Source organism: Kitasatospora sp. NPDC058032, assembly GCF_042885845.1.
Classification (GTDB): domain Bacteria; phylum Actinomycetota; class Actinomycetes; order Streptomycetales; family Streptomycetaceae; genus Kitasatospora.
Genome location: NZ_JBHVRK010000001.1, coordinates 601,945 through 659,615, shown reverse-complemented (window position 1 = coordinate 659,615; position 57,671 = coordinate 601,945). Strand labels below are relative to the sequence as shown.

At 74.9% G+C, this 57,671-nt stretch carries 41 protein-coding genes (1 of these 41 running past the window's edge); 29 read left to right on the top strand and 12 right to left on the bottom strand.

Annotation, left to right across the window (positions count from 1 at the left end; translation table 11 throughout):
* Window positions 1–531, top strand: the 3' portion of a protein-coding gene (locus ACFVUH_RS02885; RefSeq protein ID WP_387910729.1) for a pPIWI_RE module domain-containing protein. It extends 2,502 nt beyond the left edge of the window; only the last 531 of its 3,033 coding nucleotides appear in the window; its start codon lies beyond the left edge, outside the window; it ends in the stop codon at window positions 529–531.
* 7 nt (window positions 532–538) lie between these two features.
* Here the strand turns inward: ACFVUH_RS02885 and ACFVUH_RS02880 are convergent, their stop codons facing one another.
* On the bottom strand, window positions 539–1,564 hold the full coding sequence (locus ACFVUH_RS02880; RefSeq protein WP_387910728.1) for an IS630 family transposase: 1,026 nt from the start codon (window positions 1,562–1,564) through the stop codon (window positions 539–541).
* Between the two features lie 468 nt (window positions 1,565–2,032).
* On the opposite strand from ACFVUH_RS02880, the gene ACFVUH_RS02875 reads away from it, so the two are divergent.
* Together ACFVUH_RS02875 and ACFVUH_RS02870 are read left to right on the top strand one after the other, a co-directional pair.
* On the top strand, window positions 2,033–3,748 hold the full coding sequence (locus tag ACFVUH_RS02875; RefSeq protein WP_387910774.1) for a glycosyltransferase family 2 protein: 1,716 nt from the start codon (window positions 2,033–2,035) through the stop codon (window positions 3,746–3,748).
* Between the two features lie 16 nt (window positions 3,749–3,764).
* Window positions 3,765–6,896: an acyltransferase family protein gene (locus tag ACFVUH_RS02870; RefSeq protein ID WP_387910727.1), complete on the top strand. Its 3,132-nt coding sequence runs from the start codon at window positions 3,765–3,767 to the stop codon at window positions 6,894–6,896.
* Between the two features lie 28 nt (window positions 6,897–6,924).
* Here the strand turns inward: ACFVUH_RS02870 and ACFVUH_RS02865 are convergent, their stop codons facing one another.
* Entirely contained in the window at window positions 6,925–9,936 is a 3,012-nt protein-coding gene (locus tag ACFVUH_RS02865; protein ID WP_387910725.1) for a hypothetical protein, read from the bottom strand.
* A gap of 275 nt (window positions 9,937–10,211) precedes the next feature.
* Window positions 10,212–11,090, bottom strand: a complete 879-nt coding sequence (locus ACFVUH_RS02860; protein ID WP_387910723.1) for an SDR family NAD(P)-dependent oxidoreductase — start codon at window positions 11,088–11,090, stop codon at window positions 10,212–10,214.
* A 58-nt stretch (window positions 11,091–11,148) separates the two neighbouring features.
* Between ACFVUH_RS02860 and ACFVUH_RS02855 the strand changes: the two genes are divergently transcribed.
* Window positions 11,149–11,823 (top strand): TetR family transcriptional regulator, encoded by a 675-nt coding sequence (locus tag ACFVUH_RS02855; RefSeq protein ID WP_355366395.1) that lies wholly within the window; start codon window positions 11,149–11,151, stop codon window positions 11,821–11,823.
* 42 nt (window positions 11,824–11,865) lie between these two features.
* Here ACFVUH_RS02855 and ACFVUH_RS02850 read toward each other — a convergent pair whose 3' ends face one another.
* Window positions 11,866–12,213, bottom strand: a complete 348-nt coding sequence (locus tag ACFVUH_RS02850) for a VOC family protein (protein WP_355366398.1) — start codon at window positions 12,211–12,213, stop codon at window positions 11,866–11,868.
* 251 nt (window positions 12,214–12,464) lie between these two features.
* Here ACFVUH_RS02850 and ACFVUH_RS02845 point away from each other — a divergent pair, with 251 nt between their 5' ends.
* The 6 genes from ACFVUH_RS02845 (at window position 12,465) to ACFVUH_RS02820 (ending at window position 19,559) form a co-directional block, all read left to right on the top strand.
* A complete protein-coding gene (locus tag ACFVUH_RS02845) occupies window positions 12,465–13,193 on the top strand; it encodes a DUF5995 family protein (protein WP_387910721.1) in 729 nt (242 codons plus the stop codon).
* Between the two features lie 86 nt (window positions 13,194–13,279).
* Window positions 13,280–13,999: a flavodoxin family protein gene (locus tag ACFVUH_RS02840; protein ID WP_387910720.1), complete on the top strand. Its 720-nt coding sequence runs from the start codon at window positions 13,280–13,282 to the stop codon at window positions 13,997–13,999.
* A 158-nt stretch (window positions 14,000–14,157) separates the two neighbouring features.
* The gene (locus tag ACFVUH_RS02835) at window positions 14,158–14,958 is read left to right on the top strand and encodes an ABC transporter ATP-binding protein (protein ID WP_387910718.1); all 801 of its coding nucleotides are present in this window, start codon (window positions 14,158–14,160) and stop codon (window positions 14,956–14,958) included.
* Window positions 14,958–17,459 carry an FtsX-like permease family protein gene (locus ACFVUH_RS02830; RefSeq protein WP_387910717.1) on the top strand — a complete coding sequence of 834 codons (2,502 nt, stop codon included), beginning with the start codon at window positions 14,958–14,960 and terminating at the stop codon, window positions 17,457–17,459. The genes ACFVUH_RS02835 and ACFVUH_RS02830 overlap by 1 nt, the downstream gene beginning before the upstream one ends.
* 277 nt (window positions 17,460–17,736) lie before the next feature.
* Window positions 17,737–18,963, top strand: coding sequence for a sensor domain-containing protein (locus tag ACFVUH_RS02825; protein ID WP_355366738.1), 1,227 nt, complete (start codon window positions 17,737–17,739; stop codon window positions 18,961–18,963).
* Window positions 18,915–19,559, top strand: a complete 645-nt coding sequence (locus tag ACFVUH_RS02820; RefSeq protein WP_355366413.1) for a response regulator transcription factor — start codon at window positions 18,915–18,917, stop codon at window positions 19,557–19,559. Before ACFVUH_RS02825 ends, ACFVUH_RS02820 begins: the two co-directional genes overlap by 49 nt.
* A gap of 72 nt (window positions 19,560–19,631) precedes the next feature.
* Here the strand turns inward: ACFVUH_RS02820 and ACFVUH_RS02815 are convergent, their stop codons facing one another.
* Window positions 19,632–21,080, bottom strand: coding sequence for a sensor histidine kinase (locus ACFVUH_RS02815; protein ID WP_387910714.1), 1,449 nt, complete (start codon window positions 21,078–21,080; stop codon window positions 19,632–19,634).
* Complete coding sequence (locus ACFVUH_RS02810; RefSeq protein WP_355366419.1) at window positions 21,073–21,750, bottom strand: response regulator transcription factor; 678 nt, start codon at window positions 21,748–21,750, stop codon at window positions 21,073–21,075. The genes ACFVUH_RS02815 and ACFVUH_RS02810 overlap by 8 nt, the downstream gene beginning before the upstream one ends.
* A gap of 148 nt (window positions 21,751–21,898) precedes the next feature.
* Here ACFVUH_RS02810 and ACFVUH_RS02805 point away from each other — a divergent pair, with 148 nt between their 5' ends.
* The 7 genes from ACFVUH_RS02805 to ACFVUH_RS02775 all read left to right on the top strand — a co-directional run bounded on the left by ACFVUH_RS02805 (window position 21,899) and on the right by ACFVUH_RS02775 (window position 32,038).
* Complete coding sequence (locus ACFVUH_RS02805) at window positions 21,899–22,549, top strand: DedA family protein (protein WP_355366422.1); 651 nt, start codon at window positions 21,899–21,901, stop codon at window positions 22,547–22,549.
* Window positions 22,550–22,657: 108 nt separating this feature from the next.
* A complete protein-coding gene (locus ACFVUH_RS02800) occupies window positions 22,658–23,326 on the top strand; it encodes a phosphatase PAP2 family protein (RefSeq protein ID WP_355366425.1) in 669 nt (222 codons plus the stop codon).
* Between the two features lie 171 nt (window positions 23,327–23,497).
* Window positions 23,498–24,844, top strand: coding sequence for a family 2 encapsulin nanocompartment cargo protein terpene cyclase (locus ACFVUH_RS02795; protein ID WP_387910712.1), 1,347 nt, complete (start codon window positions 23,498–23,500; stop codon window positions 24,842–24,844).
* A 15-nt stretch (window positions 24,845–24,859) separates the two neighbouring features.
* A complete protein-coding gene (locus tag ACFVUH_RS02790) occupies window positions 24,860–25,741 on the top strand; it encodes a geranyl diphosphate 2-C-methyltransferase (RefSeq protein ID WP_387910710.1) in 882 nt (293 codons plus the stop codon).
* A 242-nt stretch (window positions 25,742–25,983) separates the two neighbouring features.
* Window positions 25,984–26,955 (top strand): hypothetical protein, encoded by a 972-nt coding sequence (locus tag ACFVUH_RS02785; protein ID WP_387910708.1) that lies wholly within the window; start codon window positions 25,984–25,986, stop codon window positions 26,953–26,955.
* Between the two features lie 125 nt (window positions 26,956–27,080).
* Window positions 27,081–28,976, top strand: coding sequence for an HSP90 family protein (locus ACFVUH_RS02780; RefSeq protein WP_387910706.1), 1,896 nt, complete (start codon window positions 27,081–27,083; stop codon window positions 28,974–28,976).
* Window positions 28,976–32,038, top strand: a complete 3,063-nt coding sequence (locus tag ACFVUH_RS02775) for a hypothetical protein (RefSeq protein ID WP_387910705.1) — start codon at window positions 28,976–28,978, stop codon at window positions 32,036–32,038. The genes ACFVUH_RS02780 and ACFVUH_RS02775 overlap by 1 nt, the downstream gene beginning before the upstream one ends.
* 85 nt (window positions 32,039–32,123) lie before the next feature.
* On the opposite strand, the gene ACFVUH_RS02770 is transcribed toward ACFVUH_RS02775, so the two are convergent.
* On the bottom strand, window positions 32,124–33,371 hold the full coding sequence (locus tag ACFVUH_RS02770; protein WP_387910703.1) for a chitinase: 1,248 nt from the start codon (window positions 33,369–33,371) through the stop codon (window positions 32,124–32,126).
* A gap of 307 nt (window positions 33,372–33,678) precedes the next feature.
* Here ACFVUH_RS02770 and ACFVUH_RS02765 point away from each other — a divergent pair, with 307 nt between their 5' ends.
* Window positions 33,679–35,772, top strand: a complete 2,094-nt coding sequence (locus ACFVUH_RS02765) for an NB-ARC domain-containing protein (protein ID WP_387910701.1) — start codon at window positions 33,679–33,681, stop codon at window positions 35,770–35,772.
* Window positions 35,773–36,911: 1,139 nt separating this feature from the next.
* On the opposite strand, the gene ACFVUH_RS02760 is transcribed toward ACFVUH_RS02765, so the two are convergent.
* The 3 genes from ACFVUH_RS02760 to ACFVUH_RS02750 form a co-directional block, all read right to left on the bottom strand.
* On the bottom strand, window positions 36,912–38,606 hold the full coding sequence (locus ACFVUH_RS02760; protein ID WP_387910699.1) for a translation initiation factor 2: 1,695 nt from the start codon (window positions 38,604–38,606) through the stop codon (window positions 36,912–36,914).
* A gap of 426 nt (window positions 38,607–39,032) precedes the next feature.
* Entirely contained in the window at window positions 39,033–39,689 is a 657-nt protein-coding gene (locus tag ACFVUH_RS02755) for a DUF6461 domain-containing protein (protein WP_387910698.1), read from the bottom strand.
* Window positions 39,690–39,811: 122 nt separating this feature from the next.
* On the bottom strand, window positions 39,812–40,702 hold the full coding sequence (locus ACFVUH_RS02750; protein ID WP_387910696.1) for a LysR family transcriptional regulator: 891 nt from the start codon (window positions 40,700–40,702) through the stop codon (window positions 39,812–39,814).
* A gap of 128 nt (window positions 40,703–40,830) precedes the next feature.
* Between ACFVUH_RS02750 and ACFVUH_RS02745 the strand changes: the two genes are divergently transcribed.
* From ACFVUH_RS02745 to ACFVUH_RS02730, 4 genes are read left to right on the top strand one after another with little or no spacing between them, the layout of a single operon-like run.
* Window positions 40,831–41,793, top strand: coding sequence for a DMT family transporter (locus ACFVUH_RS02745; RefSeq protein WP_387910773.1), 963 nt, complete (start codon window positions 40,831–40,833; stop codon window positions 41,791–41,793).
* 57 nt (window positions 41,794–41,850) lie between these two features.
* Window positions 41,851–43,260: a sensor histidine kinase gene (locus ACFVUH_RS02740; RefSeq protein WP_387910694.1), complete on the top strand. Its 1,410-nt coding sequence runs from the start codon at window positions 41,851–41,853 to the stop codon at window positions 43,258–43,260.
* Window positions 43,248–43,913, top strand: coding sequence for a response regulator (locus ACFVUH_RS02735; RefSeq protein WP_387910693.1), 666 nt, complete (start codon window positions 43,248–43,250; stop codon window positions 43,911–43,913). The genes ACFVUH_RS02740 and ACFVUH_RS02735 overlap by 13 nt, the downstream gene beginning before the upstream one ends.
* A 56-nt stretch (window positions 43,914–43,969) precedes the next feature.
* Window positions 43,970–44,665: an alpha/beta fold hydrolase gene (locus tag ACFVUH_RS02730; protein ID WP_387910692.1), complete on the top strand. Its 696-nt coding sequence runs from the start codon at window positions 43,970–43,972 to the stop codon at window positions 44,663–44,665.
* A gap of 275 nt (window positions 44,666–44,940) precedes the next feature.
* Here the strand turns inward: ACFVUH_RS02730 and ACFVUH_RS02725 are convergent, their stop codons facing one another.
* Together ACFVUH_RS02725 and ACFVUH_RS02720 are read right to left on the bottom strand one after the other, a co-directional pair.
* On the bottom strand, window positions 44,941–46,116 hold the full coding sequence (locus tag ACFVUH_RS02725) for a glycosyltransferase family 4 protein (protein WP_387910691.1): 1,176 nt from the start codon (window positions 46,114–46,116) through the stop codon (window positions 44,941–44,943).
* A complete protein-coding gene (locus ACFVUH_RS02720) occupies window positions 46,113–47,276 on the bottom strand; it encodes a glycosyltransferase 87 family protein (protein WP_387910690.1) in 1,164 nt (387 codons plus the stop codon). The genes ACFVUH_RS02725 and ACFVUH_RS02720 overlap by 4 nt, the downstream gene beginning before the upstream one ends.
* Before the next feature lie 598 nt (window positions 47,277–47,874).
* Here ACFVUH_RS02720 and ACFVUH_RS02715 point away from each other — a divergent pair.
* The 7 genes from ACFVUH_RS02715 (at window position 47,875) to ACFVUH_RS02685 (ending at window position 57,508) form a co-directional block, all read left to right on the top strand.
* A complete protein-coding gene (locus ACFVUH_RS02715) occupies window positions 47,875–48,939 on the top strand; it encodes a GNAT family N-acetyltransferase (RefSeq protein WP_387910689.1) in 1,065 nt (354 codons plus the stop codon).
* A gap of 135 nt (window positions 48,940–49,074) precedes the next feature.
* Window positions 49,075–50,508, top strand: coding sequence for a pyridoxal-phosphate dependent enzyme (locus ACFVUH_RS02710; RefSeq protein ID WP_387910687.1), 1,434 nt, complete (start codon window positions 49,075–49,077; stop codon window positions 50,506–50,508).
* 63 nt (window positions 50,509–50,571) lie between these two features.
* A complete protein-coding gene (locus tag ACFVUH_RS02705; RefSeq protein WP_387910686.1) occupies window positions 50,572–51,360 on the top strand; it encodes an aminotransferase class IV in 789 nt (262 codons plus the stop codon).
* Window positions 51,361–51,575: 215 nt separating this feature from the next.
* Entirely contained in the window at window positions 51,576–52,373 is a 798-nt protein-coding gene (locus tag ACFVUH_RS02700; RefSeq protein ID WP_355366479.1) for an ABC transporter ATP-binding protein, read from the top strand.
* Window positions 52,370–54,976, top strand: coding sequence for an FtsX-like permease family protein (locus ACFVUH_RS02695; protein ID WP_387910685.1), 2,607 nt, complete (start codon window positions 52,370–52,372; stop codon window positions 54,974–54,976). The genes ACFVUH_RS02700 and ACFVUH_RS02695 overlap by 4 nt, the downstream gene beginning before the upstream one ends.
* A 331-nt stretch (window positions 54,977–55,307) precedes the next feature.
* On the top strand, window positions 55,308–55,922 hold the full coding sequence (locus ACFVUH_RS02690) for a hypothetical protein (protein ID WP_387910684.1): 615 nt from the start codon (window positions 55,308–55,310) through the stop codon (window positions 55,920–55,922).
* Window positions 55,919–57,508, top strand: coding sequence for a multicopper oxidase family protein (locus tag ACFVUH_RS02685; RefSeq protein ID WP_387910683.1), 1,590 nt, complete (start codon window positions 55,919–55,921; stop codon window positions 57,506–57,508). Before ACFVUH_RS02690 ends, ACFVUH_RS02685 begins: the two co-directional genes overlap by 4 nt.
* Window positions 57,509–57,671 lie beyond the last annotated feature (163 nt).

The following is a 57,671-nucleotide window of genomic DNA, read 5'->3' as shown; positions in this document are numbered from 1 at the left end:
AACGGCATCGCTGCCCACCTGTGGGTCCCGGAGGGTTCGCCTTCGGGTCGGATCTTCTACAGCACTACGCCGAAGCCTGTGCAGTTCCAGAGTTCCGCCGTGCAGGCCGACAAGCTGGCCCCCCGTCCGTTGACCCAGGGGAAGCGCAAGGGCGAGGCGACGATCGACATCGGGGTCCCGGGCTGGATGCCGGCGCTGGTGGAGCTCGCCATCCTCGGCTGCCAGCCGGAGGACGGAGACGACCCCGAGGCACTGGCCCTGGCGGCTCACCTGCTGCGTCAGCCGCCCGACTACCCGCAGGCGCTGGCGCACCCGTTGCCGCTGCACCTGGCGGGACTGGGGCAGGAGTACGTGCTGCCGACGAAGGCGGAGGCCGACTCCTTGAGGGAGGAGGCCGAGACGGCGCCGGACCCGCTGGACGGGGGGCGGGACGGAGCGGCCGATCCGGATCCGGCGCTGCAGGCGGCGGCCGGACTGGAGGACGAGCCGGAGATGGAGGAAGCCGGACAGCTGGCGCTGTTCGACAGCTAGTGCCGCATCAGGCAACGTTCGCCCTGGTGACGACTGCGCGTAGACGTTCGTCGGCGGCGTGCTTGTTCCGCCAGATGATGTATCGGCGGATCATGCTGCCCTGTTCCTCGTGGCTGGGGTGGTCGGTGCCGTCGAGGGCGAAGTAGCGCAGGGCGGTGAACTGGGCCTCGATCCGGTTGAGCCAGGAGCTGTTGGTCGGGGTGTAGGCGATCTCCACGTTGTTCGCCGCCGCCCATGTCCCGACCCGCTGACAGCGTTTCGTCGTCAGGTGCGGCGAGTAGTTGTCACAGACGATCGCAATACGGACTGCGGCCGGGTGCAGCGAGCGCAGGTAGCGACAGAACTCCAGGAACTTCGACCTGTTCTTCGTCTTCTTGATGTGCCCGTAGAGCTGGTCCTTGGCGAGGTCGTAGGCGGCGAACAGGTGCCGGACGCCGTGCGGTCGGGTGTAGGTCGCCCGCCGCCTCGGCCGCGGCTCGCGGTCGGGGTCCTTGTGGCGGCCGCCGGGCTCGGCCCACTGCCGGCCAGGGTGAGGCTGGAGGTTGAGCGGCCCGAACTCGTGAAGGCAGAAGACGACTTCGGGCTCGCCCTCTTCTGGTATGACGTCGCCGTCGGCGATCGCATAGAGGTGCTCGACCCTGGCCTTCTTCGTGGCGTAGTCGGGATCACGGGAGGCCTTCCACGTCTTCACGCGTTGAAACGAGACGCCCTCCTCGCGGAGCAGGACCCGAAGGCCCGCGTGGCTGATGTCGTCGACCACCCCCTCGGCGACCAGGAAGTCGGCCAGCTTGGCCAGGCTCCAGGTCGAGAACGGCAGGCCGTGCTCGGCCAGCTTGGACTTGGCGATCTTCTTGATCTCCCGGCGCTCGGGCAGGGTGAACGTCCTCGGTCGTCCGCCCCGGTATTTCGGGTAGAGCGACTCGAAGCCGTCGGCATTGAAGTTGTGGATCACGTCCCGGACCCGGTCAGCGCTGGTGAACGTCACCTCGGCGATCCTCGCCACGGGCATGCGCTGGGCGGACAGCAGCACCATTTGGGCCCGGCGTCAGGTCACCACCGACCCGGTGCCCCGGCGGACGATCCGCAGCAACCGTCTGCCCTCGTCGTCATCAATCTCACGGACCTGCACGCGTTCAGCCACGTGATCATTCTGACCACCCGGTGCCGCCCGGCGCAGCAACCGGACGACACATCAACGGGGCGAACGTTGCCTGATGCGGCACTAGCGCGCCGGGCGCAGCCCGGTTCTACCGGTCTGCGCCCGGGGATGTTGGAGGAGTGTTCACGTCCGCTTGACCTGCTGCTTCACCAGGACGGACGAGATGGCGAGGAGGTGGAGTCCGGGACCCGGATGCTGGATTAATGGTCTATACCAATGGGGTACTGTGGCCCGTGGAGCTGTCAGAAACACGGCTGTGGGGGCCATATGACTGTTCAACATGTATCTCCTGTTTCCTTGTTGTCCTCTTCCTCTTCCGAATCTCCTGAACAACCGCCGCACCTGCCGCAACCGCCGACCGACCAGGAGTTGTACTGGTACTTCGGCCCGCAGCGCAGGTGGGTGCTCGTCGCCAGTTCGGCGGCGTTCGTGTTCACCGCCGCGACGATGCTGACGTTCGCGCTGCGGACGCCGGCGCTGTGGGTGTTCCTGGCCGTGCTCGCGCTCAACGTCGTCGCGCTGGCGCTGTCGTCCGTGAACAGCCTGCGCCAGCGGCGGCTCACCCGGCAGTCCCACGAGGTGCTGGTGCACGCGTGGGCGCCGGAGGAACTGCCGACCGTCGACCTGTACCTGCCGACCTGCGGTGAGCCGCTGGACGTCCTGGAGAACGCCTACCGGGCGGTCGCCCGGGTGGACTGGCCGGGCGCGCTGACGGTGTGGGTGCTCGACGACGCCGACCGGGCCGAGGTCGCCGAACTGGCCGCCGCGCACGGCTACCGGTACGTGGTGCGGCCCGACCGCGGGCACCTCAAGAAGGCCGGCAATCTCAACCACGCGCTCACCCTGAGCAGCGCCGAGCTCATCGCCATCCTCGACGCCGACTTCGCGCCGCGGCCGGACTTCCTGCGCCACCTCGTCCCGTACTTCGCGGACCCGCGGATCGGCATCGTGCAGAGCCCGCAGTGCTTCGACACCGACGAGACGATGAGCTGGATCGAGCGCGCCGCCGGTGCCGCGCAGGAATGGTTCTTCCGCTGGATCCAGCCCTCCCGCGACGCCAGCGACGCGGCCATCTGCTGCGGCAGCAACGCCGTCTACCGGCGGGCCGCGATCGACGAGGCCGGCGGCTTCGCGCGGCTCGACCACAGCGAGGACCTCTTCACCGGCCTCGGCCTGTACGCCAAGGGGTACCGCACGCTGTACGTCCCGGTGCTGGTCGCCAAGGGCACCTCGCCGGACAACCTCGCCTCGTACGTCAACCAGCAGTACCGCTGGGCGATGGGCAACCTGCACCTGCTCGGCTCGCCCGAGCTCAAGCGGATCGGCGCGCCCTGGCGGATGCGGCTCTGCTTCTACGAGGGCATCGTCGGCTACCTGGCCGCCGCCGTGAACATCTTCGTCGCGCCGCTGCCGCCGCTGGTGATGATGTTCTTCTACCCGGACCAGATCCGGCCCTGGCACGTGCTGCCGATGCTCGCGCCGCTCTGGCTCTGGCACGTGCTGCTGCCCAGGGTCAGCCGGACCCGCTGGCGGATCGAGGTGATCCGCTCCAACGTGCTGATGAGCGTCGCCGCCGGTGTCGCGTTCTGGCACACGCTGCGCGGACGCAGCGCCGCCTGGGTGCCGACCGGCGCGGCGGGAGCGGCCGGCGCCGCCGGTGCCGCCGGTGGGCAGGCCCCGGCCGCGGGCGGCAAGCCCCGGTCCGGCGGGATGGCCCGCAAGGTGGTCCTGCTCTCGCTCGGCTGGCTCTGCGCCTCGCTCGGCGCCGGCGCCCTCGGTCTCGCCCTGGCCGTCGCCGGGTACGGCTGGGCTCCCAACTGGGGCCTCGGCCTCTACCTCGTGGTGCAGGCCCAGATCGGCCTGCCGCTGATCCGCGATCTCCTCGGCGAGCTGCGCGGCGGCGCCCGCCGTGACGCCGCCGCCGACGGGCCGAAGGCGTCCCGGATCGGCATGCTGCCCCGTCGGTGGCCCGAGGGCCTGGCGGCCACCGCCGCCCTCGTGCTCACCGCTCTGCTCGCGTCCGGCTGGGTCCGCCCGATGCTGCCCTGGCTGGGTTGAAAGGTCGTCGCCTTCCATGCCGTCGTCACCGATACCGTCACCGTCACCGTCACCGATACCGACACCGTCACTGTCACCGTCGGGCACCGACCCGGGCACCGACCCGGGTACCGACCCGGCCGTCCCCGAGCTGCGGCCGGACGCCTTCACCATCCCCGGCCGGCGTGCCGGCGCCGTCTCCCGGGGTTCCGATGCCCCGGGCCCGGCGCCCCGCCGGGCCGGCTTCCGCCCCGACATCGAGGGCCTGCGCGCGGTCGCCGTGCTCGCCGTGCTCGCGTTCCACGCGGCCGTCCCCGGCCTGGCCGGCGGCTTCGTCGGCGTGGACGTCTTCCTCGTCGTCTCCGGCTACCTGATCACCGGCCTGCTGCTGCGCGAGGCCACCACCACCGGCCGGATCCGGCTCGGCGAGTTCTTCTCCCGCCGGGCCCGCCGGCTGCTGCCCTCGGCGGCGATCGTGCTCGGCGCGGTGGCCCTGTTCGGCGCCTGGCTGACCGTGCCACTGCGCCGCGCGGACCTGGAGTACGACGTGCTGGCGGCGGCGTTGTCCGTCGGCAACTGGCGCTTCGTCGCGCAGCAGACCGACTACCTGGCCGCCGGACGGGACGAGAGCCCGCTGCTGCACTTCTGGTCGCTGGCCGTCGAGGAGCAGTTCTACCTGGTCTGGGGCCCGCTGCTGGCGCTGACCGCCTACCTGGTGCTGCGGGTCGTGCGGCGTGGCCGGGCGGACGGGCGCGGGCGGGCGGTGCGGCCGGTCGCGGCCGGGCTCGCCGCCGTGCTGACGGCCGGGTCCTTCGCGCTCTCGCTGCGCTGGACGCACGACTCCGTCTCGCTCGCCTACCTCGGCACGCCCTCCCGGGTGTGGCAGTTCGGGGTCGGCGCGCTGCTCGCCCTGCTGCCCTGGCACCTGCTGAGCGGCCCGCGCGTGCTGCGCGTGCTGGTCGGCTGGGGCGGGGCGGCGGCCGTCGTCGGGTGCGTGCTGGCGTACGACAACACGACCCCGTACCCGGGCTGGGCGGCGCTCGTCCCGACCCTCGGCACGGCCGCCGTGATCCTGGCCGGCACACCCGGGCGGGACGGGGCCGCGGCGCCCGGGTTCGGGGTGGACCGGGTGCTCGGCCTGCGCGTGCCGCGGGCGATCGGCCGGCTCTCCTACAACCTGTACCTGTGGCACTGGCCGGTGCTCGTGCTCGTCGGCGCGAAGTTCGGCCCGCTGGACTGGCCGGTGAAGGTGGCGCTCACGGCCGCCGCCGCGCTGCCCGCCGCGGCCGTGCTGCGCTGGGTCGAGCGGCCGCTGCGGCACAGCCGGACGGTCTCCGAACTCCCGCGCCGCGGCCTCTCGTTGGGCCTCGCCTCGGTGGTCATCCCGGTGGTACTGGCGCTGGTGGTCGGCTCGGGCACGCTGCGGCTGCTCGGCCCGGCCGCGCCGGTCGACCTGCAGGGCCTGCCGCCCGGCTCGGCGGACGGCACCTCGCTGCTGGTGCGCACCGCGGCGCAGACCAGGAGTCCCGCGGTGGTGCCGGACGCCGTCCAGGCCCGCAAGGACTTCCCGCCGGACGGCGAGTGCGAGGTCGCACCGACCGCCGTCACCAGCCCCGACTGCCGCTTCGGCGTGATCGGCAGCCCGGACCGGATGGTGCTGCTCGGCGACTCGCACGCCGGCCAGTGGTTCTCCGCACTGCTCGCCCTCGCCGCCGAACGGCGGTGGGAGCTGGAGGAGTTGGTGAAGCAGGGCTGCCCGCTGCCGGAACTCTCGGTGGTCAACCCGCAGTTGGGCCGCACCTACCGCGAGTGCGACACCTGGCGGGCGAACGCGCTGACCCGGTTGACGGAGGGGCCCAAGCCCCGCCTGATCGTGGTCTCCACCCTCAACCGGTACACCGACGACCGCGAGCTGCTGCTCCAGGGCTGGGAGCGGACCCTCTCCCCGCTGCGTGAACTCGGCGTTCCGATCGTCTACGTGAGGGACACCCCGATCCCGGGGACGGACGTGCCGGCCTGCGTGTCCGGCCACACCGACGATCCGTCCGCCTGCGAGTTCCCGCGCGACAAGGCGCTGTGGGCGGACCCGCTCGCCGACGAGATCGCGGCCGGCCGGATGCCGGGCGTGCGCAGCGTGTCGGTGAACGACGTCATCTGCCCCGGCAACGGCCGCAGTTGCCCGGCGGTGCTGGAGCGCATCCTGCTCTACCGGGACGACGCGCACCTCACCAACGTGGCCGCCGTGGTGCTCACGCCGCGCCTGGAGCGGCTGTTGACGGAGTCCGGCGCCCTGCCGCCGAAGGCCGCGTCCGCCGTGCCGCCGCCGGCCGCCGCGCCGCCGGTCACCGCGGACGGCTGGACGCAGCTGCTGCGCGACGACTTCGACGGCCCGGCCGGCAGCCGCCCGTCCGAGGCCGACTGGCAGTACGACCTGGGCACCTGCTACCCGGGCTGCCCGGCGCCGCAGTGGGGGACGGGCGAGATCGAGACCATGACGGACTCGACCGCGAACGTCCGGCTGGACGGCCGCGGCGCCCTGGAGATCGTGCCCACCCGGGACGCCGACGGGCGCTGGTCGTCCGGGCGGATCGAGTCGCGCCGCGCCGACTTCGCCCCGCCGCCCGGCGGTGTGCTGCGGATCGAGGCCGGGATCGCCCTGCCCGACGTGACCGGCCCGGCCGCGGCCGGTTACTGGCCCGCCTTCTGGACCCTGGGCGGCGAGCTGCGCAACGGTTACACGGGCTGGCCGGCCGTCGGCGAGCTGGACGTCATGGAGCAGGTCAACGGCCGGGACGCGGTGTTCGGCACGATGCACTGCGGCGTCCTCGACGGCGGCCCCTGCCAGGAGCCGCGCGGTCTGGGCTCCGGGGACCAGCCCTGCGGCGCCGAGTGCCGCACCGGCTTCCACCGCTACGCGGTCGAGGTCGATCTGCGGCCGGGCGCCGAGCAGGTCCGCTGGTACCTGGACGGCCGGGAGCACCACCGGGTCGCCGCCGCGCAGATGGACCGGGCGACCTGGGACCGGGCGGTCGGCCGCGGGCTGTTCCTGATCCTCAACGTCGCCGTCGGCGGCAACCTGCCCGGCGCGTTCGGCGGCGCCGTCACCCCGGCCACCGAACCCGGGCACCCGATGCGCGTCGACTACGTCTCCGTCGCCACGAAGCCGTAGCCGGGGCCTGCCGTGCTACGGGGGCGGGTCAGCCCCAGTTGCCGACCAGCGGGGTCCCGTTGGTGGTGACCGTCGCGCGGTGGACGGTCACGTCGCCGCCGACGGCCGCGCCGGAGAACGACCCGTCGGACGGGCGGTAGACGCCGACGCTGTCGATGCCGGTGCCGTCCCAGTCGCCCTTGACCGGGATGTCGCCGAGGTTGCCGTACGTGATGTCCTGGACGTTCTCGGTCTCGTTGGAGTTGTTCAGGTGGAAGATCCGCGTCTGCGGGTCGTAGACGGCCACGGTGGTCGTGCCGTTGCCGTCCCAGTCGCCGACCAGCGGCTTCCAGCCGGGGTTGCCGAGCTTGCGGTGGTACTTCGCGGTGACGTTGTCGTCGGAGAGGTAGAAGGTCTGGTCGGACGGGCGGTAGACGCCGATGGTGGTCCTGCCGCGTCCGCTCCAGTCCCCGACGACCGGGACGTCGTCGATGTTGCCGTACTTCACCGGGGCGCCGAAGGTGCCGTCGGGCCCGGGCAGGAAGAACTCACGCGTGCTCGGGCGGTAGTAGCCGACGGTGTCGACGCCCGGTCCGTTCCAGTGGCCGACCAGCGGGACGTCGTCCTGGGCGCCGAGGGTGGCCCGGGCGATCGTGACCCCGTTGTGGGACGTCTGGGTGACGCTGCGGTCGGCCGCCTGGTACACGCCGACGGAGGAGGGGCGGCGGGTGGGGGTGGCGTTGACGATCGCCCGGCCGGCCGCCTGCTCGTGGGCGGCGGTCAGCGGCAGGGTGGCCGCCGTGTTGTCCACCCAGCGGAAGGGGTGCAGGTAGACGATGCGCGGATCCTGCGCCGCGACGGCCTCGTACTCGGCGTTGAACGCGGCCATTTGCGCGTCGGTCTTGTCGCCGCAGCCCGTCGAGCCCTTGTGGACCTCCGGGTAGAGCATGAGGTGCTGGTTGGCCGAGGTCAGCTTGGACCGCAGCTTCTCCAGCAGGTTCTGGACGGTGTCGCGCCCCTGGCAGTACCGGTTGAAGCCGACGATGTCGGCCTGCCTGGGGGCGAGGTTGAGCCCGGGGCCCGCCGTGACGTCGCCCTCGGCGTAGTCGAAGATCAGCAGCTTGTCGGGGAAGGCCGCCCGCACCAGCTCGGCCTGCTGCTCGGCCTGGGCGGGGCTCATCCGGTGGTAGTAGGCCTCGTCGGTCAGGTAGACGGCGCCGATCTTGTCGAGGTTGGCGCCGATCCGCTTCTTCAGGTCGTCGAGGTTCTTGGTGACCACGTCGTCCGGCTTGGGCGTGAGGACGGGGTCAATGCCCGGGGTGACGGTTTCGGGGTTGACACCGAGGACGCAGGAGACGGGCAGGCAGCGGTCCAGGAAGTCCAGCGAGACGTCGTCCGCGTCGCGCCCGTAACCGTTGAAGTTGGTCCAGCCCGCGAATTCGCGGGTGTAGTCCGGGTGGATCGTCCCGAGGGGCTCCACGGCGCCGTAGTACCCGTAGTAGCCGAGTCCGCCGAGCATGGAGATCCGCAGGTCGTCGACGGTGGTGACCCGGCCGGGGGCGGTGGTGTGCGAGCCGAGGACGACGTAGCCGTCGCGGGGCAGTTCGGCAGTGGTGGCGCCGGTGAAGACGGTGGTCCCGTTGACGGTCACGGTGGCGAGCTTCTCCGGCCCGGTCGCCAGGGTCAGGGAGACCTCGTAGGAGGGGGCGGCCGGCACGGTCGGGACCGGGAGGGTGAGGGTGGTGCCGCCCTGGTGGAGAGCGAGCCCGCCGTCCGCCTGCACGCGCAGGCCGAGCGCGACGTCGGGCGCGTCCACGGCGCCGGTGCCGTTGCTCGCGCGGCTGACCGCGAGGGAGGCCCAGTCGGTGCCGGTGGTGCTGCCGACGACGGGCGTCAGCTCGGCGCGCACGGTGTAGTCGCCGTCGAGGTTCGCGGTGGCGGGTTTGGTGAGGCGCACCGCGGCGGTGCCCTGGGGGAAGGAGAGCACGTTGGGGTGGGCGGGGGAGTTGACCTGCACGGCGCCCGGGACGGGGTTGGTGACCAGGCCGTTGACCCCGGACTCGGCGACGTAGTTGCCGGAGAGCAGGCTCGGCTGGCGGGCGCTCAGGTCCTGGTTCAGGCCGAAGTCGGCGGTGCTGGAGGGGGCGCCGTCGAAGGTGTCGACGAGCGGCCTGGCGCTCGCGACGGCGGAGGTGTCGATGCGGCTGACCGACAGGCCGCGTCCGGCGCCGTCGCCGAAGGTGGTGACCTTGGACGGGTCGGCCTGCAGGTAGGCGCCGAGGTAGAGGTAGGCGCTGCTGGGCCAGCGGGTGACCGAGGGCGGGGCGGTGGCGGTGAGCGTGGTGCCGTTGACGGTCAGCGTGACCGTGCGGTCCGCGCCGGTGGAGACGGTGAGGGAGACCGCGTAGCCGGCGGCCGGGGTGACCTGGCCGGACCAGAACGCGGTCTCGCCCCCGCCACCGTGGTACAGGGCGAGCTCGCCGTTCGACTTCACGGTGAGGCCGAGGTCGACGTCGGCGTTGGTGACGTAGCCGGCGCTGCGGTGGCTGCGGCTGAGGACGATCGAGGCCCACTCCTGGCTGGTGGTGTCACCCACCGAGGGGTCGACCACGGTGGAGACGGTGTACGTGCCGGTCTCGTCCGCGACGGCGGGCGCGCCCAGCATCACGGCGGAGATGCCGTTGCCGAACACCAGGCGGTCGGGCCGGTCCGGCCGGCTGACCTGGACCACCTGTGAGCCCGCGGGCTCGGCGGTCCACCAGCGGCCGGAGACCCGGGTGTAGGAGATCGCGTGCTCTCCGGCCGGCGGCGACTGACGGGCGGTGAGGTCGTTGTCGAGCCCGCCGTTGAGTCCGTAGAACGGGGCGGTGGCGAGCGCGTGGCTCTGCTGGAAGGTGTCGTGGAAGGCACGGGTGGCGGTCAGGTTCGCCGGCTTCGGCGGCGGCTTCGGCGCGGCGTCGGCGACGGCCGTGGCGCCGCCCGGCCCCGCGGGTATCAGCGCCAGGGTGAGGGCGGTGGCCGCGGCACCGAGGGCGCCGCGGACACGTGGGGTGAGAATCACCGGGTCTCGCTTCCGATCTCTCGTCCGGCCCGGCCGGACCTGATCGGGCCCGGCCGCCGGAGCGTCGGATCGGCGGTGCGGGCGCGCCGCCGATCGGGCGGACACACCGGCGCACCGCGCGCGGCGCACCCATCCCCGGGCGGATCATAGAGGACGGACACGAACCTTCGGCAGGGGTGCGCGCGCTCACCGGGCTTGAGCAAAAGGGTGATTGAGGGAGCATCGGGAGTTTTGCCGCAGCTGCGGCACGCCGCTCCCCGGGAGCCGGCCCGGGGTCAGGACGCCGGGTCGGGCGGGAAGGGCACGGGATAGGCCTCGGCGAAGTCGGCGGAGCGGGCCACCTCGCGCCACCTGGTGTCCTCGTCGAGCAGCCGGTGGCCCTGGGCGATGGAGGCCTCGGCCGCGTAGGCCCCGATCGGCAGGTGCTCGGGGACGTCGCGCCGCTTGGCCACCCGGACGAGGATCTCGGCGGCCCGGACCGGGTCGCCGGCCGCACCCGCCCCGCTCTGCCGCATGCGCGCGTTCATGGCGCCGACCGTCTGCGCGTACGCCTCCGGGACGTCGTGGACGGTCATCGACGAGCCGGCCCAGTCGGTGCGGAACCCGCTGGGCTCGACCACCAGCACCTTCACGCCGAAGGGGGCGGTCTCGGCGCGCAGTACGCGGCTGAACCCGTCGATGGCGAACTTGGCCGCCTGGTACGAGCCGAGGCCCGGGGAGCCGCCGACCCGGCCGCCGACCGAGGAGAACTGCACCACCAGCCCGCCCCGCTGCTCGCGCAGCAGCGGGATCGCGGCCTTGGTGACGTGGTAGACGCCCCAGAAGTTGGTCTCGAACTGCGTGCGGAAGTCGGCGTCCTCGGTGGTCTCGATCGGCGAGACGTTGGCGTAGCCGGCGTTGTTCACCAGCACGTCGATCCGGCCGAAGCGGGCGTGCGTCTCGGCGAGGGCGGCCCGGGCGGCCGACGGGTCGGTGACGTCGAGTGGGAGGGGGAGGATTCGCTCGCCGAACTCCTCGACGAGATCGGCCAGTTGCTCGGGTCGACGGGCGGTCGCGGCGACCCGGCCGCCGGCCTGGAGGGCCGCGCGGGTGAGGGTGCGGCCGAAGCCGCGGGACGTTCCGGTGATGAACCAGGTCTGCTCCGTGGTGTCCATGCTGTTAGTGAAACACCGTTGCGCTAATAGTGCAACGACGTTGCGCTAGTCTGGACGGGTGACCGAATCCGACTTCCAGCGCGCCCGCTCGCCCGAGGCCAAACGCCGCCGTGAGGCCGCGATCCTGGAGGCGGCCCGGTCGCTCGGGCGCGAGCGCGGCATCAGGGACATCACCCTCACCGACATCGCGGCCGCGGTCGGCATGCACAAGTCGGCGCTGCTGCGCTACTTCGAGACGCGCGAGGAGATCTTCCTGCGGCTGACCGCGGAGGGCTGGGCCGAGTGGTCCGACGCGCTGACCGCCCGGCTGCGCGCCGCCACGGACCCGGGCCCGGCCGCCGTGGCCAGGGAGTTCGCCGCCACCCTCGCCGCCCGCGGTACCTTCTGCGACCTGCTCGCCCACGCGCCGCTCAACCTCGAACGCCATGTCTCGCTGGACGCGGTCCGCGACTTCAAGCTCGCCACCCTCGCCGCCCGCGAGCCGATCACCGCGGCCGTCCGCGCCCAGCTGCCCGCCCTGGACGAGCAGGACGTCACCGACCTCGTCGCCACCGCCGTCTCCCTCGCCGGCGCCCTGTGGCAGATCGCCAACCCGGGCCCCGAGGTCGCCGCCCTCTACCGCGGCGACCCTCGCCTCGCCCACGCCGTCGTCGAGGTCGAACCGCGCCTCGCCCGCATCCTCACCGCGACCGTCAGGGGTCTGGCGGCGGGCGCGGGCGACCCCCGGGCCTGAGCGGCGCCTGCGGCCCCGACCGGGGCCGCAGGTGCCGTCCGGTCAGGCCACCGGGTGTTCCATCAGGGTGACCCGGTTGCCGTCCGGGTCCTCCAGGACCGCGAAGCGGGTGCGGACACCACCCGTCTGCACCGGTCCCGCCGTCAGTCCGCGGCCCGCGAGCTCCGCCAGAGCGGCGTCCAGGTCGGGCACCTCCAGGTTGAGCAGCGTGGAGCCGGCGTGCTCGGCGTCCTCGAAGACGTGGAGCCAGCCGCCCGGCGTCAGGTGCCAGTCGGCCAGCGACGCCATCGGCCGGCGGTCGGCCGGGCGGCCCAGCAGTCTCTCGTACCAGGCCGCCGCCGTTTCGGCGTTGCGGACCGGAGCAACCATCATGACCCGTGCGACATCCATGCGGACCCCCTGCTTCCCGTTGAGTTGTTCGCTGTCGGGTCCAGCATCGCGCGCCGCGGCTCGGCGGTGGCCGCCCGGGTCGTGTTTCCGCCACGAATCCGCCGCTGCGGACACCGTCGGCCGGACGAGGGGGTCCCGGGCGCTCACCGGATCGGGTGACGGGGGCCAGGAGTCTCCCGGGTCGGCGGTGCCGGGGCGGCGGCGGTGTGTATAGCTGGCAGCCGGAGCACACCGACGGAAGGGACCATCCCATGACCCAGTCAGCCGCCAAGCCCGCGCAGAGTGTCGACGAGGTCATCGAGCGGATGCGGGCGATCAAGGCGCGGCTGGATCCGCGGGACGGGGTCGCCTGCTTCGACCGGATGTACCTGAGGGTGACCGAGCTGGTCGGGGAGCGGCTGACGGCCGGGTACTTCCAGGACCAGGCGTTCATCGAGCGGCTGGACGTGGTGTTCGCGAACCTGTACTTCGACGCGGTGGAGGCCGACGAGGCGGGGCGGCCGGTGAACCCGGCGTGGCAGCCGCTGTTCGAGGCGCGCGGCCACCGGAAGGTGTGGCCGGTCCAGTTCGCGTTCGCGGGGATGAACGCGCACATCAACCACGATCTGGCGCTCGCCGTCGTCCTGACCTGCATCGAGCGGCGGACCACGCCGGAGACCCCGCCGGTGCACGCCGACTACCTCAAGGTGAACGAGCTGCTCGCGCAGGTGGAGGCGGAGGTGCGGGCGTCCTTCGAGGCGCAGATCATCGGGGTCGCGACCGAGCAGGCCGAGCCGCTGAAGCACATCGTCGCCAGCTTCTCGATCGCCCGGGCCCGGGACGCCGCCTGGGCGACCACCCAGACGCTGTGGCACCAGCGCAACATCCGGCCGATGTACGACGCGACGCTCGCCGCGGTCACCGCGAGCACCGCGCTGGCCGGGCGGATGCTGGTCACGCCGGTGCTCCCGCCGGTGGAGCAGCCGGACGGGGACTCGTAGAGCACGGTTGGCGGACTCCGGCGGGCGGGCGGGAACCGGGGCGGGGTGGACTGGTCGGTGACAAGCCGCGACGCGAAAGGCCGCCGATGTCCTCCTCACCCCCCGCCCGGTACACCGACCTCAGCGCCATGGTGATCAACTGCACGCTCAAGCGGTCGCCCGACCGGAGCCACACACAGGGCCTGATCGACGTCAGCACCGGCATCCTGGAGCGCCAGGGCGTCCAGGTCGACGTGGTCCGCGCGGTCGACCATGACATCGCCACCGGCGTCTGGCCGGACATGACCGAGCACGGCTGGGAGACCGACGACTGGCCCGTCCTCTACAGCCGGGTGATGGCCGCCGACATCCTGGTGCTGGCGGGGCCGGTCTGGCTGGGGGACAACTCCTCCGTGATGAAGAAGGTCGTCGAGCGGCTGTACGCCTGCTCGTCGATCCTCAACGAGCGCGGCCAGTACGCCTACTACGGCCGCGTCGGCGGCTGCCTGATCACCGGCAACGAGGACGGCGCCAAGCACTGCGCGATGAACGTGATCTACAGCCTCCAGCACCTCGGCTACACCGTCCCGCCGCAGGCGGACGCGGGGTGGGTGGGGGAGGCGGGGCCGGGGCCGTCGTACCTGGACGCGGGGTCGGGCGGGCCGGAGAACGACTTCACCAACCGCAACGCGACGTTCATGACGTGGAACCTGCTCCACCTGGCCCGGATGCTGAAGGACGCCGGCGGGATCCCGGCCCACGGCAACCAGCGCTCCGAGTGGGACGCCGGGTGCCGCTTCGACTTCGAGAACCCCGAGCACCGCTGAACCGGCCGTGGTCGGCGGCGGTCGGCGGCGCGGACCGGTTGGTGGAGGAAGTTCTACTCCGGATACGCCAAGCAGCGTCACTGTGCCGAACCGCCGCCGTTCCTAGCGTGGTCACCAGCGCGCACGAGGTGCGCGACCGACCCGGTGGGGGAGTTCGAGTGCAGACGCAAGAGATCGGTCAGGGGACGGCGGCCGTCCGACTGGTGGCGGTCGAGAAGATCTACGGCACGGGCGACAACGAGGTGGCCGCGCTCAAGCGGCTGAGCATGACCTTCGACGCCGGCACCTTCACCGCCGTGATGGGGCCCTCCGGGTCGGGCAAGAGCACCTTCCTGCACTGCGCCGCCGGGCTGGTCCGGCCCACCCGGGGCAGCGTGCTGGTCGGTGACACCGACCTCGCGGACCTGGACGAGGCGGGGCTGACCCGGCTGCGCCGGGACCGGATCGGCTTCGTCTTCCAGGCGTACAACCTGCTCCCGGCCCTGACCGTGCTGCAGAACGTGGTGCTGCCGCTGCGGTTGGCCGGACGGCGTGCGAGCCGGAGCCAGGTCCTGGCGGTGCTCGACCGGGTCGGGCTCGCCGACCGGCTGGACCACCTGCCCGGGCAGCTCTCCGGGGGTCAGCAGCAACGGGTGGCGATCGCCCGGGCGCTGGTGACCCGGCCCGCCGTGGTCTTCGCGGACGAGCCGACCGGCGCGCTGGACACCCGGACCGCCGCGGCCGTGCTCGGCCTGCTGCGCGAGTCGGTGACCGCCGGCGGGCAGACGCTGGTCATGGTCACCCACGACCCGGTGGCCGCCTCCCACGCCGACCGCGTGGTCTTCCTCGCCGACGGCGGCTTCGTCGGCGAGCTGTACCGGCCGACCGCCGAGGCCGTCGCTGCGCGGATGACCCGGCTCGGCGCCTGGGACGACGAGAACCTCACCTCCTCCGCGGTCCGGTCGGGGGGTGGCCGCTGATGCTGTGGCTGGCTCTGCGCACCCTGAGGTTCCGCAAGGCCGGGTTCGCCGCCACCTTCGTGGCGATGCTCCTGGGCTCCGCGATCGTGATGGCCTGCGGCGGCCTGTTGGAGACCGGCGTCCGGATGGCGGTCGCGCCGCAGCGCCTGGCCGGGGTGCCGATCGTGGTGGCCGGTCAGCAGACCCACGGCTCCGCCGCGCTGACCGAGCGCAACCGGACCGGCCCGGGGGTGCTCGACGCGGTCCGGGCGGTTCCCGGCGTCGGCGCCGTGATCCCCGACCTCTCCTTCCCCGCGACCGTGGTGGTGGACGGCAGGGCGGTCGACGTCGGCTCCGTCGGCCACACCTGGACCGGCGCCGCGCTGACCCCCTACACGCTGACCCGGGGGTCGGCCCCGGGCGGCGGGCAGGTGGTCCTCGACACCGGGCTCGCGGCCGACGCGGGCGTCACGGTCGGCTCCGCCGTGCAGCTGACCGTGCACGGCGTCACCCGGACGTTCACGGTCTCCGGCACCGCCCACCAGGCCACCGGCCGCACGCTCGGGCCGACCCTGTTCCTCTCCGACCTCCAGGCCCGGCAACTGGCCGGATCCGACGGGCGGTTCGACTCCATCGGGGTCCTGCCCGCGCCCGGCGCCGACGTCGCGGAGCTGCGGCGGGCCGTGCGGTCGGCGGTCGGCGGCACGGCGGTGGTGCTCACCGGTGAGCGGCGCGGTCTGGCCGACCTGCCGGGGGCGCTCGCCGGCGGGCCGACCGTGACCGTCCTGGCGGCGATCTTCGGGAGCTGGGCGGTCCTGATCGTGATGTTCGGCGTGGCCTCCACACTCGGGCTCTCGCTGAGGCAGCGGGCGCGCGAGACGGCCCTGCTGCGGGCGATCGGTTCCACCTCCCGGCAGGTGCGCCGGATGATCCTCGGGGAGACCGCCGTGCTGGCGGTGCTCGCCACCGCGCCGGCGGTCGCGCTCGGCTCCGTCGTCGGCAGGCTGCTGTTCGGGCAGCTGGCCGCCAACGGTGTGGTGTCCGAGGAGGTCGTCTTCCACCAGGGCCTGCTGCCGACCGCGGTCGGCGCCTGCGCGGCGATCGCGGCCGCCCTCGGCGCGGCGCTGTTCGCCGGCCGCGGGGCCGCGCGGACCGAGCCGCTCGCGGCGCTGGCCGAGAGCACGGTGCCGACCGGGCGGCTCACCGGGACCCGCCTGCTGTCGGCGGTGTTCTTCCTGCTCAACGGCGTGGCGCTGGCGGTCGTCACGGCCACGGTGATGGCCGACGGCCCGACCCTGGCGAGCACCGCCGGGCCGGCCTCGGTCCTGTGCGCGATCGGCCTGGCCCTGCTCGCCCCGGGGATCACCAGGGCGGCCGTGGCGGTGCTCGGCCGGCCGGTCCGCGCGCTCTGCGGGCTGTCCGGGTGCCTGGCGCTGCGCAACGCCGCCGTCCACAACGTCCGGACGGCGGGCGCCGTGGCCCCGATCGTGCTGCTGATCGGCATCGCCACCGGCACCCTGTACATGCAGGCCACCGAGGACCACGTCTCCGCCGCGGGCCGCGCGGGCGGCGTGCCCGCCGAGCACGTGCTCACCTCCTCGACCGGCGGCTTCGCGCCGGACGTGGTCGGTGCGGTCCGCGCCCTCCCGGGTGTGGCCGGCGCCTCCGAGCTGGTCGGCTCCACCGGCTTCGTGGACTCCGCCGACGGCGGCACCGTGGACCTGCGCGGTGTCTCGGCCGACGGAGCGCGGCAGACCGTCGCGCCCGACGTACGGGACGGGTCGATCGCCGACCTCCGCGGCAACACGGTGGCCCTGTCGGAGAAGCGGGCGAAGGACTTCGGCGTCCGCGTCGGGGACACCCTGCGGATCCACTTCGGTGACGGCGCCGCCGCCGACCCGAGGGTGGTGGCCACCTACGCGGGCGGCTCGCAGGAGCGGTACCTGCTGCTGCCCGCCGATGTGCTGGCCGCGCACACCACCGCCGGGCTGCCGACCGGGATCCTGGTCCGGGCGGAGTCCGGCGCCGACCCCGCCCGGGTCCGGTCCGCGCTGGACGGTGTGGCGGCCGGGCTGGCCGGCACCGCGGTCGCCGACCGCTCCGCGCTGACCGGCGCCGACAACCGGATCGAGCAGATCCTGGCCTCCTCGAACTACACCGTCGTCGCCATGATCGTCGGCTATGCGGCGATCACCGTGATCAACAGCCTGGTGGCGGTGACGCGCGGGCGCCGGGGCGAGTTCGGCCTGCAGCGTCTGACGGGGGCCACCAGGGCCCAGGTGCTGGGCATGCTGAACGTCGAGGGCGCGCTGATCGCCGTCGTCGCGACCGTCCTGGGAACCGCCGCCTCGGCGGCCACGATCGTGCCGTACAGCCTGGTGAAGACCGGCTCGGTGCTGCCGAGGGGCTCGATCGGCATCTACCTCGCGATCGTCGGCGGCGCGCTCGTCCTGGTCCTCGGCGCGACCCTGCTCCCCTCCTGGCGGGGCATGCGGACCCCGCCGGTCGAAACGGCCCGCTGACCGCCGGACGCGGGGCACCACCGTCCGGTGCCGCGCGATCCCGCTTTTATGCCGTGGCGCCCGTCGGTGAAACCCGCTAGCCTGACCAGCCGGAACGATTTGGACGTACGTACGTATGAAGGGGCCGGGTTCACGGGACCGCTGCCGTCACCGCCGTCACGGATGGACGATCGCTCAGGTGTCAATCGCTTACCGCAAGGGTCCGCACGGGTTCCCGGCCCGGCTGCGCCGGGCCGGGGGAGACCTGGTGGCCGGTGTGCTGATCGCCCTGGGCGCCATGCTCTCCGTCTGCCTGTTCGTGATCACCGGCTACTTCGTGATCCTCCTCGTCATCGGGATCGGCGCGGCGGCGCTGCCGATCGTGACCGGGTGGGTGCGCCGGCTGTGCAACGCCAACCGGCGCGCGGCCGCCCGGGTGGGGGTCCGGGTCGACGTTCCCTACCGGCCGGAGCCCCCGGAGTTCGAGAAGGACATCGTCGGCTGGATCCGCCGCTGCAAGTGGATCCTGACCGACCCGGCCAGCTGGCGGGACCTGCTCTGGCTGCTGCTCAACTCGGTCGTCGGCCTGACCGGCTTCCTGCCCGCCGCGGTGCTCTACTACGTCCTCGAAGGGTTCGCGCTGGCCCTCGGCCTGTGGCGGCCGGTGCTGAGGGCGCAGGGCACCGCGCGCGAGTACTTCTTCGTCCCGGTCCGGAGCGGGCCCACCGCTCTCCTGGCGGCGCTGGCGGCGGCGGTGCTCTTCGTCGTCTGGGTCCGCTGCAGCCCGCTCCTCCTCACCGCCCACGCGCACTTCACCCGCCTGCTGCTCGGCCCCACCGAGCGCTCCCGGCTCGCCCTGCGGGTCCGGCACCTGGCCGAGACCCGGTCCGGCGCGGTGGAGACGGCCGCCGCCGAACTGCGCCGGATCGAACGCGACCTGCACGACGGCGCCCAGGCCAGGCTGGTCGGCCTCGGCCTGACCCTCGGGGCGCTCGAACGCCACCTCGGCGGCGAGTCGGAGGAGGCCCGCAGACTGCTGCGCGACGCCCGGGCCTCGTCCGTCGCGGCCCTGCGCGAGCTGCGCGACCTGGTGCGCGGCATCCACCCCCCGGTGCTCGCCGAACGCGGCCTGGCCGACGCGCTGCGCGCCCTCGGCCTGGCCAGTCCGCTCCGGACCGAGGTGGCGGTGAGCCTCCCGGGCCGGGTGCCGCCGCCGCTCGAATCCGCCCTGTACTTCGCGGTGTCCGAACTGCTGACCAACGCCCTGAAGCACTCCGGCGCCGAGCACGTCGAGGTACGTGCCTGGCACGACGGCGCCGTGCTGCACGCCCGGGTCGCCGACGACGGCCGGGGCGGTGCCGACGCCGCCGGGGGGACCGGCCTGCACGGCATCCGCCGCCGGCTGGCCACCTTCGACGGCACCCTCGACGTCGCCAGCCCGCCGGGCGGCCCGACCGCGATCACGATGGAGATACCGTGCGTGTTGTCCTCGCCGAAGACCTCTTCCTCCTCAGGCAGGGGCTGATCCAGCTGCTGGACGCCTACGGCTTCGAGACCGTGGCGGCCGTCGACAACGGCCCCGACCTGCTCGAAGCCGCCGCCAGGCACCGTCCCGACATCCTGATCGTCGACGTCCGGCTGCCGCCGACCTTCACCACCGAGGGCCTCCGCGCCGCCCTGCGGGCCAGGCGCGAGATCCCCGGACTGCCGATCCTGGTGCTCTCCCAGCACGTCGAGCAGATGTACGCCGGGGAACTGCTCGCCGACGGCACCGGTGGCATCGGCTACCTGCTCAAGGACAGCGTCTTCGACAACGAGCAGTTCATCGACGCGGTCCGCCGGGTCGCGGCCGGCGGCACCGCCATGGACCCCGCGGTGATCTCCCAGCTGATGGTGAGCCACGCGCGCGACAAGCCGCTCGGCTCCCTCACCGCACGGGAGCGCGGCGTCCTGGAGCTGATGGCCGAGGGCTGCTCCAACACCGCCATCGCCCACCGCCTCTTCATCACCGAGGGCGCGGCGGCCAAGCACATCTCGAACATCTTCGCCAAGCTCGTGCTCGCCCCGGACAGTGACAGCAACCGGCGCGTGCTGGCGGTCCTCGCCTACCTCAACGCCTGAGTCAGCCCGGCACCACCCGAGCCCGGTGGCCGGCCCGGGCGGCGCGGGCGGGCCGGGCTCAGCGGGCCGGGCTCAGCGGGCCCGGGTGCGCGGCAGCCGGGCGCGGAAGGTGACGCCGTCGGGTCCGTCCTCGACGGTGAGCGTCCCGCCGTGGAGGACGGCGATGTCCCGGGCGATGGGCAGGCCGAGGCCGGTGCCGCCGTCGTCGCGGCTGCGGGCGTCGTCGAGCCGGGTGAAGCGTTCGAAGATCCGCTCCCGGTCGGCGGGGTCGATGGCGGGACCGTCGTTGGCGACGTCGAGGACGGCGTCACCGGTGGCGGCGTCGGTGGACAGCCGAACGGTGACCCGGCTGCGGGCGTGACGCCGAGCGTTGTCGAGCAGATTGGTCAGCAGCCGGCCGAGCCACAGCGGGTTGCCGTCGACGGTGATCGACCCGGAGGCGTGGACGGTGACCGGACGGGCCCGCGGTCCGCCCGGGGCGACGCTCGCGCGGACGAGTTCGGCGAGGTCCACCGCCTCGCCGGGGCGGTCCTGGCCGGTGGTGTCGAGCCGGGCGAGGAGCAGCAGGTCGGTGGCGAGGGCCTGGAGGCGTTCGGTGTCCTGGAGGGCCCCGGCGACCAGCTCCTGCCGCACCTGCGGGTCGGGGTGGGCGAGGGCGACCTCCAGCTGGGTGCGCAGCACGGTGAGCGGGCTGCGCAGCTCGTGGGAGGCGTCGGCGATGAAGCGGCGCTGGCGGGTGCCGGCGGCTTCGAGGCGGTCGAGCATGGCGTTCATGGTGCGGGCCAGACCGGCGATCTCGTCCTCGCTGGCGGGGACCGGGACGCGCCGGTCGAGATCGCGGTCGCCGATCGCGGCGACCTCGGCCCGGATCGCCTCGACGGGGCGCAGCGCCCGGCCGGTGGCCCGCCACGTGAGCACGCCGACGGTCGGCAGCAGGACGGCGCTGAGGCCGGCGAGGGCCGCGGTGGTGAGGTCCTCGGCGGTGTCGACGGTGCGCAGCGAGGCGCCGACCCGGACGGTGACGGGGCCGGTGGGGGTGTCGGCGGTGAGAGTGGTGACGCGCTGGTGGTGCTCGTCGCCGAGGACGCCGAGGTCGAAGGTGCCGGGGCCGGTCCCGGCGCCGGTCAGCGGCGGGTGACCGGCGAGGTTCTGGCTGGCGGCGACCACGGTGCCGGCGTGGTCGGTGACCTGGATGAAGTCGGTGCCGTGGTCCAGGGCGAGCTGGGCCGGCAGGTGGCCGCCGGAGGCGAGGCGGGCGACGGCCTGGGCCTGCTCGCGGGCGCCCGTCTCGACGGTGCGTTCGAGGTTGGCGCGCAGCAGCAGGAGCACGGCGGCGGAGGCGACGAACAGGACGACGGCGACGCTCGCGCAGGCCGCCAGGGTGGTGCGGGTGCGCACGGAGCGCGGCGCGAGGCGGTCGAGCAGCGCGACGGCCCGGGGGTGCCGGGCGAGCCGGTGCCACAGGGCCCCGGCCCCGCGCGCCGCACCGCGTCGGGGGGCGGGGCGCGTCGGCTCAGCCACCGTCGGCCGCCAGCCGGTAGCCGGCGCCGCGCACGGTCTGCACGGCGGCGCGGCCGAACGGGGTGTCGATCTTGCGGCGCAGCGCGCTGATGTGCACCTCGACGGTGTTGGGGTCGCTGTCCGGCCCGCTGTCCCAGACCTGTTCGAGGATCTCGCGCTTGGAGACGGCCTCGCCGGCCCGGCGGGCCAGGTGGTCGAGGACGGCGAACTCGCGCGGGGTCAGCGCGATGCCGGTGCCGGCGCGGGTGCAGGTGCGGGCGGCGGAGTCGACGACGAGGTCCCCGAGCACGGTGCGCCGGGGCGCGCGGGTGCCGATGCGGCGGGCCAGGGCCCTGAGGCGGGCGACCAGGACGACGAAGGAGAACGGCTTGGACAGGTAGTCGTCGGCGCCGGTGTCGAGGGCCTCGGCCTCGTCCCACTCGCCGTCCTTGGCGGTCAGCATCAGGATGCCGGCGTCGCTGCCGGCGGCCCGCAGCCGTGAGCACACCCGGTAGCCGTTGAGGCCGGGCAGCATGATGTCCAGCACGATCACGTCGTAGGCGTGGTCGGTGGCGCGGGCGAGGCCGGTGAGGCCGTCGTGGGCGAGGTCGACGGTGAATCCCTCGGCGGTCAGCCCGAGCCGCAGCGCCTGGGCCAGCCGTCGTTCGTCCTCCACCACGAGTACTCGCATGTCCCCAGGGTGGCAGGTGTCCGGGCCGGTCGGGGGCGGGGGCCGTGCCGTCTTCAGCGGATCTTCAGCATCGGCCCGCCATGCTGGCGCTGTCGTCCGGGTACCGGGCCCGGACCGTAGCGCTTCCGCTCACGGAGAGGTCCCGACCATGCCGTCGCCCTCGGCCGCCCTGCTGGCCGTCAACCCCCTGGACGCCGGATCGCTGCTCGGCGCGTTCGGCGCGCTGGGCATCGCCGTCGTCCTGTTCGCCGAGACCGGGCTGCTGGTCGGCTTCTTCCTGCCCGGCGACTCGCTGCTGTTCACCGCCGGCCTGCTGTGCACCACCGGCACCCACAGCGGCCCCCACCTGAACCTTGCCCAGGTCCTGGCCGCCTCCGCCGTCGGCGCCCTGGCCGGGGCCCAGACGGGCTACGTCATCGGCCGGCGCGGCGGGCGGGCCCTGCTCGCACGCTCCCGCAACAAGCGGCTGCACGAGGGCGCGGTGCGGGCCGAGGAACTCCTCACCCGCTACGGGCACGGCAAGGCCGTCGTCCTCGCGCGCTTCGTCCCGGTGGTGCGCACCGTGCTCAACCCGCTGGCCGGCGCGCTCGGCGTGAACGTGCGCACCTTCACCCTGTGGCAGGTGGTCGGCGGCCTGGTCTGGACGCTCGGCCTGGTCCTCGCCGGCTACGCCCTGGGCTCCTCGGTGCCGAACGTCGACCGCTACCTGCTGCCGATCGTCGCGGTCGTCGTCGTGCTCTCGCTGCTGCCTCTGCTGCTGGAGCTGCTGCGCTCGCGCCGACGGGCCGGGCACCGGTGAGCACGAGGACGGTCCCCGGCCCGCTCGGTCGTCCGGACGCCGGGCCGCTACCCTGGCCGCGCGGAGCCGCGGACCGGTGGCCCGGGCACGGGCAGGAGGGCTGAGCCGATGGGCGACCGCACGACGGGTCGGCGGTGGCCGGCCGTGCTCGCCGCCACCTGGGCGGCCTTCGCGGTGCTCGCGGTCGTGGTCGCCGCCCACGGCTGGGCGCCGTTCGCCTTCGAGCGGTCGGCCGTCGACTGGGGCACCGCCCACCGGCCGCCGGTCGCCCGCGCCACGGCGATGGCGGTGACCTCCCTCGGCACCGACCTGTTCCCCTACCTGCTGGCGCTGGCCGCGGGCGTCCTGATCGCCCGGCGCGGCGCCGGATCGCCGAGGTCCCGTTGGACCGTGGCCCGGGCGCTGCTCCTGCCGGTGCTGTGGCTGGCCCTGGGGCAACTGCTGCGCCAGGGCCTGATGCACGCCTTCGGCCGGCCCCGGCCGCCGGAGACGGACTGGGCGTTCAGCGCCTCCGGCTTCGCCTTCCCCTCCGGGCACGCCTTCACCTCCGCCCTCTGCGCCGGCCTGCTCGCGCTCGCCGTCGCCCGCGTCCGCCCCGCCGCCACCCGCCCGGCCGTCGTCGGCGCGGTGCTGTTCGCGGGGACGATCGGCCTGACCCGGATCTACCTCGGGGTGCACTGGCCGCTGGACGTGCTGGCCGGCTGGCTGCTCGCCGTCGGCTGGCTGGCCGCCGGCGCGGTCGCCTCCGCGCTCCTGCCGGAGCACGCGCGGCGGTAGCACACGGCCGAGCCGGACCGGCGCTCCGTCGGTACCGGAACGACCCTTGCGAAGCGGCCCCGCCAACCCGGCGGGGCCGCTTCGTCATGGGTGCCGGTCCGAACCGATCATCAGATGCGCCATTTCAAACGCGACTGATGTGAACGTTCACCCTTTCGAGTGCACAGGATCATGGGAAGCGGCCCAGATCGTTCCGCCCCGCCTACGGTTGGGCGCAAGCGAGACGGGGCCGCCGCAGCAGCGCGGAGATCCCCTCTTCCCGGGGCGGAGGCGACGGCCGACGGCCCGTCATGGCCCGTCCCCCTTCACAGAGGAAGGTTCTCCCATGCCCGTGGCCACGAGCAACGAGACACCGCCGGCGTCGCAGCGGCAACCGCACCTGTTCCGGCGCGCGGCGGTGCGGTCATGAGCGGGACGGCCCTGGAGCAACTGCTCCGCGGGCCGAGCGGGATCGGCACCGCCGGACTGAACCTGGCGCCGCGTCAGGTCGTGGAGGCGCCGGCCGGCGCGGGGGCGGAAGTGCCCTCCGGCAAGCCGAAGTCCGGCGACCCGGTTCCCGGCCTGTACTTCCACCCCGTGGCCGAGCCGGACGCCGGGCGGGTGGCGGAGGTGAACCGCCGGATCAAGCTGTGGGCCGAGGAGATCGAGCTCTACCCGCCGGACTGGGAGGAACAGTTCGACGGCTTCTCGGTGAGCCGGTACATGGTCGCCTGCCACCCGGACGCCCCGAGCGTCGACCACATCATGCTCGCCACCCGGCTGATGGTGGCCGAGAACGCCGTCGACGACTGCTACTGCGAGGACCTCGGCGGCTCGCCGGTCGGCCTCGGCAGCCGGCTGCTGCTCGCCCACACCGCCCTCGACCCGGTGCACACCACCGCGGAGTACCAGGGCGGTTGGCAGGAGTCGCTGCTGTCGGACGCGCCCCGGCGGGCGTACCGCTCGGCGATGGAGCACTTCACCGGCGCGGCCACCGCCTCCCAGGCGGACCGGTTCCGGCACGACATGGCGCGGCTGCACCTCGGCTACCTCGCCGAGGCCGCCTGGGACCAGGAGGGCCACGTCCCGGAGGTGTGGGAGTACCTGTCGATGCGGCAGTTCAACAACTTCCGCCCCTGCCCGACCATCACGGACACCGTCGGCGGCTACGAGCTGCCCGCCGACCTGCACGCCCGCCCGGCCATGCAGCGGGTCATCGCGCTCGCCTCCAACGCCACCACCATCGTCAACGACCTGTACTCGTACACCAAGGAGCTGGCGAGCCCCGGCCGGCACCTCAACCTGCCGGTGGTGATCTCCGAGCGCGAGGGCGTCGGCGACCGCGACGGCTACCTGAAGGCCGTCGAGGTGCACAACGAGCTGATGCACGCCTTCGAGGCGGAGGCCGCGGCGCTGGCCGCCGCCACCCCCGTCCCGGTGGTGGTGCGCTTCCTGCGCGGGGTCGCCGCGTGGGTCGACGGCAACCACTACTGGCACCAGACCAATACCTACCGCTACAGCCTTCCCGACTTCTGGTAACCAAGGAGCTGAACCGTGTCCGTCACCGACACCACCCCCGTCACCCGCACCGCCGTCCCCGGGCCGGCCACTCCCTACCAGGGCGACATCGCCCGTTACTGGGATCATGAGGCCCGGCCGGTGAACCTGCGCCTCGGCGACGTGGACGGCCTCTACCACCACCACTACGGCATCGGCGAGGTCGACCAGTCGGCGCTGGGCGCCCCGGACGACAGCGAGCGCGAGAAGAAGCTCGTCGCCGAACTGCACCGGCTGGAGTCCGCGCAGACCGACGTGCTGCTCGACAGCCTGGGGGACATCCGCCCCGAGCACACCCTGGTCGACGCGGGCTGCGGCCGCGGCGGCTCGATGGTCATGGCCCACCAGCGCTTCGGCTGCAAGGTCGAGGGCGTGACCCTGTCGGCCAAGCAGGCCGAGTTCGGCAACCGGCGGGCCAAGGAGCTCGGCATCGACGACTCGGTGCACGCCCAGGTCCGCAACATGCTCGACATGCCGTTCGACAGCGGCACCGTGCGGGCCTCGTGGAACAACGAGTCCAGCATGTACGTCGACCTGCACGACCTGTTCGCCGAGCACTCCCGGATCCTGTCCGTCGGCGGCCGGTACGTGACCATCACCGGCTGCTGGAACCCGATCTACGGCCAGCCGTCGAAGTGGGTCTCGCAGATCAACGCCCACTTCGAGTGCAACATCCACTCCCGCCGCGAGTACCTGCGCGCGATGGCCGACAACCGCCTCGTCCCGAACGCCGTCGTCGACCTGACCGCCGCCACCCTCCCGTACTGGGAGCTGCGGGCCACCGTGCCGTCCCTGGTGACCGGCATCGAGGAGGCGTTCATCAACTCCTACAAGGACGGCTCCTTCCAGTACCTGCTGATCGCCGCCGACCGGGTCTGACCCCGCGTCGCCGCACGGCGAGGACCCGGCCCGGCCGAACGGCGGCGGGGCCGGGTCCGCCGTCGTCCGCCGTCGTCCGCCGTCGTCCGGCGGGGCCCGGCAGGGGGGCTTCCGGAAGAGGGCTGCTCACCGGGACGTCGGTGGCACGTGATATGCAGTGCATCATCCGATTGGCCACTGCGAGGCCATACGAACGATGCCGACGACCGTGCCGGTCGACGAGGTCTCAGGGGGGCCGCACCATGTCCTTTTTCCGCCGCCTGACCGGGCGGAGGACGCCGCGCGCGCTGCCCCCCGTGCTCGACCTCTCGCACGGCGACGAGGAACTGCGCCGGCTGCGCGCCCTCGCCGACGCCGGCGACTGGGCCGCCCTCGGCCCCGCCCTCGCGGCCGTCCCCGACCAGGGCGAGCTGACCTGGCTGGTGCACCGGCTCTCCGACCTCGAGGGCACCGAGGAGTGGCTCGCCAAGGCCGTCGCCGAACGGCCCGAGGACACCCTGGTGCTGCTGCTCTCCGGCGCCCGGCAGATCGCCTGGGCCTGGGACGCCCGCACCGGCGCCCGCGCCAAGCACGTCACCGAGGACCAGTGGCGGCTGTTCGGCGAGCGGCTGGAGACCGCCGAGGAGCAGCTGCTGGAGGTGGCCGAGCGCGAGCCCCGCTGGCTCGCCCCCTGGTTCTTCCTCCAGATCGCGGCGCGCGGCGCCTCGCTCGGCCGCACCGTCGCCACCACCCGCTTCGAGGCCGCGCTGCGCCGCGATCCGGAGCACCTGGCCTCCCACCAGCAGCGCCTCCAGCAGCTCTGCGCCAAGTGGGGCGGCTCCCACGAGGAGATGCACGCCTTCGCCCGTACCGCGATGCTCGGCGCCCCCGAGGGCAGTCCGCTCGGCGAACTGGTCGCCCTCGCCCACCTGGAGCACTGGCTGGACCTGGCGGACGGCGAGGACCACGCCTACCTGACCGGTCCCGCCGTGCGCTCCTCGCTGCGCGAGGCGGTGCTGCGCTCCGTGCTGCACCCGGCCTACCGGCGCCGGCGCGACTGGCGGGCCACCCACAACGCCTTCGCCATGGTGCTCTCGCTGGCCGACGAGCGCGAGCTCGCCCACGCGGTGTTCGCCACCCTCGACGACGTCGCCACCGAGTGGCCCTGGTACTACCTCGGCGGCGACGAGGCCGACAACTTCCAGGTCCACCGGGACCGCTGCGTGCCGCGCTGAGCAGGCGCGACCAGCCCGCACAGAGCCCGTGGAGCGGCGACCGAACGCGCCGCCCGGCCGCCCGGGCCGTCCCGCCCCGAGGCCGCCGAAGTCCGACCCGCCCCTTGCGATCGAAAGAGTCACCGGTGTCCCCATCCGAGAACCCGACGAGTGCGCACACCTTCCAGGTCGACCTGCGCGGCCTGGTCGACCTGCTCTCCCACCACCTCTACTCCAGCCCCCGCGTCTACCTGCGCGAACTCCTGCAGAACGCGGTCGACGCGATCTCCGCCCGGCAGGCCCTGGACCCGTCCGCGCCCGCCGCCATCACCGTCCGCGCCGACGGCGACCTCAGCATCACCGACACCGGCATCGGCCTCACCGAGCAGGACGTCCACACCTTCCTCGCCACCATCGGCCGCAGCTCCAAGCGGGACGCCGACGGCCGCCTCGACGGCGACGGACTCGCCCGCGCCCGCGGCGACTTCATCGGCCAGTTCGGCATCGGCCTGCTCGCCTGCTTCGTGGTCGCCGACGAGATCACCGTCGTCACCCGCTCCGCCGCGACCCCCGACGCCCCGGTCATCGAGTGGCGCGGCGGCTCCGACGGCCGCTACACCATCCGCACCCTGCCCGCCGACGCCAAGCCCGAGCCCGGCACCACCGTCCGCCTCGCACCCCGCTCCGACGCCGCCGAGTGGACCCGCGCCGACCGGGTGCTGACCCTCGCCCGGGACTTCGGCAGCCTGCTGCGCCACGAGGTCACCGTCATCGACGGCCGCGGCGACGCCACCCGGGTCAACCACACCCCGCCGTGGGCCGCCCAGCACGGTTCCCCGCTGGCCCGCCGCGAGGCGCTGGCCGCCTACTGCCGTTCCACCTTCGACTTCACCCCGCTCGACACCATCGAGCTGGACCTCCCGCTGGTCGGCCTGCGCGGCGTCGCCTACGTGCTGCCCGACGCCGTCCCGCCGTCGCGCCGGGCCGGCCACCGGGTGCACCTCAAGGGCATGCTGCTCTCCGACCACGCCGACGAGCTCCTGCCCGACTGGGCGTTCTTCGTGCGCTGCGTGGTCGACACCGACGGCCTGCGGCCCACCGCCAGCCGTGAGGGCCTGTACGCCGACGAGACGCTCGCCGCCGTCCGCGACGCGCTCGGCGTCCGGATCCGCGACTGGCTCACCGGCCTGTCCGCCAGCGACCCGGCGCTGCTCCACCGGTTCATCTCGGTGCACCACCTGGCCGTCAAGGAACTCGCCCGCTACGACGACGAGTTGCTGCGGATGCTGCTGCCCTGGCTGCCGTTCGAGACCACCGACGGCAACGTCACCCTGGACGAGTTCGCCCGCACCCACCCGGTGGTGCTGGTCACCCGCACCGTCGAGGAGTTCCGCCAGGTCGCCCCGATCGCCGGCGCCGCCGGCCTCGGCGTCGTCAACGGCGGCTACACCTACGACCGCGACCTCGTGCACCGGCTGCCCGAGATCCGCCCCGGCACCTCCGTCGCGGACCTCGACCCGAGCACCGTCACCGCGCACCTGGACACCGTCGACCCGGCCGCCGAACTCGCCGCCTCGGCCTTCCTGACCACCGCGCGCGAGGTGGTCGGCCGCTTCGACTGCGACGTCGCCCTGCGCAGCTTCCACCCGACCAGCGCGCCCGCCCTGCTGCTCGACAACCGGGAGGCCCGGCACGAGCGCACCCGCGCCCAGCTCGCCGACGAGGCCGACGGGCTGTGGGCCGACATCCTCGGCTCGCTGCGCGCCGAGGTGCCCCGCGCCCAGCTCGTCCTCAACCACCTCAACCCGCTGGTCCGGCGGGCGGCCTCGATCGGCGACCGCGAACTCGCCGTCACCGCCGTCGAGACGCTCTACGGGCAGGCCGTGCTGCTCACCCGGCGGCCGCTCACCTCCAGCGAGAGCGCGCTGCTGAACCGCTCGTTCATCAGCCTGCTCGACCACGCGATGCTCGGGCACGAGGCCGCGTCCGGCGGCTCCGGCAGCTCCGGCGGCTCCGGCGGCTCCGACGCGAAGGAGGCGTGATGCTGAACAGCATCGACGCGGTGATGACCGCGCTGCGCGAGAACGACGACCGCCCCTACGGGCGGCAGCGGACCGTCACCGCCGAGGAACTCGTCGACGCCGCCGAGCAGTTCGACGACACCGCGGTCCGCGCCATGGCCCTGCTCGAACTGATGGAGGCCTACGAGTACGACGGCGAGCGGAGCAAGTCCCCGGTCGTCTTCGCCCGCGTCCTCAAACTCTGGGACGCCGACCCGGACGGCTTCGGCGAGTGGTCGCAGCAGCAGGTGTTCTGGCGCTTCAAGTGGGTCGCCACCTCGCTGCTCGGCACCCCCGACGTGCCGCTCGCCGCGATCCGCCGCTGGCACGACGAGATGCGCAGCCGCTACCGCGCCGCCGGGCACGGCCTGCAGCCGTACTACGCCCAGCGCTTCCACCTCGCCGCGCACCTCGGCGAGGACGTCCAGGACGCCTACGAGCTGTGGGCCGGGCGCCCGCGCACCGAGCTGAGCGACTGCCACGCCTGCGAGATCCGCGCCCGTGCCGTCCACCACCTGCGCCAGGGCGACGACGCGACCGCGCTGGACGTCTGGCGGCCGGTGCTCGGCGGCGAGGCCACCTGCGCCGAGGAGCCCTACGTCAGCCACGCCCAGGCGCTGCTGCCGCTGCTGCGCCAGGGCCGGCTCGACGAGGCCCGCTCCAGCCACCTGGTGGGCTACCGCTTCGCCCGCGGCAAGAGCGGGCTGGCCCGCTCGGTCGGCCTGCACATCGAGTTCTGCGCGCTGTCCGGCAACGAGCCGCGCGGCCTGGAGCTGCTCGCCGAGAACCGCGACCTGTTCGGCATGACCGGCGACCCGGTCAGCCGGCTGGACTTCCTCACCGGCGTCGAGGTGCTGATCGCCGGCCTGGCCCGGGCCGGGCACGGCGAGCTGACCGTCAGCGGCCCGCCCGGCGCGAGCTGGACCGTCGACACCCTGCTCGCCCACCTGCGCACCGAGGCGGACGCGCTCGCCGCCCGCTTCGACGCCCGCAACGGCACCGCGGCGGTCAGCGGCCGGCGTCGTGACCGGCTCGCCCGTCGGCCGCTGCTCGCCGAACCGCTCGCCCTCGGCGTGCGGGCGGCGGCCGCGCCGGAGCTCGCGGCCGTGCCGGTCGTCCCGGCGGTCCCGGCCCGGGAGACCGAGCCGGAGCCGGAGGACTTCACCGCGCTGCTGCTGCGCGCCCGTGAGCTGCAGCTGGTCGGCCACCCGGACGCGGACCGGCTCTGGAAGCGGATCGCCGAGCGGTTCACGGCTGCCGAGGAGAGCGCTGCCGAGGAGAGCGCCGTGGAGGAGGCCGCCCTCCAGGGGCTGCTCGGCGCGGACGCCGGGCCGCTCGGGCAGCTGCGTGCCGAGCTCGCCGAGCGGCGGGCGCACGACGCACTCGACCGCGGCGACTGGGTGGAGGGCACCGCGCAGCTGCTGGCCGCCGGCGGGCTGTACCGGCGGGAGGGGCTGGTCGGCCAGGCGCTGGCGGCCCGAACCAGGGCACTGGTCGCCGAACTCGTCCGGGACGACGAGGACGACGAGGAGGACGAGGGGACCGACGGGGTCGAGGGCGTCGACGGGGCTGACGGGACCGGCGAGCCGGTGGCGGCCCCCGCGCCGGTGATCGACTGGGCGGCCCTGGACGCCGCGCTGGCCCGCGCCGAGGAACTGGCCGCCACCTCGGCCGCCGGCGGTGCGCCGGGCATCACCGACGACGACTACCTGGTCGTCCTCCAGTGCCGCGCCTACGCCGCCCACCAGGAGCTGGTCCGGGCGCTGCCCGAGCCGCCGGAGCAGCCGCCGGCCGAGCAGGCCGCGCGCTTCGCCGCCGCCGTCACGGCCTACCGCGAGGCGGCGGCCGAGCGCGGCTCCGCCCGCCGGCTGGCCGTGGCCCGCCAGTACCGCGCCGACGCGGCCGCCCGGCAGGGCCGGCTCGACGAGGCCGCGGAGGAACTGCGGGCCGTCGTCGCCGAGCTGGAGCAGGCCGGGCAGCCCTGGCACACGCCGCGGGCGTACGGTCTGCTGGGGCAGGTGCTGCTGCAGAGCGGCGAGTCGGCCGGGGCCGTCGAGGCGCTGCACCGCGCCCTGGCGGCGGCCGCCCGCTGGGCCGACGAGACGTACCCGTTCGCCGCCACCTATGTGATGGCCGGGCACGCGAATGCCCAGCTCGGCGACACCGGTGCCGCGATCCGGGCGTTCTCCGAGGCCGCGTCCCGCTTCGACCGCAAGGGACCGGAGGCCGCCGAGGACGCGGCCCGGACCAGGCTGCAGCTCGCCGACGTGCTGACCGGCGCCGACCGGACCGCCGACGCGGTGGCCGTCCTGGAGTCCGTGCTGGCCGACGCGGCCACCGGCGGCCTGAACGAGCGGGTGCTCGCCCAGGCCCGGCTGGACCTCGCCCGCGGCCTGTTCGCGCTGGACGAGGACCGCGACGCCGCCGAGGAGTTCCTGCGGCTGGCCGCCGTCCTGGAGGGCTGGACCGAGGACCTCCACCTGCGCACCATGGTCGCCGCGGAGGCGGCCGTCGCGCTGGTGCACGCCGACCGGTGGGAGGCCGCGCACGCCGCCCGCACCCGGGCGCTCGCCGCGCACGAGCAGTGGCCGCAGCCCGGCCCGGTGTCCACGATGCTGCGGCAGTTCGCCCGGCTCACCGTGCAGAAGGAGGGCCCGGACGGCGTGGAGTCGGCGCTCGCCCGGCTGGCCGAGGCGGACGCCGTGCGCGATCGGCTGGAGCGCGAGGAGCCCGGGGTCGAGACCTGGTACCCGCGCGCCGCCGTCCACTACGAGCGGACCCGGGTCTACGCGGTGGCCGGCCGCTACGAGGAGGCGCTCGCCGAGGCCGACCGGGCGATCGCCGCCTACGAGGAGGGCGGCGAGCAGGCCGAGACGCCGCGCGCCGAGGCCGTCCGGCTGGCCGCGCTGATCGAGGGCACCGACCTCGGCCGCGTCGCGGCGGCCCGTCAGCGGCTGACCACCGCCGCCGAGCGGTGCCGGGCGCACGGGCTGGAGGAGGCGGCGGAGATCCTCACCGACCTGCGCGAGCGCCTCGCGGAGTGACGGCCGGGACCCCTGCCGTGGGCCCGCCCGGAGCGGCGGCACGGCAGGGGCCCGGTGGATCTCGGGTGCTCAGGTGCTCAAGGGGTCAGGGGCTCAGGGGGGTGCGGGGTGCGCAGATCTCCCCCCTCGTCCAGACGCCCCACTCGCCGCTCGCGGTCGGCTCCTCGTTGAGCGTCCACCACTTGGCCTGGTACGCGTGGCCCTGGTACGAGACCTTGGCGCCGGCGGTGTACACCGTGTCACGCTGCCACTCCGGGTCCTTGCAGACCCCCGGCATGGTGTACGTCGGCGAGGCGGACGGGGACGTCGGCGAGACGGTGGGGTCGGTGGGCGGCGTGGCCCCCGCGAACCGCACCGTGAACCTGGTGAAGTCCCAGTCGTTCTGCACCACGCTGGAGCAGGAGCCGGACAGCCCAGGGTCGACCGTGCCCGGGCACTGCCGGTCCCGGTTGACCGACCAGTAGGTGTAGCGGGCCATCCTGTGCGCCAGCGCGAAGTCCAGCACCGTCTGGAAGTCCGCCTGCCGGAAGTACTCGGCCGCGTCGGTGCGGCCGTTCATCTGCGACACGCCCTCGTGGGCGTAGGCGTCCGCCTCCGACCAGCCGAAGGTGGTGCGCAGGATCTGGTTGAAGTTCACCAGCGCGGAGGTCTGTGCCGCCGCGCCGTTGAAGCCGCCGTCGAACGGCATGATCGAGAAGTTGTCGGGCGTGAAGCCCTGCGCCTTCGCCTCGTTGACCATCTGCTGGCCGAACCAGCCGGTGCCGGCGGCGGTCCCGGCCGTGGTGACCGAGATATACAGCCCCGGGTTGGAGCGCTGGAGGATGCGGGCCGCGCCGATCTCGTTGTGGATCGCGGCCGTGTTCTCGTACTCCGGCTCCTCCAGGTCGAAGTCGAGCGCCTTCAACCGGTACGTGTCGACGACCTTCTGGTACGCGGCCGCGGTCGCCTCCGGCGTGCCGCAGGTCTGGCCCAGCTTGGTGCCGTTGTAACCGCCGATGGAGACCGAGACGTCGCCGCCCTTGGCGCGGACGGTCTGGATGACGTTCGGCATGGTGGTGTCGGTGTCGATCGGCGACGTCCCGCCCCAGGCCGGGACGCAGCCGCCCTTGTCCAGGATGAAGGCGAGCTGGAAGGCCTTCTGGCCGGTGGCGTCCATCACCGTGGCGACGTCCGGCGGGCTGTTGTCCTCGGGCATCAGGTACGGCGCGGAGGCGTACCAGTTGCTGCCGATGCCGCCGGCGAGGGCGCCGGCGCCGACCGTGCCGGCGGCCGTGGTGGGCGCCGCGTGCGCGGCGGCGACGGCCACCAGGCCGCCGGCCACCAGACCGAGCACCCCGGCCACCGCGGCGGCGGCCCGCCGCCGGGGGGCTCGGTGGGAGGGACGTGGCCGCTGATGCGACGGTGTCGGTGGGGGAAGGGCACGTTCCATCGGGATCAACCTCTCCAGGAAACGGCGGAGTACGGCCCACCCGCGCCAACTGTGGGGGCGGCGCGCCGGGCCGACAGGACCCCGCGTCGGGGTCGGGCCGCCGCAAGGCCTTCACTGGTATAGACCTGTCCTGAGGGGCCGTCAACCGCCCGGACCGCTGCTCCGGGTGAGAATCCGGCGCGATCCGGAAGAGAGGCCCTAGAGTTGACGGGTGGCCGAAGAGACGTGGAACAGGGTGGAAGGGCCGGTGCGGGCCGGCGCCATCGTGCAGGCAGGCTCCGTCGGGGAACTGCACGTGCACCAGGCGGCCGTGCCGGTGGCCGCCGTGCCGTGCCAGCTGCCGCCGGCACTCGCGCACTTCGAGGACCGCGCCGACGAACGCGCCAGGGTGCTGGCCGCCGTCGCCGAGGGACCGGGCGACGGCGGCGGGCCGCTGGTCGTCGCGCTCAGCGGGATGGGCGGGATCGGCAAGACCGCGCTGGGCTTCGAACTCGCCCGCGCGCTGCTCGACCACTGCCCGGACGGCGCCCTCCACGTCGACCTCGACGACCTGCGCCGCGACGGCGCCGTGGAGACCGCCGACGCCCTCGGCGACCTGCTGCGCTCGCTCGACCCGCAGACCCGGCCCGAACAGGAACTCCGTGGCCGCGCCCGCCAGTACTGGACCGCCACCCAGGGGCGGCGGCTGGTCGTGGTCGTCGACAACGCCCGCAGCGGCGCCGAACTGCGCCCGCTGCTGCCCGCCTCCGCCGCGAGCGTCGTCATCGTGGCCGGCCCGGGCCAGCTGTACGACCTCGACGGCGTCCGCCTCCTCGACCTGCCGCTCGGCCCGCTCGGCCCCGAGGACGCCGCCAACCTGCTGCGCCGGATCGTCGCCGACCCCCGGCTCGCCGCAGACCCGGAAGCCGCCGCCGAACTCGCCCGCCGCTGCGCCGGCCTGCCCGCCGCGCTCTACGTCGCCGGCCGCTGGATCCGCCGCCACCGGCGCCGCGAACTGCGCCGGCTCGTCGAGGACCTGACCACCGAACTGGACCGGGAGGGACTGCCCGTGGTGGAGGCCGTCTGGGACGCGGCGTACGCGAGCCTCGGCCCCGTCGCGGCGCGGCTCTACCGGCTGCTGCCGCACCACCCCGCGCCCGTCGTCGACGACCACGCGGCCGCCGCGCTGCTCGGCACCGACCTCGACGTGGCCGCCGACGCGCTCGACGAACTCGACAGCGCCGGGCTGCTGGAGCGGCGGCCCGACGGCCTCGGCATGCACGCCCTGCTGCGCGGCCACGCGCTGCGCCGGGCGCGGGCCGCTTCGGCGTCGGCTTCGGACGCCGTTGACGCGCGGCGCCGGCTGGTCCGCTGGTACCGCCGGCAGGCCGGGCGGGCCGACCTGGTCGCGGCCGGCCCCCGGCTGACCGTCTCCGCCCCCGCCGCCGAGGCGCCCGCCCCCGCCGAGGTACCGGACCTCCCCTTCCCCGACGCCGCCACCGCCCTGCACTGGCTGGAGGCCGAACGGCTCGCCCTCTACGGCTGCGTCCGGCTCGCCGCGGAGGACGGGCTCGACGAGGAGGCGGTGGCGCTCTGCGAAGCCCTCTGGACCCACTTCCTCGACCACCGCCACTACGCCGACGCCATCGAGGCCTTCGGGCGCGGTGTCGCCGCCGCCGTCCGCGCCGAACGGCTCGCCGCCACCGTCCGCATGCGCTGCCAACTCGCCCGCCCGCTCTGGGAGCAGCACCGCTACGAACAGGCCGCCGACGAACTGCGACTGGCCGTCAACGGCGCCCGGCTGCTCGGCGACTCGCCCGAGGAGCGCAAACTCCGGGCCTCTGCCGTGGAGTTCCGCGGCAAGCTCGCCTCCGTGCGCGGCGAATGGGCCGCGGCCGTCCCGGACTTCGAGGCCGCCCGCGAGGAACACCGGGCCATCGGCAACGCCTACGGCGTGATGCTGCAGACCTACCTGCTCGGCCGGGCCGCCGTCGCGATGGGCGAACTGCCGCGGGCCGTCGAGCTGTTGACCGAGGCGCACGCGGAGGCGACCGCACTCGGCCGGGAACGGATGGCCGCCCGGACCGGCTTCGAGCTGGGCAGCGCCCTCCGCGCGGCCGGCCGCCGGGAGCAGGCCGCGAGCCTGTACCGCGCGGCCCTGACGGCGGCGCGCGAACGGCGTTCCCCGGGGGACGAACTGCGCGTGCTGGACGCCCTGTCGGCGCTCAGCGAGGAGACCGGCGACGCCGAAGCCGCAGCCGTCTACCGGGCCGCCGCCGCCACCCTGCGCGGCCCCGACGGAAGCACCGCCACACCACTCACCTGACGGCACCCCGGGCTGCGAATCCCAGGAAGTCGGCGAGCCCGACTTCTGGTCCCGCCCACGCTGCACTGGACCGCCACGCCGGCAGTTCGATGCCCCCTGCACCGGCGGGCGGGCCCGACTTCCGCTTCCCACCCGCGAGCCGCCACTGCCCGGCTATGTGTATAGATCGGCCGCGGCGGCGGAGCGGGGGCGTCGAATTCCGGGCCTGGGTGGGCCCGCGGTGGAGTGGAAAGTCGGCGGGTCCGACTTCTGGGTCTCGCCCGCGATCCGCCGGAGCCATCTATGCGCGTAGAGAGAGGCTGGTGGTGGGCGCGGGGCCAATGGCGGCCGGAGTGGAAAGTCGGCGGGGCCGACTTCTGGGTGCGGCCCGCGTGTGGCAGCTGCGTGTGGGGTGCGCCGGCGGGTGGTGGAGCGGGAAGTCGGCGGGCTCGACTTCTGGGTCTCTCCCGCGATCCGCCGGAGCCATCTGTGCGCGTAGAGCGAGGTTGGTGGTGGGCGCGGGGCCAATGGGGGCCGGAGTGGAAGGTCGGCGGGCTCGACTTCTGGGTCTCTCCCGCGATCCGCCGGAGCCATCTGTGCGCGTAGAGCGAGGCTGGTGGCGGGCGCGGGGCCAATGGCGGCCGGAGTGGAAAGTCGGCGGGGCCGACTTCTGGGTGCGGCCCGCGTGCGGCAACTGCGTGTGGGGTTCGCCAGCGGGTGGTGGAGTGGAAAGTCGGCGGGTCCGACTTTGAGTGTCGCGCGCGATCTGCCAATGCCAGTCTATGCGCGTAGATGGTCGAGGGGGCGGTGGGGTCGAATGCCGGGGTTGAGGGGGCGGCGCGGAGTGTGGGGCGTGCCGGCGGGTGGTGGAGTGGGAAGTCGGCGGGGTCGACTTTTGAGTGCCGCATGCTGCCACGAGCACTCTTCTATGCGCGTAGATTGGCGCTTGCGGAGGGGTGTCCGCGGGGTTGAATGCTGGGTCCGGCCTTGCCTGTGGCAGCTGCGCGCGGGGTGTGCTGGCGGGTGGTGGAGTGGGAAGTCGGCGGGGCCGACTTTTGAGTGCCGCGTGCCGCTGCCGGCGCCCTTCTATGCGCATAGATCAATGGTGGCGGGATGCAGGGGTGGAGTGGGAAGTCGGTGGGGTCGACTTTTGGGGGCTGTCAGAGGAGGTGTTGGAGGTCGGCGGTGGTGGCCGGGGTGAGGCGGAGGTGGTAGGGGGTTCCGCTGATGCGGCAGGTCAGGGGTGTGGTCGGGGGGTGCTGGCCGCCGAGGAAGGTGTGGACGGCGGAGAGGGCGGCGGCGGGGTCGGTGTACCTCACTCGGCCGGCGGTCCGGTGGGGGTCGATCCGGAGGGTGAGCGGTTCGCCGTTCCGGCGTCGGACCAGGCAGCGGGTGGGGGAGAGGATGACGGCGGCGGTGCGGCAGCCCGGGTGGTCGGCGAGTGCCTCGGCGGTCCAGTCGGCGGCGGTCCGGTACTCGTGGTGCCGGGCGGCGTCCGGCGGCGGTGCACCGGTCGTCCGGCGGTAGAGCAGCGCCGCGCTCTGTGTCTCGCGGATCCCGGCGCGGCCGTACTCGGCGGCCAGGTGGTGGTAGGGCAGGTCCGTCCACGGCGGGAGCCGGTCGACGGCGATGACGACGCCGTCGGCCCGGTCCGACAGGTCCGACAGGTCCGACCGGGCGGCCTGGACGGCGAAGGCGGCCGGGGTGCGGGGCGCGGTCGGCGGGACGGCGAGCGGGCGCGGGTGGGCGGGCCGTGGCGGCGGGAGGAGGCCGAGCAGCTTGTACAGCTCCGGGCCGAGCGTCGTCAGCGCTTCCCTCGGGAGGGCGAACGCGGCCTCGGCGAACCGGCGGGTGCCCGCGGCGGCCGGCTGCGCGGCGAGCACGGCCGCCGCGTCGTCGCCGGACGGGTCCAGCCGGGGTGCGGCGGCGAGCAGGCGGGCCATCGGGCTGCCCGGGACCAGCTCGGCGCCGCCGTCGCAGACCGCCACCACGGGCCGGTCGAGCGCGGCCGCGTAGAGGGCGGTCGAGCCGTGGTCGGTGACCACGGCGTCGCCGGCCACCAGCAGTGCCGCCCACTCCTCGTACGGGCCGGCGAGTACCAGCCCCGCGTCCAGGGCGGGCCGCAGTTGCCGGGCCAGGTCGAAGGAGCCCGTCCGGCTGTACTCGTTGGGGTGTGCGACCAGCGCCAACTGGTAGGCGTCGTAAGGGAGTCGGGTGGCGAGCAGGGCGGGCAGGTCCGGATGCCGCGCGAGCAGCGACTCCGGTCCCCAGGTGGAGGAGAGCACGACCAGCCGGCGCGGACCGGTGCCGAGCGCCGCCCGGAACGCCTCGCGCCGGTCCGGTGAGGCGAGGATCCGGTCGAGCGTCGGGTCGCCCGCCACCAGCGCCGTCGACCCGGCCTGCGGGCACTGCTCGGTGAGCCGGGCGACCTGGTCGGGGTGGGCGAGGGCGTGCAGGTCGGCGACCGGGCGCTCGTCGGCGGTGAGCAGGAACGCCGGGTCCAGGCCGGACGGGAGGTGCGGCGACCCCTCCTCGGAGAGCGCCTTGTTGAACCCGGCGCCGTGCGGCAGCAGGACCTTGGGGCCACGCAGCGCGGCCAGCTCACCCTTCGGACTGGCCGTGAGGATCAGGTCGTGGTGGCAGGCCAGCGCCTCCGGCCAGGACAGGCAGCGTGCACCGGACGAGGCGACGGCGGCCAGCGCGTCGACGTCGAAGGCGGAGCCGGGGACGAGGGTGAAGCGGCACCGGACCCGGGAGTCGCCGTCGAAGACGGGCAGCAGGTCGAGCAGCCGGTGCAGCGCGGCTGCCGAGCGGACGGCGAAGAGCACGCCGAGCGGGGTGTCGGGCGGCGTCATCGGATCCACCGGGCCGGAGGCCTGGGGGCGCGGGCTGGCCGCTGGCCGCTGGCCGCTGGCCGCTGGCCGCTGGCCGCTGGCCGCTGGCCGCTGGCCGCTGGCCGCTGGCCGATTCTCGCGCCTACCACGGCTCAGCGCCCCCCGTCGAGCCACGGCGAGCGGATGCTCGGGTGGCTCGGGGCGGTGCGGCGTCGGCGCGGGCATAGGGGCGATGGTAACCGGCGGACCGCCGACACGGGCCGGACCGCGTGGATCCCACCCCGCTCCGCCGCCATTCCACCCCGAGCCCCCGTCGATCGGACGTTCCGTCAGTCGGATCCGAATCTACGGGAGCGGTGCGGGCGGCGTTCGGGCAGGTCGGGCCGCAGGTGGGGAGGTGTGCGCGGCTACCGGGCCGGGGCGATCTCCGGTCAACTGCTCAGCGCATCAACGAGACGTGCCTCGGTCGGCGAGCAGGACGGCCGGCAGCGGGGCCTCCAGCACCAGGGCCCGGGGAAGTGCCAGACCGAAGTGCCGCTCCAGCACCCCCAGGGTGGTCCGGTGCACCTCACGGTTCGCTCGCTCCTCGTCCGGCAGGCCTTCCGCGCTCAGCAACGCCTTGACCTCATCCGCGACTTCGGGATCTCCGGCGACCTGGCCGTTGCCCCAGGAGTCGTCCAGGTGCAGATTGAACGAGCACACCGTCCGGCCGTCCCGGCAGTAGTGGAAGGTCGGCGGCACCGGCTTGCCGTTCTCCTCCTCGTACTCCAACAGGAAGACCTCGGCCCCGCCCTCGGAGATCGCCGGATCGTCCCGGAGTTCTCCGAACCAGCCCCCGTACGCCACCGCGAAGGTCCACCCGCCGCTCACTCCCAGCCGCAGCCCGATCCCGTCCCAGGCGTCCCCGTACTCCGAGTCCAAGGTCTCGACCAGCCCGTCCCCGGTGAGCTCCCCGACCGGCTCCACGGTCCGCTTCGACCACTGGGCCGAGGCCGCGATCCGCGCCGCCAGCGCCTCGGTCCCGAGCCCTCGGGCCAGCGTCACGTGGTAGCCGCCGAAGGCGATGCTCTGTTGCTCCGCGAGCCAGGTGATTCCGTCCGTCATGCAGGTGATCGTGCCGCACCGCACCGACACTCCCGCACCGCACCGACACTCCCGCTCCGGGCCGGCGCTCGGCGCGGGGCGGACGCTCGGCGCGGGGTGGACGTTCAACGCGGCGCGGACGTTCAGCGCGGGGTGGGCGCCCGGTGGGCGCCGTGCACCGCCGCGAGGAGGCCCGCCACCGTCGGCGACCACGGCCGGCCGGCCGGGCCGGTGAGGGTCAGCGTCCGGTGCGCGGCCGGGCGGATCGGGACGAGCACGCAGTCCGCCGGCAGCATCGGCTGGGCCAGCGCCGGCATCACCGACACCCCCACCCCCGCGTGCACCATGCCGATCAGCGTGTTGAGGTCCCGGATCCGGTGCCGGGGCGTGAAGCGGACGCCCGCCCGGCGGTAGGCGTCCCGGATGTGCCGCTCGCAGCCGCCCTCCGAGAGCAGGAAGTCGTCGTCCTCCAGGTCGGCCACGTCGACGGTCGTCTCGCCCGCGAGCGGATGGTCGCGGCGGAGCAGCGCGTGCATCGAGTCCGCGCCGAGCGGGACGGCCCCCGGCGGCACCGGGTCCGCGTCCACCAGGACCGCCGCGTCCACCGTGCCGGCCTCCAGCCAGACGCCGAGTTCCTCGTCCTCGCCCTCGAACACCCGCACCGTCAGCCGGGGGTGCTCGATCCGCCAGTCGCGCAGCAGCCCGGGCAGCAGCCCCTGGCAGACGGTGGTCGGCGCGGCCAGCCGGACGGTCCCGGTCAGCCCGCCCGAGTGGTGGGCGGCGATCGTCCGCACGGCGGTGGCGGAGGCGACCGCCGTGCGGGCGTGCGGCATGATCCGCTCGCCCAGCGGGGTCGGCCGGGCCGGTGCGCCCCGGTGCAGGACGGGCGCGCCGAGCGTCCGCTCCAGGGCCGCCACCGCGTGCGAGACCGCCGACTGGCTCACGCCCAGCTCGATCGCCGCCGCCCCGAAGCCGCCCGCGTCCGCCACCGCGACCAGCGCCCTGAGCTGGGCGAGGTTCACCTCCGAGGCCATGAGACTTCCTCATCCGTGCAGCACCATCACTTGTTGGACTCATGGTCGGCCGACCCGTCACCCTCTGTCCAGCGCGAAGCCGCGAGAGGCGAAGCGCGTCGGCGAGAGCGGAAGGACGGGTGGCCGGGATGGGACGGCGCTGGTGGCCGGGGTTCGTGGCACTGTCGGCGATCTGGGGTGCGAGCTTCGCCCTGATCAAGGTGGCGGTCGACGCCGGGGTGCCCCCGGTGTGGGTGGCGGCCTGGCGCTGCCTGCTCGGCGCGGTCGCGCTCTGGGCGATCCTCGCCGTCCGCAGTGAGGCCGCTCCGCGCGACCTCGCCACCTGGGGCCACAGCGCCGTGGTCGCGGTGCTGCTGAACGCGGTGCCGTTCGTGCTCTTCTCCTACGGCGAGACCCGGGTCAGCTCGGTGCTCGCCGGGGTGATGAACGCCACCACCCCGCTGTTCGCCCTGCTCTTCGCGCTGGCCGCCCTGCCGGGGGAACCGCGCCCGGGGTGGCGTCGGCTCACCGGACTCGCCCTCGGCTTCGCCGGGGTGCTCACCGTGCTGGGTGTGCAGCACGGGCTCGGCTCCGGTGCGGTGGGCGGTTCCGGCACCGGGGTCGTCGTCGGCGGGCTCGCCTGCCTGGCCGCGACCTGCTGCTACGGCGCCGGGTTCGCCTACCTGCGCCGCCACCTCTCCGCCCGCCCGCACTCGGCCGCCGCCCTGTCCGCCGCCCAGATCACCTGCGCCACCGTCGAACTCGCGGTCGCCGCCCCACTCGCCGCCGGTGCCCCGCACTGGCCCGGTGCCGGGGCCGCCGTGGCCCTGCTGGTGCTCGGTGCGGTCGGAACCGGCATCGCCTACGTCCTCAACCTCGATCTGGTGCGCACCGCCGGGACGGCCGTGGCCGCCGCCGTCACCTATGTGACCCCGCTCTGGTCGACGGCTCTCGGCGCGCTGCTGCTCGCCGAGCCCGTCGGCTGGAACACCCTGGTCGGCGGCCTGGCCGTGATCGCCGCCGTTGCGCTCACCCGGCAGCCGCCGAGCGCCCCCGACGGCGCGGCCCGGACCGGCCGCTGGGGCCGGAGAGGGCGTCAGCCGGTCGGTTAGGGTGGGCCGATGGGCGCGGGGCGGGCAGCGGACGGGGGCACGGGTGTGAACGTCGGCGTGGATGTCGACGTTGATGCCGACGGGGCCACACGCGAGGCCGTCGACGAGGCCCTCGACGGTGCGGCCGACGCGCCGCAGTCCCCGCCCCCCGTCGCCGTCCTGGCGGCGCTGCGCGCCCGTCCGCTCCGCTTCCCGCTCACCCGCGACTCGCTGCGCTGCTGGGCCTACCTGGTCGGCGGCGCCCTGCTGAGCCTGCTGGTGGTGGTCCTGCTGGTCGTCCTCGCGGTGCTCGGTCTCGGGCTCTCGGTGGTCGGCATCGGCCTGCCGTTGCTGCTGGCCGTCGCCCTCTCCGGCCTGCCCGTCGGCCGACTGGAACGCCGCCTGCTACGGCTCGTCGAACCGACCCCGCTGCCCGACCCGCACCGCGCACTGCCCGGGGCCGGCCGCCGCGCCCGGCTCCGGACCAGGCTGCGCGAACGCGCGACCTGGCGCGAGCTCGCCCACACCCTGCTCGTCGGCCCGCCGCTCACCGCCGCCGGACTCGGCCTCACCGCCCTGCTGGTGTTCTCCGCGGCGCTGGTCGTCAGCCCCCTCGTGGTCTGGGCGCTGGCCCCCGAGACCGTCATGCTGCTCCCCGGCCACGCCGTCCAGGGACCGCTGCACGCCCTGCCCGCCACCGCCGTCGGCCTGGCCGGGCTGCTGCTCGCCGGCTACGCCGGGGCGCTGCTCACCGCCGTCCACGTCCGGCTGGCCCGGCTGCTGCTCGGCCCCCGCGAGGAGGGCCTCGGCCGGCAGGTCGTCGAACTGACCCGCTCCCGGGCCCGGTTGGTGGACGCCTTCGAGGCCGAGCGCCGCCGCATCGAACGCGACCTGCACGACGGCGCCCAGCAGCAGCTCGTCGCCCTCAGCATGACCCTCGGCCTGGCCGCGCACGAGCTGCGCCAACGCGCCGCCACCGCCGTCGGCACGCCCCCCGGGGCCGGGCCGGTCGGCGACGACCCGGTGCTCGACCTGGTCGACCGGGCGCGCGGCGAGGCCCGGCAGGCGCTGGAGCAGCTGCGCGGCCTGGTCCGCGGCATCCACCCCCAGGTGCTCACCGACCACGGACTGGCCGCCGCCGTCACCGAGGTCGCGCTGCGCCACCCGATCCCCGTCGAGGTCGACCTGGACCTGCCCGGACGGCTGCCCGGCCCGGTCGAGTCCACCGCCTACTTCACCGTCACCGAGGCACTCACCAACGCCGCCAAGCACAGCGGCGCCGCCGCCATCACCGTGCACGGGCGGATCGCGGACGGTCGGCTGGTGCTCCAGGTGACCGACGACGGCCGCGGCGGCGCCGACCCGGCCGCCGGGGCCGGACTCCAGGGACTGGCCGACCGGGTCGCGATCCTGAGAGGACGACTGATGGTGACGAGTCCGACCGGCGGGCCGACCAGGCTGCGGCTGGAGGTGCCGTGCTCCGGCTAGTCATCGCCGAGGACGCCGTGCTGCTCCGGGCCGGCCTGGTCGAACTGCTCACCAGGGGCGGCCACCGGGTGGTCGCCGCCGTGGGCGACGCGGACGCCCTCGCCGCCGCCGTGGACGCCGAGCGGCCGGACGCCGTCGTCACCGACGTCCGGATGCCGCCCGGCTTCCACGACGAGGGGCTGCGCGCCGCCCTCGACCTGCGCGGACGCCACCCCGGCCTGCCCGTCCTCGTCCTCTCCCAGTACGTGGCCACCCCGTACGCCACCCGGCTGCTCGGCGCGGCCGGCGCGCAGCGGGCCGGGCTCGGCTACCTGCTCAAGGACCGGGTCGGCGAGGTGTCCGACTTCCTGGACGTGCTGGGGCGGGTGGCGGCCGGGGAGACGGTGATCGACCCGGAGGTCGTCCGGGTGCTGCTCCGGCAACAGTCCGCCGACCGCCCGATCGCCCGGCTGACCCCACGCGAGCGCGAGGTGCTGGGGCTGATGGCGGAGGGCCTCAACAACCAGACGGTCGGCGCCCGGCTGAGCATCACCGAGGCGTCCGTGGTGAAGCACTGCGGGAACATCTTCATGAAGCTCGACCTCGACCCGGTGGAGGGCAACCGGCGGGTCCTCGCCGTCCTGGCCCACCTCGCCGACCTGCGCGGCGAGTAGCCGGGCGGCTCGGCGGGGCGGGCTCGTTGTCGGTGCCGGGCGCTACCGTGCCGGTCATGACGGAATTCGTACTCGTGGCGGGTGCCTGGCTGGGGGCGTGGGCCTGGGACGACGTCGTCCCCGGGCTGCGCGCCGCCGGACACGGTGTGCACCCGTTGACCCTCTCCGGCCTCGCCGAACGGCGCGGTCTGCCCGCCGGACAGCAGACCCATGTGCAGGACGTCGTCGACCTCGTGGAGGAGCGCGACCTGCGTGACGTGGTCCTGGTGGGGCACAGCTACTCGGGCATCCCGGTCGGGCAGGCCGCGGAGCGGATCGGTGACCGGCTCGCCCACCTGGTCCTGGTCGATGCCAACGTCCCCGTCGACGGGCAGGCGTTTGTCGGTGCCGGGCCGTGGGGCGAGGCCGTCGCCGCTTCGATCGGCGCCAACGACGGCTACTGGCCGCCGCTCACCGCCGACGGGTTCGCGGGCCAGGGGCTCACCGACGCGCAGATCTCCCGGATCGTCACCGGCGCCACCCCGCACCCCGGCGGCACCCTCACCGAGCCCGCCGCCCTCGCCGGTCCGCTCGCCGCGATACCCGCGACCTACCTCACCTGCCTCCTCGACAGCCCCGAACCCCCGCCCGCCGTCGCCGCCCTCGTCCGCGACGCCGACTGGCACCACGCCACCCTCGACACCGGCCACTGGCCGATGTTCTCCCGGCCCACGGCCCTCGCCGAGCTCCTCCTGACCGCCGCCCACCGCTGACCGGCCCGCCCGCCCCGCTGCTGAGTCGAGCGTCGCCCCGGTCGCCCCGGGGCCGGGGCCGGCGAGTGGCCCGCTGTGGCCCCCCGGCGTGGGGACTGCTTCGGTGCTCTGGGCGGCTGCGGCTCGGCCCGGCCGAGGTGTGTGGTGGCCGGTCCGGCGGGGCGGTCGGCTCTGGGCGGGTGGTCCGCTGGGTACGGCCCGGCTTGGGCAGGCGGGTTGGGCGGGGCTACCGGCTGTGTCGGGTCGGCCCGGTCGATCGGTGAGGGGGCGCGGGGTCAGCGCTGGGATTGGTCGGGGCGGCTGGGCGGCTGGTGGTGGTGTGCCTGCTCGGGTGGGGTGGGGCTCTCGGCGAGGAGGGTGGCCAGGCGGTGGGCGGTGGTGTCCCAGGACCAGTGGGTTCGGACCCACTGGCGGCCGGCGGTGGTCATCCGGGCGCGGTCGGGGGCGGGGGCGCGGAGGATGCGGGTGATCGCGGTGGCGACGGCGGACGGGTCGCGGCCGTCGACGACCGTGCCGTTGACGCCGTCGAGGACGGCGTCCGGGGCGCCCCCGGAGCGGCCGACGACGACGGGCAGGCCGGCGGCGGCCGCCTCCAGGAAGACGATGCCGAGGCCCTCCGCCTCCAGACCGGCCCGGCGGGTGCGGCAGGGCATCGCGAAGACGTCGGCCGCGGCGTAGGCGTCCGGGGTGTCGGCGTGTTCGCGGCCGCCGGCGAAGACGACCGTGCCGGGTTCGGTGAGCCGGTGGGCGAGGCCGCGCAGGCGGTGTTCGTCCGGCCCCTGGCCGACCAGGACGAGGACCGCGCCCGGCACGGTCCGCCGGATCAGCGGGAGCGCCCGTATCAGGGTGTCCTGGCCCTTGCGCGGGACGAGTCGTGCCACGCAGAGGATCACCGGCGCCTGCGGGTCGGCCTCCCGGGGGCGTGGGCGGAACAGTTCGGTGTCCACCCCGGGGACCAGCCGCTCCAGGCGGGCCGCCGGGCCGAGCGCGGGCGCGATCCGGTCGCGGGTGTGGGCACCGAGGTAGGTGACGACGTCGACGCTGTCGCCGATCCGCCGCAGCAGACGCCGGGCCACGGGGGTGCGGGCCCACCAGATCTCGTGGCCGTGGGTGGTGGCGACGGTCCGTCGGATGCCGGGGGCCTGCCGCCGCAGCTCCGGGGTCATCGCGGCGAGCGGGGCCGCGGCGCCGAACCAGACCCGGTCGCAGCCGTACGCCCGGGCGAGTTCGGCGGCCCGGCGGGTCACTCGCGGGGTGGGGAGCAGGGTCCGGGACCGGTCGCGGACCACCGGGAACGGGAGCGCGGCGTCATGGCGGGCGGCGCCGGGCTCGTCCGAGGTGTAGACGACGACCCGGTCGGCGGGCAGCCGGGTGGCCATGGCGTGGACGAAGGTCTCGATGCCGCCCTGCCGGGGCGGGAAGTCGTTGGTGACGATCAGTGTGCCGGTCATGGGACGGGGACCACCTGGGGTGTGCGGGGGTGCGGGGCGGCGGACGGGACGGCGCGCGGCGTGGACCCCGGGCGGGGAGGACGGTGCGGACCGGTGATGCGAGGGAGGGGGATCAGGGGGAGGCGGGGGACGAGGGCCAGCACGGCGGGCAGGGCGAGGTAGCCGAAGCGGGTGGCGGGGGCGAGCAGGAACGCCAGGGCGAGGCCGAGCGCGAGCCGGTCGGCGGCGGCGACGGTGTCCCGGGGAGGGTTGCGGACCAGCGACGCGGCGACGGCGAGCCCGGCGAGCAGCAGCAGGGCGAGCGCCGTGTACCAGCCGCCGGGGCCGAGGTCGGCGAGCAGCCGGCCGGGCAGCGGGCTGCTCGCCGGGGTGGGCAGCCCACCGCGCCCGGTGGGGAAGGCGAACACCTGCTCCACCAGCGGCCCCGGCGCGCGCAGTGCGCCGGGCAGGACCAGCGCGGCCGTGCCGACGGTGGCGGTGGCGAACGCGCGCAGGGCCGACCGGCGTCCGGCCGTGACGGCGAGCAGGGCGACGACGACCGCGACCGCGGGCCAGGCCGTCCACTTGAGCGCGCAGGCCAGCGCGAGGGCCGACCCGACGGCGAACGGGCGGGCCCGTCCGGCCAGGGCGAGCGCGAGCAGGCAGAGGCCGGTCAGTGGCAGGTCGACCCCGCTGACGCAGAGCGGCAGCGCGACCGGTGGTGAGGCGACCAGCGCCGCCACCGCGAGAACGGGCACGTTCAGGCCGCCGCCGCCGCTGCCGCCGCCGACGCCGCCGGGGAAGCCGACACCGACGCCGCCGCCGGTGCCGGGCCGTCCGGGGCGGACGGCGGCGGACAGGCAGCCGAGGAACACGGCGGCGCACCACAGGCGGGCGTCGCCGAGCAGCCGGGTCGGCCAGCCGTCCGCGCCGAACAGGGCGCGGGGCAGCCCGAACAGTGCCATCCCGGGCAGGTAGGGGGTGTACTCGGCGACCGTGTGCGGCTCGGCCAGGTACGGCGTTCCGTGCCGGAGCAGCAACTCGCCCGACCGTTCGATGACGGCGACCTCGCTCTGCCCCTGCCCGGTCGCGACCAGGAGAAGCAGCGGCGCGAGCACCGCACCGGCCAGCGCGACCGTCACCGATCCGGCCCGCGCCCACCGCGGCGGCAGCGTGAGCACGGCGACCGCCGCCGCGAGGTACCCGGCGGCTGCGAGCAGCCCCCAACTCCGGTGCGGTCCCAGCCCGGAGACGAGTGGGAACGCCCCCGCCCACCCGGCCGCGACCAGCCACCCGCCGCACCACAGCGCCCTCCGCCCGCCGGGTGGGCGGGGCGGACCGGAGGAACCCGGTGGACGGGGGACGCGGTGGACACGGCCGGTGCGGGGCGGACGGCCGCGGTGGGGGACGGAAGCGGAACCGGAACTGGAACCGGAACCGGAAGCGGATCGGGAGGTGGAGCCGGGCCGGGAGGCAGGGCCCGGGCCGGACGGAAGCGCGGTACGGATGCGGTGAATCAGCACCACTTCATTGCAGCGGCGCAGGTCGGCGAGGTCATGACGGTCAGGTCGAGTCCTCAGGTCGGGTTTCCCCTACCACCGGGCGGGCGGCCGGGGCGGCCCCCGCGTCCTGAACACGGCGCCGTGGGCGCGGTCGGTGTGCACGGCTGTGGGCTCCTCCTCGTCAGCGGGCGTTTCGGACAAGGGAATTCGTATCCGATCTCACGTTCGGTGTCCACCGAATTACGTTCGGTGCCGATGGCTCGCTATCGTGGACCCCGTGGTGAGGTCCTGGGATGCGGCGGTCGGGCGGGCGCAGGAACGGTTGGCGACGGCGCCCGGGGTGCGGGCGGTGGGGGAGGGCGAGGGGCGTGGATTCGCGCTCTGGGACCTCGCCTCCTGCGCCGAGGGGGAGTTGGGCGAGTGCGTCGACCCGGCGGCGATCGGCCCGGCCGAGGAGCGCCGGCTGCGCGAGCGCCTCGGTGAGAGCGGCCGCGAGTGGCCGGGCGGCGAGCTGTACCGCCGCCGCTACTGGCTGCTGGCCGGCGGCACCGGGGACAACGGCGCCCCCGGGCCCAGCCCCGGCCCCGGCACGGGCACCGGCACCGGGGAGGCCGAGCCGGTCGGGACCGTCGCCGTCGACAACTGGACCAGGGGCCCGGGCCAGTTGGCCGTCTCCTCGCTCTACCTCCGCCCCTCGGCGCGCGGCCACGGCCTCGCGGCGACCGCCCTCGACCACGTCTACCGGGCCGCCACCGCCGAGGGCCTGCCCGGCTACCGGCTGGAGGCGCACTGGACCTGGCAGCACGCCGTCCGCTACCACCTGCGCCGCGGCCTGTGGGTGGTCTCCTGGAAGCACGCCCTCGGCCTCGCCCGGATGCCCCAGCTCCCGCCCTACCGCGTCCGGGAGGAGGACGGCCGCCTGGTGCTGCTGGTCGCCGACCGACCGTCGCCCGACCCGGCCGAGGCGGTCTGGACGCCGCTGCTCGCCGCCGGGAGCGAGGGCCGCCGGCTGCGCCTGGACGAGACCGCCGCCTACCGGCAGGCCGACGGGTGGGTGCACGGTTACGCCCGCTCGACCCTCGCCCTGCACCTCGCGCTCGCCGGCCGTCCGCTGGTGCGCGGCCCGCAGTGGTGGGCGGAGGCCTGGCGCTGGGCGGACATCGGTGAACCGGAGGGCCTCGCCTATCGGATCGGGCACATCGAGCAGGCGGCCCGCGCCGCGGGGCGGGCGGTGGTGACGCCCTACCGGGCCCCGGCCGTCCCGGACCTGCCCCGGCCGTCCGAGGAACCCCGGCCGGACGCTCCCGCCCCCCGGCCGTCGGACGGCGCGGCGACGACCTGAGGGGCCGGACCCCGCGCACACCACCGCACACCGCGGACGAGTCGCAGGATCCGGCCTACCGGCGCGCCACCCTGGGCAGGCTCCGCCGGAGGCCTGTCGACACCGCCCGCAGCACACCGAGTTGAGGAGCCCGCCATGCCCGCACCCGCAGTGCACGAATCCGTACTCGACGCGATCGGCGGGACGCCGCTGATCCGCCTCGCCCGGCTCGGCGCCGGTCTCGCCGCCCCGGTCTACGCCAAGGCCGAGTTCCTCAGCATCGGCGGCAGCGTGAAGGACCGCGCCGCGCTGTCCATGGTGCTGGCCGCCGAGCGCGACGGGCTGCTGGCGCCCGGCGGGACGATCGTGGAGGCGACCTCGGGCAACACCGGTATCGGCCTCGCCATCGTCGGCCGCCGGCGCGGCTACCGGGTGATCGCGGCGGTGGCGGACCGGACGGCGCCGGAGAAGTGGGACATCCTGCGCGCGTACGGCGCGGAGGTGGTGCTCGCGCCGACCGCCGTGCCGCTGGAGGACCCGGCGCACCTGTTCAACGTCGTCCGCCGGATCGTCGAGGAGACCCCCGGAGCCTGGCTCGCTGACCAGTACGACAATCAGGCCAATCCTGACGCGCATGTCCGTACCACCGGCCCGGAGATCTGGGAGCAGACCGGCGGCCGGGTGACCCACTTCGTCGCGGGGGTCGGCACCGGAGGCACCATCACCGGCACCGGCGGCCATCTGAAGGCGGTCTCCGGCGGCGCGGTGACCGTGGTCGGCGCCGATCCCGAGAGCTCGGTCTACGGCGGCGGGGACGGCAGCCCGTACTACGTCGAGAGCATCGGCCACTTCATCCACCCGGACACCGTCGAGGACCGCTGGCCGTTGGCCTACCGGCGGGACGTCGCGGACGCCTTCGAGCGCATCCCGGACCGCGAGTCGCTGCTGACGGCGCGCCGGCTCGCCCGCGAGGAGGGCATCCTGGCCGGGCCGTCCTCCGGCACGGCGGTGGCGGCGGCGCTGCGGGTGGCGCGCCGGCTGGGGCCGGAGGACCTGGTCGTGGTGCTGCTGCCGGACTCGGGCCGCTCCTACCTGTCCAAGGTGCACAGCGACGCGTGGATGCGGCAGTGGGGCTTCCTGGAGGGCGGCGTCGCGGTGGAGGACGGCGGCGCGGTGGAGAACGCCGTGCCGGCGGAGCCGACGGGCCTGCGGCCGCTGCTCGACGGCGCCGGGCCACTGGTCACGGTCGACGCCGACGCCACCGTCGGTGAGGCGGCGCGGACGCTGCACGGCGTGCCGGGCGGCGTCGCCCCGGTCGTCCTGGCGCGGACGGCGCGCCCGTACGGGGTGAGCGCGGCGGAGGTGGTCGGCGCGGTGTCCCGGGAGGTGCTGGCGGCGGCGCTCGCGGACGGCTCCGCCAAGCCGGACGCCCCGCTGGGCGCCCTGCTCGGGCCGGCGCTGCCGGCGGTGGGCGTCGGGCAGTCCGTGGCGGAGGCCCGCGCGGCGCTCGGGTCGGGGCACCCGGGCGTCCTGGTCCTGGTGGACGGCCGGGCCGCCGGGGTGCTGCCGCGGTCGGCGCTCGCCGACTAGCCGGGCCCCAGGGCCGGCGGGCCCCGCCCCGCGCCGGCCGGGGCCCCTGGGAGACTCGACGCCATGGCAGAGATCGAGATCGACGGAGCCCCCGCCGACCCCGCCCGGCTGGCGGCCCTGGGCCTGCTCAACTACGGGCACTTCACCACCCTGCGCGCCGAGTCCGGCCGTACCCGGGGCCTCGCGCTGCACCTGGACCGGCTGGTCCGCGACTGCCGCACGGTGTTCGGTGCCGAGCTGGACCGGGCGCAGGTCCGCACCCGGATCCGCCGGGCGCTCCCGGCCGACGGCGCGCCGGTGATCGTCCGGGTCACCGTGTTCGACCCGGCGCTCGGCCTGGAGCGCCCCTCCGCCCCCGCCGTACCCCACCTGCTGGTCACCACCCGCCCGGCGCCGGCCGCCGCGCCGGGGCCGCTGCGGGTGCGCACCGTCGCGTACCGGCGCGAGCTGCCGGAGGTGAAGCACGTCGGCCTGTTCGGCCTGCTGCACCAGCGTCGGCTCGCCCAACTCGACGGCTACGACGACGCCCTGCTGCTCGACGACGCGGGTCGCGTCACCGAGGGGGCCACCTGGAACGTCGCCCTGTACGACGGCCGCGAGCTGGTCTGGCCGGACGCCGCCGCGCTGCCCGGCGTCACCGCCGCCCTGCTGGCCGGCGCCCACACCGGCCCGCAGCGGCGCGATCCCGTCACCGCGGACGCCCTCGGCCGCTTCGTCGCCGCCGTCGCCGTCAACGCGGGCGTCGGCGTCCGCCCGCTCGCCGCGGTCGACGGCACCGCCCTCGACCCGGCGCACCCGGTCGTCGCCGAGCTGCGCGCCGCCTACGAAGGCGTCGACGGCGAGCAGATCTGACCGCCGGGGCCCGACCCGAAGCGCACCACCGAACGCGCGCCCAGCGCACGCGCCCGGCGCGCACGCCCTGACGCCACCCGGACATCGCCCGGACACCCGGACCGGGGGATAACCCCACCCCCGGTCCGCCAGCGGCCTGCATGGTCCGCCGCATCCCGCCTTCCTAGCCTGGAACTCGTCGACGAGCAGCGACGATCCACGAAGGAAGGCCCACCATGGCACCCCGCCGTTCCCGCCCCCAGCCCGAGCCGACCGGGCGCCCCGCCGCCCACGCCGCGATCGAGCTGCGCGACGTCCGGCGCAGCTACGGCCGTGGTGGCGAGACCGTGCACGCCCTGCGCGGCATCGACCTGGCGCTCGGCCACGGCACCTTCACCGCCGTGATGGGACCGTCCGGTTCCGGCAAGAGCACCTTCCTGCAGTGCGCGGCCGGCCTGGACCGCCCGAGCGCCGGTGAGGTCTACCTGGCCGGCGAGGAGATCACCCGGCTGAGCGAGGACCGGCTGACCAAGCTGCGCCGCAGCCGGATCGGTTTCGTCTTCCAGTCCTTCAACCTGCTGCCCTCGCTGACCGTGCTGCAGAACGTGCTGCTCCCGCAGCGCCTCGCCGGGGAGCGCCAGGACCGGGCCAGGGCGAGGGAGCTGCTCGCACAGGTCGGCCTCGGCGACCTCGGCCGCAGGCGCCCCGGTCAGCTGTCGGGCGGTCAGCAGCAGCGGGTGGCGATCGCCCGCGCGCTGATCACCGCCCCGGACGTGCTGTTCGCGGACGAGCCGACCGGCGCACTGGACACCACGACCGCCCACGAGGTGCTCGGCCTGCTGCGGCGCGCGGTGGACACCATGGGCGCCACCGTCGTCATGGTGACCCACGACCCGGTGGCCGCCTCGTTCGCCGACCGGGTGGTCTTCCTGGCCGACGGCGCGCTCGCCGACGAGCTGTACCACCCGGACCCGAAGACGGTCGCCGACCGGATGGTCAGCCTGACCGCGCGTCCGGTGGGGGTGGCGGCGTGAGCAACGGACTCGCCCGCGCCTCGGTGCGCTTCCGCCCCGCGTCCTTCGTCGGCACCTTCGTCGCGCTGCTGTTCGGTGCCGCCGTGATCATGGCCTGCGGCACGCTGCTGCAGACCGGCATCACCGCCTCGGTGCCGTCCGTCCGGTACGCCGAGGCGCCGGTCGTGGTGGCCGCCGACCCGAACGTCTCCATCAAGTACAAGAAGAACGGCGACGACGACACCCACGAGCAGCCGCTGTCCGAGCGGGCCCGGGTGGACGCGGGCCTGGTGGCCGGGATCGCCGGACAGCCCGGTGTCGCCGCCGCCCGCCCGGACACCTCCTTCCCGCTGCAGAGCACGCTGCAGAGCCAGAGCACGGCGCAGAGCACGGCGCAGGGCGCACCCGGGAACGGCGCGGGCCCGGCGGGCCCGCTCACCGGCCGGGGCTTCGCCGCGCTCGGCATCGCCGGCCCGCAGGACAAGCTGGTCGAGGGCCGCGCCCCCGGCGTGGACGAGGTCGTCCTGGACGCCGACACGGCGCGCGCAGCCCACCTCGCGCCGGGCGCGACCGTGGCGCTCAGCGCCCCCGGCGGCAGCGGCAGCTACCGGATCTCCGGCCTCGCCGCCGCCCAGCAGGCCGGCCCCACCGCCTGGTTCGCCGACCAGCAGGCCGACCGGATCTCCGGTCACCCCGGCCGGGTGGACGCCATCGCCGTCCAGCCCCGCGAGGGCGTCGACCGCAAGACCCTGACCGCCCAGGTGAAGCAGGCCGTCGGCGGCGCCGCCGAGGTGCTGAGCGGCAAGGGGCGCGGCGAGGCCGAGCAGCCCGTGCTCAACGAGGCCAAGGTGATGCTGGTCGCGATCGGCGGCTCCTTCGGCGGTACCGCCACCATGACCGCGGTGTTCGTGGTCGTCTCCACCGTCGCCCTGGCCACCGGCCAGCGTGCCCGCGAGTTCGCCCTGCTGCGCGCCGTCGGCGCCACCCCGCGCCAGATCCGGCGCACCATCGCCACCGAGGCGATGCTGGTCGCGCCGCTCGCCGCCGCGCTCGGCATCCTGCCCGGCGTGGGCCTGGCCCGCTGGTGGTTCGACGGGATGGTGGAGCGCGGCGTCGTCCCGGCCGACGTCGAGCTGTCCGTCGGACCGCTGCCGATGCTGATCGCGGTCGTGCTGTGCACGCTCGCCGCCCTCGCGGCCGGCTTCTTCGCCGCCCGCCGCCCCGCGAAGATGCGGGCGAGCCAGGCGCTGGGCGCGGCCGCCGTGGAACCGGCCCGGCTCGGTGTCGTCCGCACCCTGCTGGGCGTGGTCTTCACGGCCGGCGGCGTGGTGCTCGCCGCGGTCGCGGCCAACCTGGACGGCGAGAACGCCGCCAACACCGCGCTCGGCGTGGTGATGTGCTTCCTGGTCGCGGTCGCCCTGCTCGGCCCGTGGGTGGCCCGCGCCGCGGCCTGGGTGCTGGGCCTGCCGCTGCGGGCGGGAGGCGCGCCCGGCTCGCTGGCGGCCGACAACACCCGCGCCAACGCCCGCCGGCTGGCCTCCGCGATCACGCCGATCGTGATGGTCACCGCCTTCTGCGGCACCCTGCTGTTCATGCAGAGCACCATCCGCCACGAGACCGGCGAGCAGGTGCGCACCGGCATCACCGCCGACCACGTGCTCGGCTCCACCGGACCGGGCCTGCCCGCCGCCGGGCCCGGCGCGCCCGGTGTCGTCGCGCAGGCGGCCGGGGTGCCCGGTGTGGACGCGGCGGTCGGCGTGCTGCACACCGGCATCGTCGTCCGCACCGGCGACCAACTGCTCTCCGCCACCGCGCTGGGCGTCACCGGTGACCCGTCCCGGCTGCCCCGGGTGCTGGACCTCGGGGTGCGCGACGGCGCGCTGGCCGACCTGGGCGGTTCCCCGGACACCGTCGCGCTCTCCACCGAACTGGCCTCATCCCTGGGCGCCGAGGTCGGTGACCACGTCCCGTTCTGGCTCGGCGACGGCACAGCGGTGGAGCCGCTGCTGGTCGCCACCTACCAGCGCGGGCTCGGCTTCGGCCAGGCGCTGCTGCCCCGGGCGGCGGTCGCGGCGCACGTCACCGCCGCCTACGACGCGCAGGTGCTGGTCGCGGACGCGCCCGGCGCCGACCGGGCCGCGGTCGCCCGGGGCCTGTCCGGTCTCGGCGTGCCCGGGCTGACGGTGACCGACCGGGCCGGGTACGCGGCGCAGTCCGACAAGTCGCAGGAGATGGGCTCCTGGGCGAACTCGGTGATGGCCGGCGTGCTGGGCGGCTTCGCCGCCGTCACGGCCGCCAACACCCTGGTGATGACGGTGCTGGACCGGCGCCGCGAGGTGGCGCTGCTCCGGCTCGCCGGGACCACCCGGCGCCAGGTGCGGCACATGATGCGCTGGGAGGCGCTGCTGGTGGCCGCGGCCGGTCTGGGCGTCGGTGCGGTGATCGCCTGGCTCACCCTGGTGCCGATCACCCGGGGGATCACCGGCGCCGCGCCGCACGTCCCGGCCGGGACGGCGCTGCCGCTGGCGGCCGCGGCGGTGGTGCTCTGCCTGGGCGCGACGGCGCTGCCGGCGCGGGCCCTGCTGCGGTCGAACCCGGTCGGTTCGAGCGGCGGGAAGCAGTAGCGGACCCCGGGGCCCTTCCGGGCGCCGGAGCAGGGAGCTCCCGGAGCACACCGGGGGCGTGGACGGGCGGTGCGCGCGGGGGTGGCGCACCGCCCGTTCGGGTGACAAAGACGCGCTGAACAGGCGGGAGCACGGGGTTGCCGAGCGTAAAGGCCGGACACCGCGCCGATAGTGAGGGGTGGTCAGCCGCGCTCGTGGCCGCGCCCGTCCCGGTGCCGCGTGCCCGGACGCGCCTGTCCCGCCCACACCCCCGCGCCGAGCGCCCTTCGGCATGCCCGTCACCCCGGCGTGCCCACGGCGCCGCGGCGCCCGGCAGAGAGAAGGCCGACCGTTGAGCAGTCCCCCGGTGATCCGCACGCCCCGCCTGCCGCTGTTCCCCCCGGCACGTTCCGCGGACCGTGCGCCGGCGCCCCCGGCCGTGCGCCTGCCGCGGCTGCTGCTGCGCGGCGCCACGACCGCCTCGGCCGTGCTGGTGCTGGCCGAGACGGTGCTGGCCGCCGGTTTCCTGAACGGCCACTACGAGGCGCTGCGGGTGCACGCGCTGGCCGCGATGGCCCTGGGGGGCGTGCTGCTCCTCCAGTTGGCGGCGGCGGTGCCGGTCCGCCGGGCCACCGGTCCGGCGGGGGAGCGGGGGCCCTGGTGGCCGCTCGTGGTCACGGCGCTGCTGCTGCTCGCGGCCGGGGCGCAGACCGGGACCGGCTACGAGCGGGCGGTCGGGGTGCACGTGACGCTGGGCGTCCTGCTGGTCAGCGCGCACCTGTTCTGCCTGGTCGGTGCGTGGCGGCTGCCGCTGACGCTGCCCGCGCCCGCGTCCACGTCCGCGCCCACGTCGTCGTCGCCGGCGGTGGAGGACGGGACCGGGCGCCTGCCCCGGCCGTCCGGCACCGGAACCGGCTCCGGTTCCGGCTCCGGCGCGGGCACCGGGCCGGTGGAGGTGGCGCCGTGAACCGCCGCCGGTTCCTCGGCGCCGGCGTGGCCCTGCTCGGCACGGGCGCCCTCGGAGCCTTCGCCGTCCCCGCGACCGCCCGGCTGCTGGCCGAGGGCCGGCCGGGCCGGCTGCTGCGCAGCGAGGTCCCGCTGCCGGAGGCGTTCCAGGTGCCGCTGCCGGTGCCGGCCGTGCTCGCCCCGGTCCGCTCCGACGCCACCACGGACTACTACGAGATCACCCAGAAGGTCGCCCGGCTGGAGATCCTGCCCGGTCTGCGCACCGAGACCTGGACGTTCGGGGGCAGCTACCCCGGGCCGACGCTGTCCGTCCGCTCCGGCCGCCGGACGGTGGTGACCCACCGCAACGAGCTGTCGGTGCCCACGGTGGTGCACCTGCACGGCGGCCACACCCCGGCGGACAGCGACGGCTACCCGGTGGACCTGGTGTTCCCGGTCGGCACGTCCGCCGAGCACGCCGCCGCGCACGGAATGGCCGGGATGGAAGGAATGGAGGGAATGGCCGGCGCCGTCGACCTCGGCCGGACCACCATCGGCACCCGCGCCTACATCTATCCGGGCCACCAGCGCGCCGCCACCCTCTGGTACCACGACCACCGGATGGGCTTCACCGGCCCGGCCATCTGGAACGGCCTGACCGGCTTCCACCTCGTCCGCGACGACGAGGAGGACGCCCTGCCGCTGCCGCGCGGCGACCGCGAGCTCCCGCTGGTGCTCGCCGACCGCGCCTTCACCGCCGACGGCTCCTCCGCCTACCCGGCCCTCGACCCCGAGCTCGCCGCCCCGGGCGTCACCGACGACTACATGAACGGCGTCCTCGGTGACGTCATCCTGGTCAACGGCGCCCCCTGGCCGCGCGCCGCGGTGGACCGGGCCCGCTACCGGCTGCGCCTGCTCAACGCCTCCAACGCCCGCCTCTACCGGCTGGAACTCGACCCGCAGCCGCCCGGCGGCGACGCGCTCGTCCAGATCGGCGGCGACGGCGGCCTGCTGGAGGAGCCGATCGCGCACGACGCGGTCGAGATCGCCCCCGCCGAGCGCTTCGACCTGGTGGTGGACTTCTCCCGCTACCCGCCCGGCACCGCGGTGCGGCTGATGAACCGCTTCGGCGGCGGACGGACCGAGGAGGTGATGCTCTTCGACGTCGGCTCGCGAGCGGTGAGCGACGACTCGACGGTGCCCGAGCGGCTCTGCACCCTCGAACGGCTCGACGCCGAGGACGCGGTCGCCACTCGGGTGTTCGGCTTCCGCCGCAGCCGCGGCGGCGACTGGACCATCAACAACCGGCCCTACGCGCCCGGTCGCGCGCTGGCCAGCCCGGCGCTCGGCAGCACCGAGATCTGGCGGTTCTTCAGCGACGTCCACCATCCCGTCCACCTGCACCTGAACTCCTTCCAGGTGCTGTCGCGCAACGGCGGCGACCCGGGCGCCTACGACGCGGGCTGGAAGGACACCGTCGACCTGCGGCCGGCGGAGGCGGTGGAGGTGCTGGTGCGGTTCACCGACTACCCGGGCTCGTACCTGCTGCACTGCCACAACCTGGAGCACGAGGACATGGCGATGATGGCGGACTTCGCCGTGGAGTGAACGTCGGCCGCACGCCGACCCCCGTGCACCCGTGCACCCGTTCACTCGTTCGGCGGAGCGGGGGGGGGGGGGGCCGGCGGCCGCCCCCCCGGCGGCGGGGCGGGCGGGGGGGGGGGGCCCCGCGGGACGGGGGAAGCGGGCCGCCCCGGGCGTAAAAAAAAAA

Coding starts and splice junctions, on each gene's coding strand:
- ACFVUH_RS02880 (WP_387910728.1), bottom strand. CDS start 1,564: ATGGTGCTGCTGTCCGCCCAGCGCATGCCCGTGGCGAGGATCGCCGAG.
- ACFVUH_RS02870 (WP_387910727.1), top strand. CDS start 3,765: ATGCCGTCGTCACCGATACCGTCACCGTCACCGTCACCGATACCGACA.
- ACFVUH_RS02860 (WP_387910723.1), bottom strand. CDS start 11,090: ATGGACACCACGGAGCAGACCTGGTTCATCACCGGAACGTCCCGCGGC.
- ACFVUH_RS02850 (WP_355366398.1), bottom strand. CDS start 12,213: ATGGATGTCGCACGGGTCATGATGGTTGCTCCGGTCCGCAACGCCGAA.
- ACFVUH_RS02845 (WP_387910721.1), top strand. CDS start 12,465: ATGACCCAGTCAGCCGCCAAGCCCGCGCAGAGTGTCGACGAGGTCATC.
- ACFVUH_RS02840 (WP_387910720.1), top strand. CDS start 13,280: ATGTCCTCCTCACCCCCCGCCCGGTACACCGACCTCAGCGCCATGGTG.
- ACFVUH_RS02830 (WP_387910717.1), top strand. CDS start 14,958: ATGCTGTGGCTGGCTCTGCGCACCCTGAGGTTCCGCAAGGCCGGGTTC.
- ACFVUH_RS02825 (WP_355366738.1), top strand. CDS start 17,737: ATGCTCTCCGTCTGCCTGTTCGTGATCACCGGCTACTTCGTGATCCTC.
- ACFVUH_RS02810 (WP_355366419.1), bottom strand. CDS start 21,750: ATGCGAGTACTCGTGGTGGAGGACGAACGACGGCTGGCCCAGGCGCTG.
- ACFVUH_RS02805 (WP_355366422.1), top strand. CDS start 21,899: ATGCCGTCGCCCTCGGCCGCCCTGCTGGCCGTCAACCCCCTGGACGCC.
- ACFVUH_RS02800 (WP_355366425.1), top strand. CDS start 22,658: ATGGGCGACCGCACGACGGGTCGGCGGTGGCCGGCCGTGCTCGCCGCC.
- ACFVUH_RS02795 (WP_387910712.1), top strand. CDS start 23,498: ATGGGAAGCGGCCCAGATCGTTCCGCCCCGCCTACGGTTGGGCGCAAG.
- ACFVUH_RS02785 (WP_387910708.1), top strand. CDS start 25,984: ATGTCCTTTTTCCGCCGCCTGACCGGGCGGAGGACGCCGCGCGCGCTG.
- ACFVUH_RS02775 (WP_387910705.1), top strand. CDS start 28,976: ATGCTGAACAGCATCGACGCGGTGATGACCGCGCTGCGCGAGAACGAC.
- ACFVUH_RS02760 (WP_387910699.1), bottom strand. CDS start 38,606: ATGACGCCGCCCGACACCCCGCTCGGCGTGCTCTTCGCCGTCCGCTCG.
- ACFVUH_RS02755 (WP_387910698.1), bottom strand. CDS start 39,689: ATGACGGACGGAATCACCTGGCTCGCGGAGCAACAGAGCATCGCCTTC.
- ACFVUH_RS02750 (WP_387910696.1), bottom strand. CDS start 40,702: ATGGCCTCGGAGGTGAACCTCGCCCAGCTCAGGGCGCTGGTCGCGGTG.
- ACFVUH_RS02745 (WP_387910773.1), top strand. CDS start 40,831: ATGGGACGGCGCTGGTGGCCGGGGTTCGTGGCACTGTCGGCGATCTGG.
- ACFVUH_RS02730 (WP_387910692.1), top strand. CDS start 43,970: ATGACGGAATTCGTACTCGTGGCGGGTGCCTGGCTGGGGGCGTGGGCC.
- ACFVUH_RS02725 (WP_387910691.1), bottom strand. CDS start 46,116: ATGACCGGCACACTGATCGTCACCAACGACTTCCCGCCCCGGCAGGGC.
- ACFVUH_RS02710 (WP_387910687.1), top strand. CDS start 49,075: ATGCCCGCACCCGCAGTGCACGAATCCGTACTCGACGCGATCGGCGGG.
- ACFVUH_RS02705 (WP_387910686.1), top strand. CDS start 50,572: ATGGCAGAGATCGAGATCGACGGAGCCCCCGCCGACCCCGCCCGGCTG.
- ACFVUH_RS02700 (WP_355366479.1), top strand. CDS start 51,576: ATGGCACCCCGCCGTTCCCGCCCCCAGCCCGAGCCGACCGGGCGCCCC.